General features: G+C 60.7%; 48 protein-coding genes and 1 pseudogene (1 of these 49 running past the window's edge). 22 read left to right on the plus strand and 27 right to left on the minus strand.

From position 1 onward, the window contains the following. From tolB to TU73_RS20350, 13 genes are all read right to left on the minus strand, one after another. A protein-coding gene (tolB, locus tag TU73_RS20290) for a Tol-Pal system beta propeller repeat protein TolB (RefSeq protein WP_032874245.1) crosses the window boundary here: on the minus strand, positions 1-797 show its 5' portion. 484 nt of this gene lie to the left of the window's left edge; 797 of the gene's 1,281 nt are visible here — the first part of the coding sequence; its start codon is at positions 795-797; its stop codon lies beyond the left edge, outside the window. Between the two features lie 17 nt (positions 798-814). Next, positions 815-1,888 (minus strand): cell envelope integrity protein TolA, encoded by a 1,074-nt coding sequence (tolA, locus tag TU73_RS20295; RefSeq protein WP_003193863.1) that lies wholly within the window; start codon positions 1,886-1,888, stop codon positions 815-817. After that, positions 1,888-2,340 (minus strand): protein TolR, encoded by a 453-nt coding sequence (gene tolR, locus TU73_RS20300; protein WP_161793227.1) that lies wholly within the window; start codon positions 2,338-2,340, stop codon positions 1,888-1,890. The genes tolA and tolR overlap by 1 nt, the downstream gene beginning before the upstream one ends. 23 nt (positions 2,341-2,363) lie before the next feature. Continuing rightward, entirely contained in the window at positions 2,364-3,059 is a 696-nt protein-coding gene (gene tolQ, locus TU73_RS20305; protein WP_043049112.1) for a protein TolQ, read from the minus strand. 1 nt (position 3,060) lies between these two features. Next, positions 3,061-3,516: a tol-pal system-associated acyl-CoA thioesterase gene (gene ybgC / locus TU73_RS20310; RefSeq protein ID WP_043049114.1), complete on the minus strand. Its 456-nt coding sequence runs from the start codon at positions 3,514-3,516 to the stop codon at positions 3,061-3,063. Between the two features lie 139 nt (positions 3,517-3,655). Next, on the minus strand, positions 3,656-4,714 hold the full coding sequence (ruvB, locus tag TU73_RS20315; RefSeq protein WP_057013721.1) for a Holliday junction branch migration DNA helicase RuvB: 1,059 nt from the start codon (positions 4,712-4,714) through the stop codon (positions 3,656-3,658). After that, positions 4,715-5,326 (minus strand): Holliday junction branch migration protein RuvA, encoded by a 612-nt coding sequence (gene ruvA, locus TU73_RS20320; RefSeq protein ID WP_003175802.1) that lies wholly within the window; start codon positions 5,324-5,326, stop codon positions 4,715-4,717. 68 nt (positions 5,327-5,394) lie between these two features. Further along, positions 5,395-5,919 carry a crossover junction endodeoxyribonuclease RuvC gene (gene ruvC / locus TU73_RS20325; RefSeq protein WP_057013722.1) on the minus strand — a complete coding sequence of 175 codons (525 nt, stop codon included), beginning with the start codon at positions 5,917-5,919 and terminating at the stop codon, positions 5,395-5,397. A 171-nt stretch (positions 5,920-6,090) separates the two neighbouring features. After that, positions 6,091-6,837 (minus strand): YebC/PmpR family DNA-binding transcriptional regulator, encoded by a 747-nt coding sequence (locus TU73_RS20330; protein ID WP_057013723.1) that lies wholly within the window; start codon positions 6,835-6,837, stop codon positions 6,091-6,093. Between the two features lie 133 nt (positions 6,838-6,970). Continuing rightward, positions 6,971-8,746: an aspartate--tRNA ligase gene (gene aspS / locus TU73_RS20335; protein WP_057013724.1), complete on the minus strand. Its 1,776-nt coding sequence runs from the start codon at positions 8,744-8,746 to the stop codon at positions 6,971-6,973. A gap of 108 nt (positions 8,747-8,854) precedes the next feature. Continuing rightward, on the minus strand, positions 8,855-9,076 hold the full coding sequence (locus TU73_RS20340) for an FmdB family zinc ribbon protein (protein ID WP_057013725.1): 222 nt from the start codon (positions 9,074-9,076) through the stop codon (positions 8,855-8,857). A gap of 170 nt (positions 9,077-9,246) precedes the next feature. Next, entirely contained in the window at positions 9,247-9,597 is a 351-nt protein-coding gene (locus TU73_RS20345) for a ribbon-helix-helix domain-containing protein (RefSeq protein ID WP_057013726.1), read from the minus strand. A 181-nt stretch (positions 9,598-9,778) separates the two neighbouring features. Then, positions 9,779-10,252, minus strand: coding sequence for a Dps family protein (locus TU73_RS20350; protein ID WP_003193874.1), 474 nt, complete (start codon positions 10,250-10,252; stop codon positions 9,779-9,781). Positions 10,253-10,679: 427 nt separating this feature from the next. Here TU73_RS20350 and TU73_RS29490 point away from each other — a divergent pair, with 427 nt between their 5' ends. Further along, positions 10,680-11,282 (plus strand): cold-shock protein, encoded by a 603-nt coding sequence (locus tag TU73_RS29490; RefSeq protein WP_005790922.1) that lies wholly within the window; start codon positions 10,680-10,682, stop codon positions 11,280-11,282. Between the two features lie 73 nt (positions 11,283-11,355). On the opposite strand, the gene TU73_RS20360 is transcribed toward TU73_RS29490, so the two are convergent. After that, positions 11,356-11,562, minus strand: coding sequence for a SlyX family protein (locus TU73_RS20360; RefSeq protein WP_057013727.1), 207 nt, complete (start codon positions 11,560-11,562; stop codon positions 11,356-11,358). 3 nt (positions 11,563-11,565) lie between these two features. Further along, positions 11,566-11,991, minus strand: a complete 426-nt coding sequence (locus TU73_RS20365) for an HIT domain-containing protein (protein ID WP_057013728.1) — start codon at positions 11,989-11,991, stop codon at positions 11,566-11,568. Positions 11,992-12,735: 744 nt separating this feature from the next. Here TU73_RS20365 and TU73_RS20370 point away from each other — a divergent pair. After that, positions 12,736-14,034 carry an OprD family porin gene (locus TU73_RS20370; protein WP_057013729.1) on the plus strand — a complete coding sequence of 433 codons (1,299 nt, stop codon included), beginning with the start codon at positions 12,736-12,738 and terminating at the stop codon, positions 14,032-14,034. Between the two features lie 182 nt (positions 14,035-14,216). Here the strand turns inward: TU73_RS20370 and TU73_RS20375 are convergent, their stop codons facing one another. Both TU73_RS20375 and TU73_RS20380 read right to left on the minus strand, forming a co-directional pair. After that, a complete protein-coding gene (locus TU73_RS20375) occupies positions 14,217-15,059 on the minus strand; it encodes a mechanosensitive ion channel family protein (RefSeq protein ID WP_043051423.1) in 843 nt (280 codons plus the stop codon). A gap of 137 nt (positions 15,060-15,196) precedes the next feature. Further along, positions 15,197-15,682 (minus strand): YajQ family cyclic di-GMP-binding protein, encoded by a 486-nt coding sequence (locus TU73_RS20380; protein WP_003193880.1) that lies wholly within the window; start codon positions 15,680-15,682, stop codon positions 15,197-15,199. A 123-nt stretch (positions 15,683-15,805) separates the two neighbouring features. Between TU73_RS20380 and TU73_RS20385 the strand changes: the two genes are divergently transcribed. Genes TU73_RS20385 through TU73_RS20395 form a run of 3 tightly spaced genes read left to right on the plus strand, consistent with a single transcriptional unit; the run spans position 15,806 to position 19,387 of the window. After that, on the plus strand, positions 15,806-16,723 hold the full coding sequence (locus TU73_RS20385; protein ID WP_057013730.1) for a putative 2-dehydropantoate 2-reductase: 918 nt from the start codon (positions 15,806-15,808) through the stop codon (positions 16,721-16,723). A gap of 46 nt (positions 16,724-16,769) precedes the next feature. Continuing rightward, positions 16,770-18,806 carry a sensor histidine kinase gene (locus TU73_RS20390; RefSeq protein ID WP_057013731.1) on the plus strand — a complete coding sequence of 679 codons (2,037 nt, stop codon included), beginning with the start codon at positions 16,770-16,772 and terminating at the stop codon, positions 18,804-18,806. Between the two features lie 2 nt (positions 18,807-18,808). Further along, positions 18,809-19,387 carry a cob(I)yrinic acid a,c-diamide adenosyltransferase gene (locus TU73_RS20395; RefSeq protein ID WP_057013732.1) on the plus strand — a complete coding sequence of 193 codons (579 nt, stop codon included), beginning with the start codon at positions 18,809-18,811 and terminating at the stop codon, positions 19,385-19,387. A gap of 725 nt (positions 19,388-20,112) precedes the next feature. On the opposite strand, the gene TU73_RS20400 is transcribed toward TU73_RS20395, so the two are convergent. From TU73_RS20400 to secA, 3 genes are all read right to left on the minus strand, one after another. Beyond that, entirely contained in the window at positions 20,113-21,057 is a 945-nt protein-coding gene (locus TU73_RS20400; protein ID WP_057013733.1) for a Nudix family hydrolase, read from the minus strand. A gap of 19 nt (positions 21,058-21,076) precedes the next feature. Continuing rightward, positions 21,077-22,294, minus strand: coding sequence for a bifunctional glutamate N-acetyltransferase/amino-acid acetyltransferase ArgJ (gene argJ / locus TU73_RS20405; RefSeq protein ID WP_057013734.1), 1,218 nt, complete (start codon positions 22,292-22,294; stop codon positions 21,077-21,079). A 124-nt stretch (positions 22,295-22,418) separates the two neighbouring features. Continuing rightward, a complete protein-coding gene (gene secA / locus TU73_RS20410; protein ID WP_057013735.1) occupies positions 22,419-25,154 on the minus strand; it encodes a preprotein translocase subunit SecA in 2,736 nt (911 codons plus the stop codon). 305 nt (positions 25,155-25,459) lie between these two features. On the opposite strand from secA, the gene TU73_RS20415 reads away from it, so the two are divergent. Then, entirely contained in the window at positions 25,460-25,915 is a 456-nt protein-coding gene (locus TU73_RS20415; protein WP_057013736.1) for a DUF721 domain-containing protein, read from the plus strand. 4 nt (positions 25,916-25,919) lie between these two features. On the opposite strand, the gene TU73_RS20420 is transcribed toward TU73_RS20415, so the two are convergent. Further along, positions 25,920-27,398 (minus strand): helicase HerA-like domain-containing protein, encoded by a 1,479-nt coding sequence (locus TU73_RS20420; RefSeq protein WP_057013737.1) that lies wholly within the window; start codon positions 27,396-27,398, stop codon positions 25,920-25,922. A gap of 206 nt (positions 27,399-27,604) precedes the next feature. Here TU73_RS20420 and TU73_RS29645 point away from each other — a divergent pair. From TU73_RS29645 to gpgF, 5 genes and pseudogenes are all read left to right on the plus strand, one after another. Continuing rightward, positions 27,605-28,636, plus strand: a pseudogene (locus tag TU73_RS29645) (HAMP domain-containing protein); the annotation flags it as partial. Positions 28,637-28,729: 93 nt separating this feature from the next. After that, entirely contained in the window at positions 28,730-29,494 is a 765-nt protein-coding gene (locus TU73_RS29650) for a methyl-accepting chemotaxis protein (protein ID WP_370881239.1), read from the plus strand. Positions 29,495-29,659: 165 nt separating this feature from the next. Continuing rightward, entirely contained in the window at positions 29,660-30,781 is a 1,122-nt protein-coding gene (gpgS, locus tag TU73_RS20430) for an N-acetylglucosaminyl phosphatidylglycerol synthase (RefSeq protein WP_057013739.1), read from the plus strand. Then, a complete protein-coding gene (gene gpgD / locus TU73_RS20435; protein ID WP_057013740.1) occupies positions 30,774-31,517 on the plus strand; it encodes an N-acetylglucosaminyl phosphatidylglycerol deacetylase in 744 nt (247 codons plus the stop codon). Before gpgS ends, gpgD begins: the two co-directional genes overlap by 8 nt. Further along, positions 31,514-32,620 (plus strand): glucosaminyl phosphatidylglycerol flippase, encoded by a 1,107-nt coding sequence (gene gpgF / locus TU73_RS20440; RefSeq protein WP_057013741.1) that lies wholly within the window; start codon positions 31,514-31,516, stop codon positions 32,618-32,620. The genes gpgD and gpgF overlap by 4 nt, the downstream gene beginning before the upstream one ends. A gap of 115 nt (positions 32,621-32,735) precedes the next feature. Here the strand turns inward: gpgF and purU are convergent, their stop codons facing one another. Beyond that, positions 32,736-33,584: a formyltetrahydrofolate deformylase gene (gene purU, locus TU73_RS20445; RefSeq protein ID WP_043050024.1), complete on the minus strand. Its 849-nt coding sequence runs from the start codon at positions 33,582-33,584 to the stop codon at positions 32,736-32,738. 350 nt (positions 33,585-33,934) lie between these two features. Between purU and mvaT the strand changes: the two genes are divergently transcribed. After that, positions 33,935-34,309 carry a histone-like nucleoid-structuring protein MvaT gene (gene mvaT, locus TU73_RS20450; protein ID WP_005790963.1) on the plus strand — a complete coding sequence of 125 codons (375 nt, stop codon included), beginning with the start codon at positions 33,935-33,937 and terminating at the stop codon, positions 34,307-34,309. 90 nt (positions 34,310-34,399) lie between these two features. Here the strand turns inward: mvaT and sbcB are convergent, their stop codons facing one another. Further along, positions 34,400-35,827 carry an exodeoxyribonuclease I gene (sbcB, locus tag TU73_RS20455; RefSeq protein WP_057013742.1) on the minus strand — a complete coding sequence of 476 codons (1,428 nt, stop codon included), beginning with the start codon at positions 35,825-35,827 and terminating at the stop codon, positions 34,400-34,402. Between the two features lie 162 nt (positions 35,828-35,989). Here sbcB and TU73_RS20460 point away from each other — a divergent pair, with 162 nt between their 5' ends. From TU73_RS20460 to TU73_RS20485, 6 genes are read left to right on the plus strand one after another with little or no spacing between them, the layout of a single operon-like run. Next, positions 35,990-36,682 carry an RDD family protein gene (locus TU73_RS20460; RefSeq protein ID WP_057013743.1) on the plus strand — a complete coding sequence of 231 codons (693 nt, stop codon included), beginning with the start codon at positions 35,990-35,992 and terminating at the stop codon, positions 36,680-36,682. Further along, the gene (locus TU73_RS20465; RefSeq protein ID WP_057013744.1) at positions 36,679-37,659 is read left to right on the plus strand and encodes a stage II sporulation protein M; all 981 of its coding nucleotides are present in this window, start codon (positions 36,679-36,681) and stop codon (positions 37,657-37,659) included. Before TU73_RS20460 ends, TU73_RS20465 begins: the two co-directional genes overlap by 4 nt. Continuing rightward, the gene (locus TU73_RS20470) at positions 37,646-39,175 is read left to right on the plus strand and encodes a DUF4129 domain-containing protein (protein WP_057013745.1); all 1,530 of its coding nucleotides are present in this window, start codon (positions 37,646-37,648) and stop codon (positions 39,173-39,175) included. The genes TU73_RS20465 and TU73_RS20470 overlap by 14 nt, the downstream gene beginning before the upstream one ends. Further along, positions 39,172-40,329, plus strand: a complete 1,158-nt coding sequence (locus TU73_RS20475; protein ID WP_057013746.1) for a DUF4350 domain-containing protein — start codon at positions 39,172-39,174, stop codon at positions 40,327-40,329. The genes TU73_RS20470 and TU73_RS20475 overlap by 4 nt, the downstream gene beginning before the upstream one ends. Beyond that, complete coding sequence (locus TU73_RS20480; RefSeq protein WP_057013747.1) at positions 40,326-41,321, plus strand: AAA family ATPase; 996 nt, start codon at positions 40,326-40,328, stop codon at positions 41,319-41,321. The genes TU73_RS20475 and TU73_RS20480 overlap by 4 nt, the downstream gene beginning before the upstream one ends. 7 nt (positions 41,322-41,328) lie before the next feature. Next, positions 41,329-42,660, plus strand: coding sequence for a DUF58 domain-containing protein (locus tag TU73_RS20485; protein WP_057013748.1), 1,332 nt, complete (start codon positions 41,329-41,331; stop codon positions 42,658-42,660). 11 nt (positions 42,661-42,671) lie between these two features. On the opposite strand, the gene TU73_RS20490 is transcribed toward TU73_RS20485, so the two are convergent. Next, complete coding sequence (locus TU73_RS20490; RefSeq protein WP_057013749.1) at positions 42,672-43,031, minus strand: PilZ domain-containing protein; 360 nt, start codon at positions 43,029-43,031, stop codon at positions 42,672-42,674. 222 nt (positions 43,032-43,253) lie between these two features. After that, on the minus strand, positions 43,254-43,628 hold the full coding sequence (locus TU73_RS20495) for a tetratricopeptide repeat protein (protein WP_043050040.1): 375 nt from the start codon (positions 43,626-43,628) through the stop codon (positions 43,254-43,256). Between the two features lie 174 nt (positions 43,629-43,802). Between TU73_RS20495 and pyk the strand changes: the two genes are divergently transcribed. After that, a complete protein-coding gene (pyk, locus tag TU73_RS20500; protein ID WP_043050041.1) occupies positions 43,803-45,254 on the plus strand; it encodes a pyruvate kinase in 1,452 nt (483 codons plus the stop codon). A 165-nt stretch (positions 45,255-45,419) separates the two neighbouring features. On the opposite strand, the gene TU73_RS20505 is transcribed toward pyk, so the two are convergent. Further along, on the minus strand, positions 45,420-46,169 hold the full coding sequence (locus TU73_RS20505) for an enoyl-CoA hydratase-related protein (RefSeq protein ID WP_057013750.1): 750 nt from the start codon (positions 46,167-46,169) through the stop codon (positions 45,420-45,422). 30 nt (positions 46,170-46,199) lie between these two features. After that, positions 46,200-47,132, minus strand: a complete 933-nt coding sequence (locus tag TU73_RS20510) for an iron-sulfur-binding ferredoxin reductase (RefSeq protein WP_057013751.1) — start codon at positions 47,130-47,132, stop codon at positions 46,200-46,202. 216 nt (positions 47,133-47,348) lie between these two features. Between TU73_RS20510 and TU73_RS20515 the strand changes: the two genes are divergently transcribed. The 3 genes from TU73_RS20515 (at position 47,349) to TU73_RS20525 (ending at position 52,047) form a co-directional block, all read left to right on the plus strand. Then, on the plus strand, positions 47,349-48,872 hold the full coding sequence (locus TU73_RS20515; RefSeq protein WP_046069363.1) for a fumarate hydratase: 1,524 nt from the start codon (positions 47,349-47,351) through the stop codon (positions 48,870-48,872). Positions 48,873-48,961: 89 nt separating this feature from the next. Further along, complete coding sequence (locus TU73_RS20520) at positions 48,962-50,728, plus strand: ATP-binding protein (RefSeq protein ID WP_057013752.1); 1,767 nt, start codon at positions 48,962-48,964, stop codon at positions 50,726-50,728. Continuing rightward, a complete protein-coding gene (locus tag TU73_RS20525) occupies positions 50,722-52,047 on the plus strand; it encodes a sigma-54-dependent transcriptional regulator (protein ID WP_057013753.1) in 1,326 nt (441 codons plus the stop codon). Before TU73_RS20520 ends, TU73_RS20525 begins: the two co-directional genes overlap by 7 nt. The last annotated feature ends 531 nt before the right edge of the window (positions 52,048-52,578 follow it).

Consider the following 52,578-nt stretch of genomic DNA (forward strand, 5'->3'; position numbering starts at 1 on the left):
ATCACGTAGATATCCGGGTTGCCGTCCTTGGACAGCACGAAAGCCAGGCGCGAGCCATCCGGCGACCAGGCTGGCGCACCGTTGAGGCCTTCGAAGTTGGTGATCTGCTCACGACGACCCGTATCAATGTGCTGCACGAAGATACGCGGGCGACGCTGTTCGAACGATACGTAGGCAATACGCTTGCCGTCCGGCGCGAAGCGCGGCGACAGGATGGGCTCACGGGACTGCAACAAGGTCACTGCACGTGCACCGTCGTAGTCCGAACGTTGCAAGGTGTAGCGGGTGTTGTCTACGGAGAAACGCTCAGCCGTCACATACAGCAGGCGCGTCGAAAACGCCCCTTTGATGCCGGTGAGCTTTTCAAACGACTGGTCCGAAATGTAGTGGGCCATGTCGCGCAGTTGTTCGGCAGTACCCGATACGCTGCCGGTCAAGACCTGCTGCTCGGTGGCCACGTTGAACAACGTGTACTGGATCTGCAGGCGACCGCCGGCCGGCGTGATGCTGCCGACCATCAGGTACTGGGCACCGACGGCCTTCCAGTCACGGAAGATGACTTCGCTGGCCTGGGTGGGCTGGCTGATCATGTTGCCTTTTGGAATCGGCGCGTAGTAACCGGAGTTACGCAGGTCGTCGCTGACAATCTGGGCCATGTCGTCCGGCAGCACGCTGCCGCCCTGCCAACCGAAAGGCACGACTGCAATCGGGGTGGCCCGATCACTGCCGCTGGTTACCAGGATGTTCTTTTCATCCGCCGCCGCTATCCCTGCCATACAGCAAATAACGACAAGCATTCCTCGAAGAAGGTTTCTCACAAGGCTAGATCCTCAGGTGTGAATGTCATCTTGAATGAACGATAGGGAGCGAAGTCACTTGGTTTCATTCCCTGCATCTCGGTCAACCGGCCAATATTCTTGACTGCGGCGACCGCCGAACTGTCGAACGAACCGTCACCACTGGACTTGGCCACGCTGACCGAAGTCACCGTACCGTCCGGCAACATGCCGATCTGCAGCACTACTGTCATGCCTTTGCGTGCCGAAGGTGGACGTGTCCAGCCTTCCGCTGCCCGCGCCCGAATCAGGTCGTCGAAACTGCCCGCGACTTCATCGCCACGCTCATCGGCCAAGGCTTGCTGACGCTGCGGCGTGTCGGAAAGCAAATCTGCCAGGGCCTGGGCCTTTTTCTCTTCGGCGGATTTGCGCGCTGCTTCCTGGGCCTTTTTCTTGGAGGCGTCGGCGGCAGCTTTCTTCTTCGCTTCGTCGGCGACTTTCTTCTTCGCCTCGTCTGCTTCAGCTTTTTTCTTGGCGTCTTCGGCGGCTTTCTTCTTCGCGTCTTCGACGATCTTTTTCTTGGCTTCTTCAGCGGCCTTTTTCTTGGCCTCTTCTTCGGCAGCCTTTTTGGCTTCTTCTTCCGACTTCTTCTTGGCTATATCAGCCAATTGTTTCTCTTCGGCCTTTTTGGCTTCGGCAGCTTTCTCGGCTTTCTTGGCTTCATCAGCCTTTTTCGCCTCGTCGGCCTTCTTCGCTTCGTCAGCCTTTTTCGATTCCTCGGCCTTTTGAGCCGCCTCTTCTTTCTTTTGTTCCGCAGCAGCCTTCACCGCTTCCTGCTCGACCTTCTTCTGTTCCATCTGCTCGACTTCAGTCTGGCGCGCGGCCGACTTCTGGGCCTCACCCGCAATCTTCTGATTGGTCTGGGTGGTGGCCTGGCTTTTCGATTTCAGCTGATACAGGGTCGCCTGCACGATCGGCTTGGCTGGCGGCAGGTCCGGGGTCATGGCAAAGCTGACAAACAGCATGCCGAACACCAGCACGTGCAGGGCAATTGCCCACACGCCAGGCCAGAAGTAGCTTTCCGAGGCGGACGGCTCTCGCTGTTGCTGCATCAGGGCGCCTCGGTAATCAAGCCAACGTTACCGACGCCGGCCTTCTGCAGCCCGCCCATGGCGCCCATGACGGAACCGTAGTCGACCGATTTGTCACCGCGGATGAACACCTGGGTGTGCTTGCCGCCTTCGTTGCCGGAGCGAATGATCTTGGTCACCGCATCGGTCATCGCCGGCAAGGTCAGGGCCTTGTCCTGCTGCTTCTGGGTGTCGACTTCGCTGCCAAGGTTCCAGTAGTAGGTCTTGTCAGCCTTGATCGAAATGGTCAGGACCTGAGTGTTGTTGTCCTGCGGCAAGGCTTCACTGGAAACCTTGGGCAGATCAACCTTCACACCCTGGTTGAGCATCGGCGCGGTCACCATGAAGATCACCAGCAGCACCAGCATCACGTCGATGTAGGGCACTACGTTCATCTCGGCGACCGGCTTGCGCTTTTTGCGAGCTCGAGCGATTAAAGCCATTGGGAATTACCTGCTTATTCTTCGCTGGTGTGCACTTTACGGTGCAGGATCGCCTGGAACTCATCGGCGAAGGTGTAGTAACGGCCGATCAAGGTTTCGCTGGTTGCAGCAAAACGGTTGTAGGCGATTACTGCGGGGATCGCGGCGAACAGGCCGATCGCGGTGGCGATCAGGGCTTCGGCAATACCCGGGGCCACGGTGGCCAGTGTGGCTTGCTGGGCCTGGGCCAGGCCGCGGAAGGAGTTCATGATCCCCCACACGGTACCGAACAGGCCGATGTACGGGCTGACGGAACCTACGGTGGCGAGGTACGGCAGGCCTTGCTCGAGCTTTTCTTCCTCACGGGAGATGGCCACGCGCATGGCACGGGCCACACCTTCCATCACGGCTTCCGGGTCAACCCCAGGCTGCTGGCGCAGACGCGAGAATTCCTTGAAGCCGGCGCGGAAGATCTGCTCGACGCCTGAATCCGGGTCCGGGTTGCTGCCGGCCTGGCGATACAGCTTGGACAGGTCGATACCCGACCAGAAGCGCTCTTCAAAGCTCTCCAGGGCACGTCGACCGGCGCGCAGCATGTTGCTGCGCTGAAAAATCATGACCCAAGAGGTAACCGATGCGGCTACCAGGGTCAGCATGACCAGTTGAACCACGACACTGGCATTGCTGACCAGGCTCCACATGGAGGAATGGTCGACGACGGTAGGTTCCACGCTAAATCTCCTGCTTTGATTGTTGACCCGCGCCGCTCACGGCAGCAAAGGCCGCACGTAGAGTTTCGGGAATGGCCCGAGGTTTCAAGCTGTTGGTGCGCACACACGCCACCAGGAACTGCCCCTCGCAGAGCAGCGTTGCATCCGTGGCCCGCCTGACCTGCTGCTTGAAGCGCAGGCTGGCACGGTTCAATTCGATGACTTCAGCGCTGACCAGCAACTCGTCGTCCAGTCGCGCCGGTGCGTGGTAACGCGCCTCGCTGGAATGCACGACGAATAACAGGTCCTCCCCGGCAAGCTGGGATTGGGCAAAGCCCAGCTCCCGTAGCCGCTCGGTGCGAGCCCGTTCCATGAACTTGAGGTAGTTGACGTAATAAACGATGCCGCCGGCATCGGTGTCCTCGTAATAAACGCGACAGCGATGTGCGAACGACTGATCCCCGTTTTGCGCGCGCATACTCTAGTGCTTACTCCTCAGGTTGCCAATTGGCTGGGCAACTGTTTTTTCAATACCTGAAAACATTTCCACTGCCTGAATGACGACACCAGACACTGGGACAGCACAAACTTCAGATAAATCGTCTGGCCTGACCTTTTTAATCGTCCCCTGCATCGAGGAATTCGTCTACCACGGGCATCTCCCCCAATCGTGACGGAATATTTAACCCGAAGTGCAGGTAAGCGTGGCGCGTGACCACCCTGCCCCGCGGTGTACGCATGATGTAGCCCTGCTGGATCAGGTATGGCTCGAGCACATCCTCGATAGTATGGCGCTCTTCACTGATGGCCGCGGCCAGGCTGTCCACGCCGACCGGGCCACCGTCGAACTTCTCGATCATGGTCAAGAGCAGGCGCCGGTCCTGGTGATCGAAGCCATGTTCGTCCACGTCCAGCAGATTCAATGCCAGGTCCGCCACCGCCTTGGTGATATGACCCTTGGCACGCACCTCGGCAAAGTCGCGCACCCGACGCAGCAAGCGGTTGGCAATCCGTGGCGTACCGCGGGCGCGTCGGGCGATTTCAAAGGCGCCTTCCGGGTCCAGGGGCAAGCCCAGGATGCTCGCCGAACGGCTGACGATGGTTGCAAGGTCGGCAGTGCTATAAAACTCTAGACGTTGAACAATGCCGAAACGGTCTCGCAGCGGGTTGGTCAGCATGCCCGCGCGGGTGGTCGCCCCGACCAGGGTGAACGGTGGCAGGTCGAGCTTGATCGAACGGGCCGCCGGGCCTTCGCCGATCATGATGTCGAGCTGGAAGTCCTCCATCGCGGGGTACAGCACTTCCTCGACAATCGGCGACAACCGATGGATCTCGTCGATGAACAGCACGTCGTGGGGTTCAAGATTGGTCAGCAGCGCCGCCAGGTCGCCAGGACGCTCCAGCACCGGGCCGGAGGTGGACTTGATCGACACGCCCATTTCCTGGGCGATGATATTGGCCAGGGTGGTCTTGCCCAACCCCGGCGGACCGAAGATCAGGGTGTGGTCCAGGGACTCACTGCGCCCGCGCGCGGCCTGGATAAACAGCTCCATCTGCTCGCGCACGGTAGGCTGGCCGATGTACTCGGCCAGGCTCAGGGGACGGATGGCCCGGTCCTGGACTTCTTCACGGTCACGCGGGCCGGTGGCCGCGATCAGACGATCAGCTTCAATCACTTAAATCATTCCCTTCAGGGCTCGGCGGATCATGTCTTCGCTGCTCAGGTTCTTGTCCTTGATGGCCGATACCGCCTTGCTCGCCTCCTGGGGCTTGTAGCCCAGGGAGATCAGCGCACTGACCGCATCGCTTTCGGCGCTGGCGACCTGGCCTGCCGGCATATCCGGCTGGTTCGGTACCAGGGCGAACATGCTCGGCACCACCTCCCAGGCCTTGAAGCGATCCTTGAGCTCCACCAACAGGCGCTCGGCGGTTTTCTTGCCCACGCCCGGCACCTTGGTCAGGGCCGAAGTGTCCTGGGCGGAAACGGCACGTACCAGCTCGTCCACTTCCAGGCTCGACATCAATGCCAGGGCCAGTTTTGGCCCCACGCCATTGAGGCGAATCAGCTCGCGGAAGAAATCGCGGTCACGCTTGCCGATGAAACCATAGAGCAGTTGCGCGTCTTCGCGCACCACTAAATGCGTGTGCAGGGTTATCGGCTCGCCGACCGACGGCAGGCGATACAAGGTGGTCATGGGCACTTCCAGCTCATAACCCAATCCATTCACATCCAGAATCAGGTGCGGCGGCTGTTTCTCAGCCAGGGTGCCGCGCAAGCGTCCAATCACGGTTCAGATCCTTAAGGCTTGAGGGTCAGGTCAGGGCCTGACCGCAAATAACGAATGCGCTGATGCTATCAGAGACGTAGCCGCCCGCCACGACTACGTGCGGTGCCCAAGCCGTGAGGCAACAGGCTGGAGCGGGTGTGCGCATGGCAAATGGCGATGGCCAGGGCATCGGAGGCGTCGATCTGCGGCTTTGAAGTGAGCTTGAGCATGTGCATGACCATCATTTGCACCTGCTCCTTGTTCGCTGCACCAGTGCCAACGACGGCCTGCTTGACCTGGGTCGCGGTGTATTCGGCGATCTCCATGCTCTCCTCGGCACCCGCCACGATGGCGGCGCCACGGGCCTGGCCGAGCTTCAACGCTGAGTCGGCATTCTTGGCCATGAACACTTTTTCGATGCCCATGGTGACCGGGCCGTAGGTCTGGATAACTTCACGCACGCCGCGATAAACGATCTGCAGCCGCTCGGCCAATTCGCCGGCACCGGTGCGGATGCAACCCGAGGCCACATAGATACAGCCGCGCGGGGTGTGCTGCACCACGCCAAAACCGGTGATGCGCGAACCGGGGTCGATACCTAGGATTAAAGTCATAACGCCTGCGGGTTGGATTTACAACGGTATGTGCCAGGCACACATCTGTGTAACAGCATAGAACCCCTGTGGGAGCTGGCTTGCCTGCGATGCGGGCACCTCGGTGTTTCTGTCAAATCGAGGTGATGCTATCGCAGGCAAGCCAGCTCCCACAGTGGATATTCATCGTTCTTAAGTGAGCTGTTCGGCCACAGACTCAGGGATGTCGGCATTCGAATACACATTCTGCACATCATCCAGGTCTTCAAGCATATCCAGCATCTTCAACACCTTCTGCGCTCCCTCCAGGTCCAGTTCGGCACTGGTGGTCGGCAGCATCACGATTTCCGCGTCGGTGCCGTTGAAACCAGCGGCTTCCAGGGCATTACGCACGGCGTAGAAACTGGCGAACGAGGTAAACACGTCGATAGAGCCGTCTTCGTTGGTGACCACGTCGTCGGCGTCCGCTTCCATTGCGGCTTCCATCAGTGCGTCTTCATCGGTGCCAGGGGCGAAGGTGATCTGCCCTTTGCGTTCGAACAGGTACGCGACCGAACCATCCGTGCCAAGGTTACCACCGCACTTGCTGAACGCATGGCGTACGGCTGCGGCGGTCCGGTTGCGGTTGTCGGTCATGCACTCGACCATCACCGCCACGCCGCCCGGGCCGTAGCCTTCGTAGGTCAACTCGACCATGTCGTCGGTATCGGCCGCACCGGCACCACGGGCCACGGCGCGGTCAATGATGTCGCGGCTCATGTTGGCGCCCAGCGCCTTGTCCAGCGCCAGGCGCAGGCGCGGGTTGGAGCCCGGGTCACCGCCACCCTGGCGGGCAGCGACGGTCAGTTCGCGAATCCACTTGGTGAAGATCTTGCCCTTCTTGGCATCCTGACGCTCTTTGCGGTGCTTGATGTTCGCCCACTTGGAATGGCCAGCCATAACACAACTCCGAATTCTCTAGAAACCTTTCAATCCCGCCCCAGGCAGGATTTCCTCTTTTAAACGCAAAGGCGCATCCGAAGATGCGCCTTTTTGACTGCGTACAACCTTATCGCGCTTTCACGCAGCAGCCTTACTCAGCCTTCGGCGTCTCGCGCAGGCGGATATGCAGCTCGCGCAGTGCCTTGGCATCCACCACACCCGGAGCCTGGGTCATGACGTCCGCGGCACTCTGGGTTTTCGGGAAGGCAATCACTTCGCGGATCGACTGGGCGCCGGTCATCAGCATGACCAGACGGTCCAGGCCGAAGGCCAAGCCACCGTGTGGCGGTGCACCGTATTTCAGGGCGTCGAGCAGGAAGCCGAATTTCTCTTCCTGTTCCGCTTCGTTGATGCCCAGCAGGCGGAACACCGCTTGTTGCATTTCTTTGCGGTGGATACGGATCGAACCGCCACCCAGCTCGGTGCCGTTGAGCACCATGTCGTAGGCACGGGACAGCGCGCCTGCCGGGTTGGCTTCCAGCTCGGCCGGGGAGCACTTCGGCGCGGTGAACGGGTGGTGCAAGGCGCTGAAGCTGCCGTCGTCGTTCTCTTCGAACATCGGGAAGTCGACGACCCACATCGGTGCCCATTCGCAGGTCAGCAGGTTCAGGTCGTGACCGAGCTTGATACGCAGGGCGCCCAGGGCTTCGCTGACGATCTTGGCCTTGTCGGCGCCGAAGAACACGATGTCGCCATCGACCGCACCGACGCGATCAAGGATCGTGTTCAGGTTGGCTTCAGGGATGTTTTTCACGATCGGCGACTGCAGGCCGTCAACGCCGTTGGCGCGCTCGTTGACCTTGATGTACGCCAGGCCCTTGGCACCGTAGATGCCGACGAACTTGGTGTAGTCGTCGATCTGCTTGCGCGGCATGCTCGCGCCGCCAGGCACGCGCAGGGCGGCGATGCGGCATTTGGGGTCGTTGGCCGGGCCGCTGAACACCTTGAAGTCGACGTCCTTGAGCTGGTCGGCCACATCCACCAGTTCCAGCGGGTTACGCAGGTCTGGCTTGTCGGAACCGTAGCGGCGCATGGCCTCTTCGAAGGTCATGTGCGGGAATTCGCCGAACTCCAGGTCCAGCACTTCCTTGAACAGGTTGCGGATCATCTGCTCGGTCAGGCCCATAATCTCTTTTTCATCGAGGAAGCTGGTCTCGATGTCGATCTGGGTGAATTCCGGCTGGCGGTCGGCGCGCAGGTCTTCGTCGCGGAAGCACTTGGCGATCTGGTAGTAACGGTCGAAGCCGGCGACCATCAGCAGTTGCTTGAACAACTGCGGCGATTGCGGCAGGGCGAAGAAGCTACCTGGGTGGGTACGGCTAGGCACCAGGTAGTCACGTGCGCCTTCCGGGGTAGCCCGGGTGAGGATCGGCGTCTCGACATCGAGGAAACCGTTCTCATCCAGGAAACGGCGGATGCTGGTGGTCATGCGCGAACGCAGGCGCAGCTTCTCGGCCATTTCCGGACGACGCAGGTCCAGGAAGCGGTAGCGCAGGCGGGTTTCTTCGCCCACGTCGGAGTATTCGTTAAGCGGAAACGGCGGGGTTTCCGACTCGTTCAGCACTTCCAGCTCATAGCCCAGCACCTCGATGCCGCCGGAAGCCATGTTCTTGTTCACGGCACCGGCCGGACGCAGGCGTACCTTGCCGGTGATCTTCACCACGTATTCGCTGCGCACACGGTCGGCGGCGGCGAAGCTCTCGGCGCGGTCCGGGTCAAACACCACCTGGGCCAGACCATCACGATCACGGATATCGAGGAAGATTACCCCGCCGTGGTCGCGGCGACGGTGAACCCATCCGCAAAGGGTGATTTCCTGACCTTCCAGGGTCTCGTTCAGTTGGCCGCAATAGTGGCTGCGCATCATGGTCGTGGTTTCACTTCTCGTAATTCGAATTTCGGTGGCAGGCTTGCCTCGTCACCGTACATTAAAGCAGGGGACGGATAATGCAGGAGCCTGCGCGTAGAGTTCAACTCAGTCTGCTTTGTCGCCGCCCGCCAGGTTCTTCTTGGCGCCGGTCTTGAAATCGGTCTCGTACCAGCCGCTGCCGCTCAGGCGGAAGCCCGGCATGGACAACATCTTCTTCAACTCAGGTGCCTGGCAGGCAGGGCAATCGACCAGCTGCGCTGCGCTGATCTTCTGAATGGCTTCCAACTGGTGACCACAGGAAGCGCATTGATAGTCGTACATGGGCATGGGGATGTCTCGGCGATCAGAACGTTACAGCGCCACGCCCTGCCCTGTGCATAAAGCCCGGCATGCGCAGCAAAGCGCGGGATTATATCTGGTAAATCGAGGCAGCGCAGCCGGCTTTCTGCCCCAGGGCCGGCCCACGAGGTTGAACGGCCGGCCCCGAAGCCAGCGGGCTATTGCGCAAGCGTGTCCGCAGACGCGGCGGCGCGGCCTTTGAGTACATGAACCACGCACACCACCCTCACCAACCCACTGAAGTTCTTCACTCCCCCGTGGCGCAAATGCACTTCCCGATCGACATAGGACAACAAGGCACTGACTGAGCAGGTATTGATCCTGGCGATCTCCGTCAGGATATTCCAATAGATCTGCTCAAGCCGCAGGCAGGTAGAAAACCCGTTGAGCCTGACCGAACGGGACAATGGCTTGGCCATCCCCATATCGAACCCCTTGTCAAAGGGATCGATCTTTATCTTGTGAAAACCACAGGTTTCCATCACTCCCTTACCTACTCCACGTGACATACACCTGACACTCCATTGCCAAACAGCAGCCAACGGGTTTCTCCCATTGGGCGATGCGCCTATAAAACAGCAGGACGCGCGGAGCAGCCAGAAGACGGGGAGTTGTTAGTCGTAGGACAACGCCAGGAAGCGCAGGGAAACAAGCAGGCAGCGCCCAGAAGGCGCCGCCAGGGTTCGACAGTTACTGGTTTTCGAGCAGGGAACGCAACATCCACGCGGTTTTCTCGTGAACCTGCATACGCTGGGTCAACAGGTCCGCCGTCGGCTCATCACTGACCTTGTCGAGCAATGGGAAGATGCCACGGGCGGTACGCGTGACCGCTTCCTGGCCTGCCACCAATTGCTTGATCATCTCTTCGGCGCTCGGCACGCCCTCTTCTTCCTTGATCGAAGACAGGCGGGCGTAGATCGAATAGGCGCCAGGTGCCGGGAAACCCAGGGCCCGGATGCGCTCGGCGATGGAGTCCACTGCCAGCGCCAGTTCGTTGTACTGCTCCTCGAACATCAGGTGCAGCGTACGAAACATGGGGCCCGTGACGTTCCAGTGGAAGTTGTGGGTCTTCAGATAAAGAACATAGGTATCGGACAGCAGCCGCGAGAGTCCGTCGACGATGGATTTACGGTCTTCTTCACTGATACCAATATCGATTGCCATGTTTTTCCCCTTCAATTGACGAGCATTCATTGATCAGGTGCAGGACCACTCTAGCAAGAGAGCGGGCCTCGTGCAGCCCGACACACCCGGGCAGCGTGCGGCAAATCGCCCCTGCACCGCCTGCGGATGTGAATTGGCAAGCCTTTCTCCCCGTAGGAAGAGTCTGCGCAGGCCGTTAAAAAAATCTGCACCTGTCTAGGACAAGCGTTTGCCGCAGAAATGCCGTGCCCGGCGCAACACGCCGAAATGCTTGATTTGAGTAGGCACAGCCTTTGCTGTTAAATAGACGCCGTGTGGCTGCCGTTTATTTCTGCGGCACGCCACATAGGCTGATACCCGCGCACGTGCTCAACGCCTCCCATTGTTCAGAAGCGAACCGTGCCAGTCAGCTCTTCCTTGTGATCCGTCTTAACGTGAGTTAATCAAAATGTTGAAAATCGTCCACCTGCTAACGGGCGTTGCAGCTTTGCTGCTGTCCTTTATCCCGAGCCTGCAGCCTGAAAGCCTGCCCTACCTGCAACAACACGACGCTCTGTACCTGGCCTTGTTCGGCCTTCTTAACCTGACGCTCGCACCGGTAATCCCTTACTGGAACAAAGGCACGCGTCATCAACTGCAAAATCTGGTCAGTGCGCTGCTGGTGCTGACTGTTGTCGTACAAACCCTCACCCTCCTGGCGCCCATGCCTGAAGTCGGCGGCCATCCGGCTATCCTGCTCAGTCTGGTGATTGCTGTGGTTGCCATCGTTCTTCACTTGGCCATCAGCTTCTACCGTTCGTCCCCAGCGGCCGCGTCGCAAAACTACGACATGACCAACCGGGATACCGGAACCGTCAAGTGGTTCAATACCTCCAAAGGCTTCGGCTTCATTTCCCGCGATTCGGGCGACGATATCTTCGTCCACTTCCGGGCTATCCGTGGTGAAGGCCACCGCGTCCTGGTCGAAGGCCAGCGCGTGGAGTTCTCGGTGATGAACCGTGACAAGGGCCTGCAAGCCGAAGATGTCATCGCTGCCCTGCCGCGTCGCTGATCCTAAGCCTTCGCAGCAAAAAAAACCGCGATCCAGCGTTGCCTGGATCGCGGTTTTTTATTGCCTGCACCTATCAATAGTGCGGCGGTGGCGTTTCTTCTTCGGACGACTCGAACTGCCCGCCCATTTCTTCCTGACGCTTGAGCAGGGCCGTCATCTGCAATTGCAGGCGCTCGACCGCCCGCTGCTGGGTGACCAGGATGTCATTGAGAGTCTCGATGGTGTCGTCCTGGAAGGCCAGGCGGCTTTCCAGGTCGGTGACGCGATCTTGCAGGTCCATGGTTCAGTCCTGGGTAAAGATGAAGTCGGCGGGCAACAGCTCACGCAAACGGGCGCGGATCGCCGACACTTGCGCGTGGTTATAAGGCTGGGCGGGATGTTTGCCCCACACCGGCGCCGGCCAGGCGGCGTCATCGCGTTTACGCACGATCACGTGCACATGCAACTGGCTGACCACGTTGCCCAGCGCGCCGATATTCATCTTATCGGCGGCCAGCCCTTCATTAAGCAGCTGCGCCAGGGCCGTCGTCTCTTGCCACAAGGTTTGTTGATCTGCGACATCCAGTTGAAACACTTCGCTGATACCGTCGATGCGCGGTACCAGGATAAACCAGGGGTAGTTCGAGTCATTGGACAGCAGCAGGCGACACAGCGGGAAGTCCCCAATGGCCAAGGTATCTTGTTGCAGGCGTTGATCTAGGGCGAACACGTGGACACTCCGTTCGGCAGGTCAGTTTCAGGCGCCCAGCATACCTTCGAATGCCCACGCGTTCACGGCGAATGGGCACAAGCCTTGAAGCAATCGGATAAAAACTACGCACCCTTTCGAGGCAGGTGCACAGTCGAACACGCTACCTAGGGCCTCGGCGGCACGCACCAAAATGACCCGCTTGTGCCTCAAAGGGATCCGCCAAGTACCCACTGACGGGGTGGACCGGTAACGTTTTACCCCGGCGAACGCTTTTGTGAGTAACCGCACAGGTGTAACACCCCGTCGCCAAGCTCAAACCAAAGGGTGTAAAGGCCCCGTGTTTATGCGGCTTTTACACTCCCTTCACGCTTTTCACGAAAAAATGACATTCGGCTACCAGTTTGAGCACGCTTGTTGCATTCACCCTCATATCGTCGGCAACGGCACCCGTTTGGAAGCGGGTGTTTCGCGATAAAAACCAGCGGCGGTTCAATGCGCATCAAGGAAGCTTTCAAAGTTTGAAAGATGTAGGAAAAGAGCATTGAAGTTGTCAGCCCGGTTACATTCGGGCTGTGAATTTGCGACATGGATCTAGCGATTTACGACAGCCTCGTAAAGAAGCTGAAAGGAAAGATGGGTAAGTATCGTCATTGGAGTCTGCGTGATATAACTTTGCGCCGACACAAATAAAGAAAGAGCCGCCCAGATAAAAATACAGGTGGGACGGCAGTACTCTTCCTAAAACCAAAGGAGCAAATCACGATGCGCGTGATGAAGTGGAGCATGATCGCCCTGGCTGTTTCAGCAGGCACCTCGCAGTTCGCAATGGCGTCCGCCCAGGACGATTCCAAGGGCTTTGTTGAAGACAGTACTTTCAGCATCAATACTCGCGCTCTGTACTTCAGCCGCGACTTCCGTAATGAGCCAGGAGGCGGTTACAGCACCGTCAACGGCAAGCGTAAAAGCCGTGCCGAAGAAACCGGCCTGGGCTTCAATGCCCTGTACGAATCGGGCTTCACCCAAGGCACCATTGGTGTCGGTGTGGACGTGATCGGCCTGATGGGCCTCAAGCTCGACAGCGGCAAGGGTCGCGCTGGCACGGGGCTGTTCCCCACCGGTTCCGACGGTCGCTCGCAGGACGATTACTCCAAGGGCGGCGGCGCGGTTAAGTTCCGCATCTCCAATACTGTGTTGAAAGTCGGTGACCAGTACACTACCGCGCCAGTGTTCGCCTCCGACGACAGCCGTCTGTTGCCGGAACTGCCACAGGGTATCTCGATCACCAGCAACGAGATCAAGGGCCTCAAGCTTGAGGGCGGCCACTTCACCTCCAGCGTCGCGCAGGCACAGACCTACCATGACAGCTTGGGCCTGACGAAAACCGACTTTGTCGGCGGCGTCTACGCGTTCACTCCGGAATTCACGGGTAGCCTGTACTACGCGAAAACCGAAGATTACTTCCGCAAGTACTACAGCAACCTGAACTGGACCCATGCGTTGAGCGATGACCAGTCCTTCGCGCTGGACTTCAACATCTACGACACCAAGAGCGATGGCGCAGGCCTGCAACGCGCAGAGAAGGATGGCGTGACCAAGCTCGACAACCGCGCGTTCAGCTTGCAGGGTGCTTACACCATCGGCGCTCACACCTTCACCCTGGCAGCCCAGAAGGTTACCGGTGACGGCGACTACGGCTACGGCGTAGACGGCGGCGGCACGGTATTCCTGGCCAACTCCATCGCCCGTTCCGACTTCAACGCCGAAGGCGAGAAGTCCTACCAGGCGCGTTACGACATCAACATGGCGACCTTCGGCATTCCTGGCCTGAGCTTCATGACTCGTTACGTTACCGGTAGCGGCGCCAACACTGGCACGACCAGCAACGGCAAAGAGTGGGAACGCGACATCGAAGCCAAGTACGTGATTCAGAGCGGCCCGGCTAAAGACCTCAGCCTGCGTCTGCGCCAAGCGACTTACCGCTCCGGTGATGGCGTTTACTACGGTTCGCCTTCTATCGACGAACTGCGTCTGATCGCGAACTACCCGCTGAACATCTTGTAATCGTCTGTTTAATTACAATGATGGCTTAAGGCTTCGGCCTTGAACAAAAAAGCCGCTCCCTGTTTAAACAAGGAGCGGCTTTTTTATTGCAGTTTTGTTTCAACCAAAAAAACAACTAGCAAGCTAAGTAACTAGTTTACCGAAGCTGACCTATCGACCAAGTTCGACAGCCTAGCGCCAAATTATTTCGCCGCACTTTCCTGCATCACACGAATAACCCGCTGCGGAAACGGAATATCAATCCCCGCTGCTTTCAAACGATCACGCGCCAGTTCATTAAACATGAACATCACGTCCCAATAATCCGGGGTACTGGTCCAGCAGCGCAGGGAAACCGTAATGGAGCTGTCGCCCAGGGTCGAAACCACCGCCACCGGTGCAGGATCAGCCAGCACGCGTGGGTCCTTGGCCAGTTCCAGCAGCACTTCGCGAGCTTTTTGCAGGTCTGCCTCGTAATCCACACCGACATCAAACACCACCTTGCGGGTTGGCTGGCGGTTGGTGTTGGTGATGATGCCGTTGGACAGGATGCCGTTGGGCAGGATCACCGTCTTGTTGTCGCCGGTACGCAGCACGGTGTGGAAAATCTGGATGCTGTCGACGGTGCCGGAGGTGCCTTGGGCTTCGATCCAGTCGCCAATGCGGAACGGGCGGAACAGCAGGATCAACACGCCACCGGCAAAGTTGGCCAGGCTGCCTTGCAATGCCAGGCCGATCGCCAGGGTTGCGGCACCAATGGCGGCGACGAACGAAGTGGTTTCCACACCGATCATCGAGGCCACGCTGACTACCAGCATGACTTTGAGCACGATGTTCGCCAGGCTGGTAATGAAGTGCTGCAGCGCCAGGTCAGCGTTGCGTACCGCCAGCAAGCGGCCCACGCGATGGGTCAGTTTGTTGATCAGCCACCAGCCGATGGCCAGGGTCAGCATGGCCAGCAATACACGGCTGCCGTATTCCATGATCATCGGGATCCAGGACTGGGACGTCTTGATCAAATGATCCACTTCTGCGTTTAAATCCATGTAGCTTCTCCTGTTTTTGCGGATATGCGGCTTGATTGACTGCCTGAAAACGCAATTGAGCCCCGTAGGGCTCAATTGTAGGCGCTGAGTCTGGGGCGTGGGACGTCAAAAACACCCACAGGTTCCCCAAAGTGCCATCAGTCGCGGAAGTTATTGAACTGCAGCGGCATGTCGAAGGTCTTGGCGCGCAGGGCCGCGATGGCTTCTTGCAGGTCGTCGCGCTTCTTGCCGGTGACACGCACCTGCTCGCCCTGGATGGCGGCCTGGACTTTCAGCTTGGCATCCTTGATATGCGCGACGATCTTCTTCGCCAGCTCCTTGTCGATGCCTTCCTTGAGCACGGCTTCCTGCTTCATCAGCTTGCCGGAGGCGTAGGCGTCCTTGACTTCAAGGCACTGCACGTCGATCTTGCGCTTGACCAGGGCCAGCTTGAGGATCTCGATCATCGCTTCCAGCTGGAAATCGGCTTCAGCGGTCAGGTTGACGGTCAGTTCCTTTTCCTTGAATTCGAAGCTGCCCTTGCCTTTCAAGTCATAGCGACGGTCCAGTTCCTTGACGGCGTTCTCGACGGCGTTGGTGACTTCGTGTTTGTCCAGTTCAGATACCACGTCGAACGAAGGCATGTGATTTCTCCAATATAAGGGGCGGGCTCAGTAAAGATGGAGCGCGCCCGAGCTAAAATGCCGAGGCATTATAGCGGTTCTTTCGCCCCGTTCACTGTGAGCGACCCTACGGAGCAAAAACTGATGTCGACCCCCTGGCATATTCTCGGCGCTGGCAGCCTGGGCACCCTCTGGGCCACGCGGCTGGCGCGTGCCGGCGTACCGGTCAGGCTGATACTGCGTAATGAGGCGCGCCTGGCCAGCTATCGCGCCGGCCAGGGCCTGACCCTGGTTGAGCACGGTGTGGAACACACCTATGCGGTGATTGGCGAAACAGCCGAAAGCCCGGAGCCGATTCATCGGCTGCTGGTGGCATGCAAAGCCTACGACGCCCAACGCGCTATCGCCCAGTTGCAACCTCGACTGGCGCCGGATGCCGAACTGATCCTGCTGCAGAACGGTCTCGGCAGCCAGGACGCCGTGGCGGCACAAGTGCCGTCGGCCCGCTGCATCTATGCGTCCAGCACCGAAGGCGCATTTCGCGATGGCGATTGGCGGGTAGTGTTTGCCGGCCATGGCTACACCTGGCTGGGCGACGCAAACCACCCTACCCCACCGCTATGGTTGGACGACCTGCAAGCTGCGAGCATTCCTCACGAATGGGCCACCGATATCCTCACGCGGCTGTGGCGCAAGCTGGCGCTCAATTGCGCCATCAACCCGTTGACCGTGCTTTACCAATGCCGCAACGGCGGCTTGCAAGACCATCAGTGTGAGGTCGCCACGCTCTGCGCCGAACTGGCCGAACTGCTGGAGTGCTGCGGCCAGCCTGCGGCGGCACAGGACCTGCACAACGAAGTGGAGCGTGTGATCCTGGCCACCGCCGCTAATTACTCGTCCATGTATCAGGATGTCGCCAACGCCCGGCGTACCGAGATCAGCTACCTGCTGGGCTACGCTTGCCAGGCCGCGGCCCGCCACCGGTTGGTATTGCCGCATCTGCAACAGCTGCAAGCGCGGCTGGTGGAGCATTTGCTCGCACGCGGATTGGCCAGCGACTGAGGCACGCGCTACCCTGCCTACCTGTCTATCACCTGGGAAAACCCTGATGCCACTGCGCCAGCGTCTTGAAAATCTACCGGTAGGGCAGAAACTGCTGGTGGCCCTGCTGGTGCTATTGACCACGGTGTTGCTGGTGGCCAACCTCACGTTTATCAGCGCCGCCTACTGGATCTCCCAGGAAAGCATGGCGCCCCAGGCATTGCAGGCCATTGGACGACTGGTGTCCAACCCATCGCTCGCCGCCGAGGCGCTCGAATCCCCGGCCAAGGCCGAGGCGCTGCTCAATGAACTGACCAGCTACTCCCCCCTGCGCGCCGCCGCCCTGTACGACGGTGAAGGCAACCGTCTGGCGCAGATGCAGCACGGCGACCGCCTGCACCTGCCGGACAATTACCGGCATATCGAGGCCTGGCGCCTGACCGAGTTTCGCAGCAACCAAGTCATCACCCTGCCCCGCGGCACCCAGCCTTCCGGGCATTTACTGCTGGTGGCCAGCAGTGAGCTACCGGTGGCCTTCTATACCGGCACGCTGACCGCAAGCCTGGGCATCCTGATTTTCAGTGTGCTGTTGTGGCTGGTCATCGCCCGGCAAATCAAACGTCTGATCACACGGCCCATCCATGAGCTGGAAGAACTGTCCCGGCAGGTCACCCGTGAAGAGAACTACGCCCTGCGCGCCGGGCGTGGCAACCATGACGAGATCGGCAGCCTGGCCGAAGCCTTCAACACCATGTTGTCGCGTATCGAAGCCCGCGAGCAGCAGCTCAAGCGTGCGCGTGACGACTCCCAGGCCGCTTACGACCAGGCCCAGGGGCTGGCCGAAGAGACCCGGCATACCAACCGTAAGCTGGAACTGGAAGTCCAGGTGCGCAGCAAGATCGAGAAAAAGCTCACGGGCTTCCAGAACTACCTCAACAGCATTATCGACTCGATGCCCTCGGCGCTGATTGCCCTGGATGAACAGCTCTATGTCACCCAGTGGAACCAGGAAGCCAGCGCCCTTTCCGGCACGCGTCTGGACGAAGCCCTGAACCAGCCGATCTTCCTGGCCTTCCAGCCGCTCAAGCCGTACCTGCCGCAAATCAAGGCTACCGTGGAGCAACATACGGTGGAGCGGATCGAGCGGGTCACCTGGATCAAGGACGATGAACCCAAGCATTACGCCCTGACGTTTTACCCATTGATGGGTGGTGCCGGGCGTGGCGTGGTGATCCGAATCGACGACATCACCCAACGCCTGTCCCTGGAAGAAATGATGGTGCAGTCGGAAAAAATGCTCTCGGTGGGTGGCCTGGCCGCCGGCATGGCCCACGAGATCAACAACCCACTGGGCGCGATCCTGCATAACGTGCAGAACATCCGTCGCCGCCTGTCCCCGGAGCTGCCCAAGAACCTGGAGTACGCCGAGCAGGTGGGCATCGAGCTGGACACGGTCAATCGTTACCTGCAAGGCCGCGAAGTGCCGCAGTTGCTCGACGGTATTCAGCAGGCCGGGGCGCGGGCGGCGAAAATCGTCACCCATATGCTCAGTTTCAGCCGCCGCAGTAATCGCCAGATGGCCCCCTGCGACTTGCCGGCCCTGATCGACCAAGCCGTGGAAATCGCCGGTAACGACTTCGACCTGACCATCGGCTTCGACTTCAAGGGCCAGGCGATCATCCGTCAGTTCGACCCGCAATTAGGCCCTGTGCCCGGCACCGCCAACGAGCTGGAGCAAGTGCTGCTCAACCTGCTGAAAAACGCCGCCCAAGCCATTCACCTGCGCGAAGATGACAGCGAGCCGGGGCGTATTATCCTGCGCACCCGCCTCAACCCGCCGTGGGCAGAAATACAGGTGGAAGACAACGGCATCGGCATGAGCGAAAACGTGCGCAAGCGCACCTTCGAACCGTTCTTCACCACCAAGGAAATCGGCCAGGGCACCGGGCTTGGGTTGTCGGTGTCGTATTTCATCATCACCAACAACCACAAGGGCCAGATGGAGGTGCATTCCACCCCGGGCCAAGGCACCTGCTTTACCTTGCGCCTGCCCCTGGCCGGCAGCCAATTGTCCCCCACAGCACTCACCCAACTGGAGCACTGACCATGGGCTTTCGCCTGTCGAAAATCTACACCCGTACCGGCGACAAGGGCGAAACCGGCCTCGGTGACGGCCGCCGCGTGCCCAAGGACCACCCGCGCGTGGAGGCGATCGGCGAGGTGGATACGCTGAACAGCCAGTTGGGCCTGTTGCTGGCCAACCTGGAAGAACAAAGCGGCAAGCACCCGGCCTTAAATGATGTGATTGAAGTGCTCACGCCGTGCCAGCATCGTCTGTTCGATCTCGGCGGTGAGCTGGCGATGCCGGTGTACAAGGCACTGAACGCGGCGGAGGTGGATCGGCTGGAAGCGGCGATTGATCGCTGGAACGAAGAAGTGGGGCCGCTGGAGAACTTCATCCTGCCCGGTGGTTCGGCGCTGATCGCCCAAGCTCATGTGTGCCGCAGCCTGGCGCGCAGTGCGGAGCGGCGGTGTCAGCAGTTGAATGCGCTGGAGCCGTTGGAAGGGGTGGGTTTGGCGTATATCAATCGGTTGTCTGACTTGCTGTTTGTGGCGGCCAGGGTGATTGCCCGGCGCCAAGGTGTTGCCGAAGTGTTATGGCAGGCCGCTGCCAAGCCACACTGAGATTTATCGGGTGACTGGCAAGGCCCTATCGGGGCATGGGTATCTACACAACTTCGGCACGAGGCTAAATCTGTGGCGAGGGAGCTTGCTCCCGTGACGGGCTGACAGCCGACGCTGATCTAGCTGACGCACCGCGATCCAAATGTGGGAGCTGGCTTGCCTGCGATGACGGCCTGCCAGCCGATGCCAATCTACCTGACACCCCGCAATCAAACTGTGGGAGCGGGCTTGCTCGCGAAGGCGGCCTGACAGGCGACACAGCTATGCCGGGTACATATCCATTCCTGCGGTAACGGCCACTTAGGGTTCCGCTCTGACAGCGGGTCACTTTGGAAAAGAGCCCCAAAGTAACCAAAGGGCTCTTGCCCCACCACTCGGCACCTCGCCTAGGCTCGGTGTGCCCGTAATCCGCCAGGGATTTGGGGGGGCCGCCGCCACGCGCCATCCATGGCGCGGGGCGGCTAAACCGGCATCCCTGCCGGTTTACCCCCCAAATCCCTGTCGAATTCCGGCCAGCGTGGTTTAACGGGGCGCCTAAGATCAAGATCAAAAGCAGATCAAGATCAAGAGCGGCTCGCTTCGCATCGTGGTTACTGATAGTTGCTACGTCAGAGTTGTGTAGATACCCATGCCTATCGGGGGCAAGCCCCCTCCCACATTTTGAATTGTGAATACATTCAAGTGTGGGAGGGGGCTTGCTCCCGATAGGGCCCCTCAGGGCACCATCAAGCCTCAGGCCAGAAAGCCCGAATCCCAGCTACACCTTGCGCCCCGGCTTCCCAGGCCTGCTCCCGCTGCGCAGGCCCAACCCCGCCCAGCAGAAACACCGGTTTACTGAACCCGGCAATCAACTGCGCCGCCTGCTCCCAACCCAACGGCTGCGCATCCGGATGGGTCTGGGTCGGCTGCACCGGCGACAGCGTGACAAAGTCCACGTCCATCATCTCTGCCAGCGCCAGCTCTTCAGCATTGTGGCAAGAAGCCGCCAACCAGCGGTCCTTCGGCAGCGGGCGGCCCTTGCTCGCGTATTTGCGCAATTGCGCCGAGGTCATGTGCCAGCCGGCAGCAGGAAAATCCCCCAGCCACTCGAACGGCCCCTTGAGCATCAATTGCGCCTTGCCGGCACACAGGCCAACCGCATCCACCGCCAAGTCACGGTATTTGGGGTCGTAGCCGTTGGGCGCACGCAGTTGAACCAGCTTGATCCCCCCTGCAATGGCCTTCTGGATGCCGCGCAACAGCGTCGGGGTTTCCAGCTCGCCCGGGGTGATCAGGTACTCGGCGGGCAAGCGCGCAGCGGCAACAATCGGCGCATTCGCCGCCGGGAACGCATAGTTGAACAGGTCCCGTGGCGTCACCCATTCCAACGGCTGCCCTTCGGCACCATGGGGCTCGCCGGTAAAGGCCGAGACTTCCCAGACATCCAGCAATACCTGCTTGTCCGGGTAATCATGTTGCACCTTGATCAACGGCCGCGCCGCAGTGACCTGGATACCCAGCTCTTCCTGCAGTTCTCGTGACAAGGCCGTGGCGACCGACTCATCGGCCTCCACCTTGCCGCCGGGAAACTCCCAGAGCCCGCCCTGATGCTGGGTATCGGCACGGCGCGCCAGCAGGATCCTGCCATCGACACCGCGGATCACCGCTGCTGCTACATGCACTCGTTTCACCGCCAGTTTCCTCTTGGTATCAGGTACGGTATTCCGCATTGATCTTCACGTACTCGTGGGACAGGTCGGTAGTCCAGATGGTTTCGCTGCACGCGCCGCGCCCCAATTCGATGCGGATGGTGATTTCTTCCTGCTGCATCACCGCCGAGCCCTGGGCTTCGGTGTAGGTTTCGGCGCGGGCACCCCGGCTGGCGATGCACACGTCGCCGAGGAACACGTCGATCTTGCTCACGTCCAGATCCGGCACGCCGGCACGACCGACAGCCGCCAGGATACGGCCCCAGTTCGGGTCCGAGGCAAACAGCGCGGTCTTGATCAGCGGCGAGTGCGCCACGGTGTAGCCCACGTCCAGGCATTCCTGATGGTTGCCGCCGCCGTTGACTTCAACCGTCACGAACTTGGTTGCGCCTTCGCCGTCGCGCACGATGGCCTGGGCCACGTCCATGCACACTTCAAACACCGCCTGCTTCAACGCCGCGAACAGCGGGCCGCTGGCTTCGGTGATGGGCGGCAGGTCGGCCTGGCCGGTAGCAATCAGCATGCAGCAGTCGTTGGTCGAGGTGTCGCCATCGATGGTGATGCGGTTGAACGACTTGTTGGCCGCGTCCAGGATCAGGCTCTGCAGCACGTCGCGGGAGACTTTGGCATCGGTGGCGATATAGCCGAGCATGGTGGCCATGTTCGGGCGGATCATGCCCGCGCCCTTGCTGATACCGGTCACGGTAACGGTCACGCCGTCGTGCACAAACTGGCGGCTTGCGCCTTTTGGCAAGGTGTCGGTGGTCATGATGCCAGTGGCCGCAGCCGCCCAGTTATCCACAGACAGGTCATCCAGCGCGGCTTGCAGGGCGCCTTCGATTTTTTCCACAGGCAGCGGCTCACCGATCACGCCGGTGGAGTACGGCAGCACTTGGCTGGCGTCCACGCCGGTCAGTTGGGCCAGCTTGGCGCAGGTGCGCGCCGCGGCCACCAGGCCCGGCTCGCCGGTGCCGGCGTTGGCATTGCCGGTGTTGGTCAGCAGGTAACGGATCGTGCCGGCCACGCGTTGCTTGGCCAGGATCACCGGCGCAGCGCAGAAGGCATTGAGGGTGAACACACCCGCTACGGTCGAGCCTTCAGCACAACGCATCACTACCACATCTTTGCGCCCCGGGCGCTTGATGCCGGCCGAGGCGATACCGAGCTCAAAACCGGCAACCGGGTGCAATGTGGGCAAAGGACCAAGACCAACAGCCATGAATGCGCTCCTCAAAAATAGGTGATGTCTGTGCCGTCGCGGTCGACGGTGGGAATTAATGGCAAAACGCCGCGACGGCTAGTGCCGGTCGCGGCGCGGGGTGTTGCAGCGTCAGGCGAAAATCTTAGTTGATTTCGCCGTGGCAGTGTTTGAACTTCTTGCCCGAACCGCACCAGCACAGTTCGTTGCGGCCCAGCTTCTGATCGTTGCGCACCGGGGTTTGCGCCAGGGCCACATCGACCTCTTCGCCCAACGCCTCAGGCGCTTCCAGGCCCGGTGCTTCGTCATGCTGGAACTGCATGCGCGCAGCCAGTGCCTCGGCTTCCTGACGCAGGCGTGCCTCTTCCTCGATCGGGTCTTCGCGACGCACCTGAACGTGGGACAGCACGCGGATCGAATCGCGCTTGATCGAATCCAGCAGCTCGGAGAACAAGGTGAACGACTCGCGCTTGTACTCCTGCTTCGGGTTCTTCTGGGCGTAGCCACGCAGGTGGATGCCGTGACGCAGGTGGTCCATGGTCGACAGGTGGTCTTTCCACAGGTCGTCCAGCACGCGCAGTACGATTTGCTTCTCGAAGGTGCGCAGTGCTTCGGCACTCGCCTGCTCTTCTTTTTCGTTGTACGCGGCCAACAACTCGGCCATCAGTTTTTCGCGCAGGGTTTCTTCGTACAGGTGATCGTCTTCGTCCAGCCACTGCTGAACCGGCAGGTCGACGCCAAAGTCGCTCTTCAACGCGGCTTCCAGGCCGGCGACATCCCACTGCTCAGGCAGGGACTGTGGCGGGATGTGCGCGCTGACGGTGGCATTAAGCACGTCCTGACGGAAATCGGCGATGGTCTCGCCAATATTGTCGGCGGCCAGCAACGTGTTACGCATGTGATAGATCACTTTACGCTGTTCGTTGTTGACGTCATCGAACTCGAGCAATTGCTTACGAATGTCGAAGTTGCGGCCTTCGACCTTGCGTTGGGCCTTCTCGATGGCGTTGGTCACCATGCGGTGCTCGATCGCTTCACCGGACTGCATGCCCAGGGCCTTCATGAAATTCTTCACGCGGTCCGAGGCGAAGATGCGCATCAGGCTGTCTTCCAGCGACAGGTAGAAACGGCTGGAACCGGCGTCTCCCTGGCGACCGGCACGGCCACGCAGCTGGTTGTCGATACGACGCGATTCGTGACGCTCGGACGCGATCACCTGCAAGCCACCGGATTCGAGCACAGCCTGGTGGCGTTTCTGCCAGTCAGCCTTGATCTGGGCGATCTGCTCGGGGGTCGGGTTGTCGAGCGAGGCCACTTCCACTTCCCAGTTACCGCCCAACAGGATGTCGGTACCACGACCGGCCATGTTGGTGGCGATGGTCAGCGCGCCTGGGCGACCGGCCTGGGCGATGATCTCGGCTTCTTTCTCGTGGAACTTGGCGTTGAGGACCTTGTGCTCGATGCCTTCCTTGTTCAGTAGGTTGGACACGTGCTCGGAGGTCTCGATGGTGGCGGTACCCACCAGGATCGGACGGCCCTTGGCCATGCCATCCTTGATGTCATTGATGATCGCCGCGTATTTCTCTTCGGCGGTCAGGAACACCAGGTCGTTGTAGTCTTTACGGGCCAGCGGCTTGTTCGGCGGGATGACCACCACCGACAGACCGTAGATCTGATGGAATTCGAACGCTTCGGTGTCGGCCGTACCGGTCATGCCGGACAGTTTGTTGTACAAACGGAAGTAGTTCTGGAAAGTAGTGGACGCCAACGTCTGGCTTTCAGCCTGGATGTTGAGGTGTTCCTTGGCTTCGATGGCCTGGTGCAGGCCTTCGGACAGGCGACGACCCGGCATGGTACGGCCGGTGTGTTCGTCGACCAGCACGACCTGGCCGTCCTGGACGATGTATTCGACGTTGCGATGGAACAGCTTGTGGGCGCGCAGGCCGGCATACACGTGGGTCAACAGGCCCAGGTTGTGCGCCGAGTACAGGCTTTCACCTTCGGCCAGCTCGCCGATCTGGGTCAGCATCTCTTCGACGAACTGGTGACCGGCTTCGTTGAGTTCGACCTGGCGGGTCTTCTCGTCGATGGTGAAGTGACCTTCTTTGGTCACCACGCCTTCCACTTCCTCGATGTGCTGCTCCAGGCGCGGGATCAACTTGTTGATCTCGGTGTACAGGCGCGAGCTGTCTTCGGCCTGGCCGGAGATGATCAGCGGGGTACGGGCTTCGTCGATGAGGATGGAGTCGACTTCGTCGATCACGGCAAAGTTGAGTTCGCGCTGGAATTTTTCTTCCATGCTGAACGCCATGTTGTCGCGCAGGTAGTCGAAACCGAATTCGTTGTTGGTGCCGTAGGTGATGTCGGCGGCATAGGCGGCGCGCTTCTCTTCCGGCGGCTGGAACGGCGTTACCACGCCGACGGTCAGGCCGAGGAATTCATACAGCGGGCGCATCCAGTTGGCGTCCCGGCGAGCCAGGTAGTCGTTCACCGTCACAACGTGCACGCCCTTGCCGGACAGCGCGTTGAGATAGACACCCAGGGTGGCGACCAGGGTCTTGCCTTCACCGGTACGCATTTCGGCAATCATGCCTTCATGCAAGGTCATGCCGCCAATCAACTGCACGTCGAAGTGGCGCATGCCCATCACACGCTTACCGGCTTCACGGGCGACCGCGAAGGCTTCGGGGAGCAGCTTGTCGAGGGTTTCACCTTTGGCTATGCGGGCCTTGAACTCTTCGGTCTTGGCGCGCAATTGCTCGTCCGACAGGGCAACCATCTGCTCTTCGAAGGCATTGACCAGCTGCACCGTCTTGAGCATGCGTTTGACTTCGCGCTCATTCTTGCTTCCAAAAAGTTTCTTTAACAAAGGCGCAAACATATCGGCAGGTTCTTCCACACATAGGGATGGAGGGCGCACCGTCAGTGGCCCGAGCAGCCCTCACGGCCGCATGCGAACGCGCATTCTACCCTGAATCGTGGGTGAGGAAAGTGGCGTTGTTCCCCGATGCTGGCATGGGCCTGTGAGAGGGCTTGTTTAAAATAAGGGCTTTTGCTGGAACTTCAACCCATGAAGTGAAGAAGTTACCTATTGATTTCATGGGAAAAGCCCTGCAGATGCATGGCTTGGGGCCGTACCGGCGCTTTCTGTTAAGATGAGCGCTCTGTTACTTAAGGTGTCCAGACATGGCATTTCGCCCTCTTACAGCCCGCGCTCCCGGCGTGTTGCTCCGCGAAGCCAAGCCGTTGAAAGCCATCTTCGGCCAGGCGCAACGCTTGGGCCATTTGCAACGCCTGCTTGAAAGCCAACTGCAACCAGCCGCCCGTGAACACTGCCACGTGGCGTCCTGGCGTGAAGGCAACCTGCTGTTAATTGTGACCGACGGCCATTGGGCGACCCGTCTGCGCTACCAGCAAAAACGCTTGCAGCGGCAATTGATGGTATTCGATGAATTCGCCGGTTTGACGCGTATTCAATTCAAGGTACAGCCGCCCGCCGTACCGCAGCGCACGGTGGGACACACGCTGGACCTGTCGGTAAATGCGGCCGAAACCCTGCAGGCAACGGCCGAAGGGATCAGCGACCCGGGCCTGCGCGCAGCGCTGGAGCGGCTGGCCGCCCATGCCCGGCCCAAGCCCTGAATCGCTATTTGCGCTTGCTGCCGCCCAGCAGCGAACCCAGCAAGCCACGCACCAACTGGCGCCCCATCTGATTGGCGGCTTGCTGCATCGCTGACTTCAACGCCTTGCCGGCGGTGGTGCCGAGGAATGCACCGGCCCTGTCGGTAAAACTCGGCTCTTCGGCGGTCGGTGCAGTCTCGCCAGTAGACCCAAGTTCCTTGCGCGCCATCAGCACCTCATAGGCCGACTCACGATCAACCGGCTTGTCATAGCGCCCCAGCAGCGGCGAACTGGCGACCAGGGCCGCGCGTTCGGCTTCGCTGAGCGGCCCGATCCGCGATTGCGGGGGGGCAACCAAAACACGCTGGACGACTTCTGGCGTGCCTTTTTCCTGCAAGGTGCCTACCAACGCCTCACCGGTGCCCAGCTCTGTCAGCACCGACAAGCTATCGAACGCCGGGTTGGGCCGAAAACCATCCGCCACCGCCCGCAGGGATTTCTGTTCTTTTGCGGTAAAGGCGCGCAAACCGTGCTGGATACGCAGGCCCAGTTGCGCCAGCACCGCATCGGGCAGGTCGCCCGGCGATTGGGTGACGAAGTACACGCCGACACCTTTGGAGCGGATCAAGCGCACCACTTGCTCCAGGCGCTCCTGCAAGGCTCTGGGCGTATCGGCGAACAACAAATGGGCCTCGTCGAAAAACAGCGCCAACAACGGTTTGTCGGCATCGCCGCGTTCCGGCAACCGTTCGAACAACTCCGCCAGCAGCCACAACAGGAAGGTCGCGTACACCTTCGGCGCTTCATGCACCAGGCGGCTGGCGTCCAACAGGTGGATGCGCCCACGGCCATCGCTGGCGGGCTGCAGAATATCTTCGAGTTGCAGGGCAGGCTCGCCAAACAGGGCTTCAGCGCCTTGCTGCTCCAATACCGCCAGGCGCCGCAACAGCGCCTGGCTGGAGCCCGTGGTCATCAAGGCCGCGTCGTCGCCCAGCAGTTCCGGGTGATAGCGCAGGTGGTTGAGCAGAGCCTTAAGATCCTTGAGGTCCAGCAGCAACAGGCCTTCGCGGTCCGCCACCTTGAAGGCCGCATAGAGCGCCGATTGCTGGCTGTCGGTGAGCTCCAACAGGCTGCCAAGCAATAACGGGCCCATTTCGCTGATGGTGGTGCGCAGCGGGTGACCGGACTGGCCATGGATATCCCAAAGGGTGACCGGGTACGCCTGGGCCTTGTAGCCAAGGAATGGCATGCCGGCAATCCGCTCGGCGACTTTGCCCTGCGGATTGGCAGCGGCGCCCAGCCCGCAAAGGTCGCCCTTGATGTCGGCGGCGAACACCGCCACACCCGCATCACTGAAGGCTTCGGCCAGGCGCTGCAAGGTGACGGTCTTGCCGGTGCCCGTGGCGCCGGCGATCAACCCATGACGGTTGGCCAGGCGCATGGACTGGGCGATGGGCTGGCCGTCTGGGCCGGCACCGATAAGCAGTTGTGTGGAGTCAGGCATTTCGTCACCTTTGGTTAATCTTTAGTGCCGCGAGGTCGATATAGACGGATGTAAGCCCGACAAAGACTAAAAAATGGTCAGATAATTCCGATATGGACCAACGGAGTTATTCACCAGAAATACCACACCTTTTTTGACGCTGCCATTTTGCGCCTCCCGTCCAGGACGCGCCTCGGATATTAAGACCTTAGCGGACCCTACAAGCCATGAATAAAAATCTGCGCTTCAGCCACAAAATCCTGCTTGCAGCCTCCCTTATCGTCATCGCCGCCTTCGCGTTGTTCACCCTCTACAACGACTACCTGCAACGCAATGCGATTCGCGACGATCTCAATAACTACCTGCATGAAATGGGCGACGTCACCGCCGGTAATATCCAGACCTGGCTCACCGGGCGTATCGCCCTGGTGGAAAACGCAGCACAAAATATTGCCATCAACCCTGAACCGTCCGTGGTCGCCAGCCTGCTGGAACAGAAAGCGTTGACCTCTTCATTCATGGCAACCTACGTCGGCGACAGCCAGGGCACTTTCACCATCCGCCCTGATACAAAGATGCCCGACGGCTTCGATCCGCGTGTTCGCCCCTGGTACAAGGGCGCCCAGGCCAGCAACGGCTCAACCCTGACCGAACCCTATATCGACGCAGCCACCGGTCAACTGATCATTTCTGTAGCCACCCCCAGCGCCAAGGCCGGCCAGAGCATCGGCGTGGTAGGCGGCGACCTCAGTCTGCAAACCCTGGTGGATAACATTGGTGCGCTGGACTTCGGCGGCATGGGTTATGCGTTCCTGGTCAGCGCCGATGGCAAGGTGCTGGTGCACCCGGACAAAACCCTGGTGATGAAGACCCTGGCTGACGTGTACCCAAAGGACACGCCGAAGATCAGCGGCGATTTCAGCGAAGTACAAGCCGACGGCAAAACCAACATCGTGACCTTCACCCCGATCAAGGGCCTGCCATCGGTGAACTGGTACCTGGGTGTGTCGGTGGATAAAGCCAAGTCGTTCGCCATGCTCAGTGAGTTTCGCACCTCGGCCGTGATCGCCACGATCATCGCGGTGGTGATCATCATCGCCCTGCTGGGCATGTTGATTCGTGTCTTGCTGCAACCGCTGCACCTGATGACCCGTGCCATGCAAGACATCGCCGACGGCGAGGGCGACCTGACCCGACGCCTGGTCATCCAGAACAATGATGAGTTCGGCACCCTCGGCAATGCCTTCAACCGCTTCGTCGAGCGCATCCATACCTCGATTCGCGAAGTGTCTTCGGCCACCGAGCAGGTCAATGAAGTGGCGCTGCGCGTGGTCAGCGCCTCCAACTCGTCGATGGTCAACTCGGACGAACAGGCCAACCGCACCAACAGCGTCGCCGCCGCCATCAACCAACTGGGTGCCGCCGCCCAGGAGATCGCCCGCAACGCCGCCCAAGCCTCCAACCAGGCCAGCGATGCACGCCACTTGGCCGAAGACGGCCAACAGGTGGTTGAACGCAATATCAAGGCGATGACGCAGCTGTCGAGCATGATCAGCGCCTCGAGCAGCAATATCGAAGCACTTAATAGCAAGACGGTGAATATCGGCCAGATTCTTGAAGTGATCACCAGCATTTCCCAGCAAACCAACCTGCTGGCGCTCAACGCGGCCATCGAAGCGGCACGTGCCGGAGAAGCCGGACGCGGCTTTGCGGTAGTGGCCGATGAAGTGCGCAACCTGGCCCACCGCACCCAGGAGTCGGCGCAACAGGTGCAGAAGATGATCGAGGAGCTGCAGGTCGGCGCGCGAGATTCGGTAAGCACCATGAGTGAAAGCCAACGCCACAGCCTGGACAGCGTGGAAATCGCCAACCTGGCCGGCGAGCGCTTGAACAGCGTGACCCAGCGTATTGGCGAGATCGACGGCATGAACCAGTCGGTTGCCACTGCCACCGAAGAACAGACTTCGGTGGTGGAGTCGATCAATATGGATATCACCGAGATCAACACACTCAACCAGGAAGGCGTGGAAAACCTGCAATCGACACTGCGCGCCTGCTCGGACCTGGAACGGCAAGCGTCACGCCTGAAGCAATTGGTGGGCAGCTTCCGTATCTGATAGACAGAGGGGGCTGGCGGTACTCAGTCAAAATGTGGGAGGGGGCTTGCCCCCCTTCCGACATTCGCCAGCATTTCAAACTTGACCATGCAGCACGGCATCAATCCCAATCGAACATCTCTGCGCGTCTCAGGTCCACGTTAATGAGAGCAATGGATCGGAGGGATGTTTATCGTGCATATCGCTGACATAACCATGTTCTACGCCCCGGCGAGTGGCGGCGTACGCACTTATCTCGACGCCAAGCACCGGCGCCTGGCGCTCAAGCCTGGGATTCGCCATAGCCTGCTGGTGCCTGGCGCTCACTTGAGCGAGCACGACGGGATCTTCAAGGTGCCGGCGCCTGCCCTGCCATTTGGCAAGGGCTATCGCTTCCCCCTCCGCTTGGCGCCCTGGCGAAATGTGCTGCACGATCTACAGCCCGATCTTATCGAAGTCGGCGACCCCTACCTCACCGCCTGGGCCGCGCTCGATGCCCGGCGCCAGCTGGACGTGCCCGTCATCGGCTTTTACCACTCCGACCTGCCGCTGCTGGTAAGCAACCGCATGGGGCCCTGGTTTACGCCCAACGTCGAAGCCTATGTCAGCAAGCTCTACGGGAATTTCGACCGGGTGCTGGCCCCCAGCAAGGTGATGGCCGACAAACTCACCGGCCTCGGGGTCAGAAATGTCTTCGTCCAACCGCTGGGGGTGGACCTGCAGACCTTCACCCCCGACGTGCGCGACCCTGGCCTGCGCGCCGAGTTGGGGATTGGCGAAGACACCCGATTGTTGATCTTCGCCGGGCGCGGTTCCAAGGAGAAAAACCTGCCGGTGCTGCTCAATTGCATGAAGCGCCTGGGCGACGGCTACCATTTGCTGCTGGTGGGTTCGGGCATGCCGGCCAACGTGCCGGATAATGTCACCGTGGTCGATGGTTTCCGCCCTGCCCAGCATGTCGCCCGGCTGATGGCCAGCGCCGACGCCTTGCTGCATGGCGGCGACCAGGAAACCTTCGGCCTGGTGATCCTGGAAGCCATGGCCTGTGGTATCCCGGTCGTCGCCGTTGCGGCCGGGGCCTTCACTGAAATTGTCGACGAGCGCTGTGGCCTGCTGTGTGCGCCCAATAACCCCAAGGCGATGGCTGACGCGGTGCGCGAACTGTTCGGTGCCGGCAGCCGACGCCTGGGCGCCCAGGCGCGGCAGCACGTTGAGCAGCATTATGCGTGGGACACCGTAGTCGATAGCCTGCTGGGCCATTATCACGCCGTGCTGGGCACGCACAAACCGATGCTCGCCCATGGCTGAGCGTTCGGTCATGCTGGTGTTGCACGATGTAGCACCGAGCACCTGGGCTGATTATCGGCCGTTTGTCCAGGCCGTGGATGCGCTGGGCAACGTGCCAATCACCTGGCTGGTGGTGCCGGAATTCCATCGCCATGACGACCTGGCCGCCCACGCCGACTTTCGCCGCTTGCTCGACAGCCGCGTGGCCAGGGGCGATGAACTGACCTTGCACGGCTACTATCATTGCGACGACCAGCCCAGGCCACGTACACCAAAAGACTGGTTCATGCGGCGTATCTATACCCATGAAGGCGAGTTTTACCAGCTGTCCCAGGCCGAAGCGATAAAGCGGCTTACCGCCGGCATCGAGGTATTCCAGCGCAATGACTGGCCGCTGCACGGGTTTGTCGCCCCCGCCTGGTTGATGAGCGACGGCACTCGCCAGGCACTGCGCCAGTTGCCGCTGAGCTACACCAGCGACCCACAGCATCTTTATCGATTGCCTGACTTCACACGCATCGACGCCCCAGGCCTGGTCTGGAGCGCCCGCAGCGCATGGCGCCGCGGCCTGTCCAAAGTCCTCAGCGATCAACGGGAGCAGCGCTGGCAGACCGCCCCGGTGATCCGGTTGGGGCTGCACCCGGTGGACATGCGCCACGAGTTTTCTCGTCGTTCCTGGCTACAAACCCTGCAACGCCTGCTCAACGCTGGGCGCACTCCACAGACCAAGGCCGCCTGGCTGGCGACGCAGCCATGAGCCGACTGATCTGGTTATTGCTGGCCCTGCTCATCGCGCTGGTGATTCCCGTGTGGCTGGGCGGCGGCGAAACCCTGTTGCGCCTGCGGCAGTTCCCCTTGCCCCAATTGCTGGGGATGTTTGCCATGATTATCGGCTGCTGGCTGATCAACAGCCTGCGCATCCGTCTGCTGCTCGGCGAGCAGCGCGGCCAGTTGGGGCCGCTCAAAAGCCTTGGCGTGGTGATCTCGACCGAGTTCGCGATGTGCGCTACGCCCGGGGGCAGCGGTGGCCCCCTGACACTGATGGCGCTGCTGGCGCGCAATGGCATACGTCCTGCCCATGGCAGCGCAGTGTTCGCCATGGACCAGTTGAGCGACTTGCTGTTTTTTCTCTGTGCGCTGGCGGGCATTCTCTTGTATGCGCTGTTCCATAGCCTCAACCCACGCATGGAGTGGCTGCTGGGGCTCAGCGCGGTATCGATGGTCGGCGGGATCATCAGCGGCTGGCTGGTCGTGCGCTTTCATCGCCGCCTGATTCGCCTTACGGGCCTGGCGCTCAAGACCTTGAAAGTACGCGCCAGCACCCGCCGCCGCTGGGCGCGCAAGTTACTGCGCTTTCTCGCGGCCTTTACCCAAACCCTGAAATTGCCTTGGCACACGCTGTTAAGGGTGTTTGCGCTGACCAGCCTGCATTGGTTACTGCGCTACAGCGTGTTGTACCTGGCGCTGCGTGGCCTGGGCGGCGATGTGCAGTGGGCCTGGAGCTTCCTGATCCAGATGCTGGCATTGACGGCGGGGCAATTCAGCCTGTTGCCGGGCGGGGCCGGGGCGGCCGAGCTGACCTCGGCGGCACTGTTGGCGCCCATGGTGGGCAAATCCACGGCCGCGGCGGCGATTCTGATCTGGCGGGCGGTAACCTATTACTTCTACCTGCTGGCCGGCGCACCGGTGTTTCTATTGATGGTCGGCAAACCACTGCTCAAGCGTCTTTTTCGGGGGGCGCGCAAGGCTCGTCCTGCTGCAGCTGTTCCCACAAGCGGGCAGCCCCGGGGAAATCAGTACCATCCTCAGCATCCAGCGCATCCGGGTCGTAGCGACTCAGACAACCCTCGCCCAAGGTAGCGGGCGCTTTGGAGGTGGCTTTATCGAGGGGGTCGGTCATGTGGGTATCCTACAAATAAAAAGGGCCTGGGGAGTTTTACCCCCAGGCCCTTTCTTATTCAACCCAACGGGTTGGTCAGAACACCACGGTCTTGTTGCCATGCACCAACACGCGATCTTCCAGGTGATAACGCAGGCCACGGGCCAGCACCATCTTCTCGACGTCACGGCCGAAACGCACCATGTCTTCGATACTGTCGCTGTGGCTGACGCGTACGACGTCCTGTTCGATGATCGGGCCGGCATCCAGCTCTTCAGTGACGTAGTGGCAGGTCGCGCCAATCAACTTCACGCCGCGCAGGGAAGCCTGGTGATAGGGCTTGGCCCCGACAAACGACGGCAGGAAACTGTGATGAATATTGATCACCTTGCCGGCGTATTCACGGCACAGTTCCGGCGGCAGGATCTGCATGTAGCGCGCCAGCACTACCACGTCTGCGTCGTGCTGCTTGACCAGGCGCGATACCTCGGCGAACGCAGGCTCCTTGTCCTGGGGATTGACCGGCACGTGGTAGTACGGGATGCCATGCCATTCGACCATGCTGCGCAGGTCGTCATGGTTGGAGATCACGCAGGCAATCTCGCAGTCCAGCTCATCGCTGTGCCAACGGTGCAGCAGGTCCGCCAGGCAGTGGGATTCGCGGCTGGCCATCAGCACCACACGCTTCTTCTGCTCCGTGTCGGTGATGTGCCAGGTCATCGAAAACTCTTCGGCGATAGGCGCAAATGCCTCGCGGAAGGCTTGCAGGCCAAAGGGCAAGGTATCGGCACGAATTTCGTGACGCATGAAAAACCAACCGCTGAGATCGTCCGAGTGATGGCTCGCCTCGGTGATCCAGCCATTGTGGGAAGCCAGAAAGTTACTGACCTTGGCAACGATGCCAACCCGGTCCGGGCAAGCAATCACCAGCCGAAAAGTGCGCATTAGGGGGAAACTCCAGAACTTCGCAAAGGCCGCTATTCTAGCGATTGCGCAGAAAAACTGCAGTATTCCTTACGCCTTATTCGCGGTGCTGGTCCTGGCAACACCCCTTAATCGCGTAAGGTTTTTACCATCGCTGTTTGACCGTATAAGGCAAACTCGAGCAGTTAACAGGAAATTAACGCGATTATCTTTCTGCCCAGCGCCTACTAATTAACTCGTTTGCATCGCTTTGCCACAAACATTCAATGTAATTCACACAAATACCGTCTTAAATGTTTACTTGGCGAAATTGCCTGACTATTATTGGGCCACTCACCCTGCCAATCAGCGTTCTACATAAGGTAGTCCACATGTCTCTGATCAACGAATACCGCGCCACCGAAGAAGCCATCAAAGAGCTGCAAGCTCGTTTGAAGAACCTGTCCCAAGACGACAAGCTGCAAACCGAGCTGGAATTCGAAGGCAAATTGCGCACCCTGATGGGTGAATACTCCAAATCCCTGCGTGACATCATCGCGCTGCTGGATCCAGAGTCGAAAGTTAAAGCACCACGCGGCGCTGTGAAAACTACCGGCACCAAACGTGCTCGCAAGGTCAAGCAGTACAAAAACCCGCACAACGGTGAAGTGATTGAAACCAAAGGTGGCAACCACAAGACTCTGAAAGAGTGGAAAGCCAAGTGGGGCGGTGATGTGGTTGAAGGTTGGGCTACCCTGCTGGGTTAAGCCTGGTCGGGCCTTCACCCGATATGCGACACATTAAAAACGCCAGCTTGCTGGCGTTTTTTATTGTCAGGAAATTCTGTAGTTATCCACCTACAGATTCAGTCGAGCGGCCAAAGAGTCGGCATAGTCTTGCCATTGCTCGAGTACCCCGCACTGAAACGATGTAGCACTAACTGCCAACTCCTCACGCGCCTGCTTAAATGCCAGCAAGGTATTCGGTGCTCCCCATTGCGGATCCGACAAGCGTTGCTGACAGAAAAGTTTCCAGCGCTGTTGCTCCTCATTGTTCAAGGTTTCAGGAAAGTTACGCGCACGGTAGCGAAATAATAATTCCGGCAAACGATGATCATCGAACGGCCACTGCTGGCGCGCTAACTGCGCGGGCTCTGCCATGCGAACTTGTTCACATAAACGCCGGTCACGGTCGCCAATAAAGCCATCGTAGAGCTGCTGCTCCGGGTCTTGGTTCGCCGCAAAGTCTTCCTCGGCGTAAATGGCCGCCAACTTGTCACGCCAAACTGCTTGTGCGTCAGTTAGCCGCAGCGCCCGTGCCTGAAAAGTATCCATATCCAATTGCAGACGCTCGCGATCTTGCGGGCGCAGCACCTTCAACGGCGCAACCACCGGGCAGCGGTTGATATGCAACAACTTGAGAGGCACCGGCAGTTCACCTTCGGCCAACTCACCACGGCGCATGTAAAGGCGCTCGCGCAGGGTCTCGGCGTCCAGGTCCAGCAACCCCTGGGGGTCGAGCCCCAGGTCGCAGACGATCAAGGCATTGCGATTGCGCGGGTGCCAGGCCAGGGGCAACACCACCCCCAGGTAATGGCGCTCGGCAGAAAAGCGCCCGGAGATATGCACCATCGGTTGCAGCAACCGCACCTGGTCCATGACCCGCTGCTTGCTGCGCAGTTGAAACAACCATTCATACAACTTGGGCTGTTTCTCCCGGACCAACCGCGCCAGGGCGATAGTCGCACGCACATCAGATAACGCGTCGTGGGCCTGGCCGTGCTCGATACCGTTGGCTTCGGTCAACCGCTCGAGTTTGAGCGTCACGCGCCCGTCCTGCTCTGGCCAGGTAATGCCCTCGGGCCGCAGTGCATAGGCCGTACGCATCACATCGATCAAGTCCCAGCGGCTGTTTCCGCCCTGCCATTCCCGCGCATAAGGATCGAAAAAGTTGCGATACAGGCTGTAGCGCGTCATTTCATCGTCAAATCGCAGGGTGTTGTAGCCGGCGCCGCAGGTGCCTGGTGCGGCCAGCTCGGCGTGCACCCGGGTCATGAAATCGGCTTCGGCCAGGCCTTTGTGCACAAGGACGCCCGGGGTAATCCCGGTGATCGCGCATGCAGCCGGATGGGGCAGGATATCGTCGCTGGGCTGGCAATAAAGGTTGGTCGGCGCACCGACCTCGTTAAGGTCCAGGTCAGTGCGGATACCGGCTACCTGGAGCGGGCGATCATTGCGTGGGTTGATACCGGTGGTTTCATAGTCGTACCAGAAAATCGAGGTCACGGGCTATTCCTGTGCTGAAGACCGACAAAGTCTAGGCGCTGCGAGGCGTTCGGGGCCAGCGATACCTTTGCTGTATAAATATCCAGCAAAACCTTGAAGGGTTGCTTCCACCGTCGACACTGCTAGCATCCGTGTCTCTTAGTCGCGGTGCAAAGGATCGCAATGGCATCAACCCCCTTGGATACCCACTACCAGATCGAGACGCCGGAAGGTATCGACCTGCCCTTGCGTCCTGCCGGCCTGCCACCCCGGGCACTGGCCTTTGCGTTCGACCTGGGCGTACGTGGAATCATCATGGGTATCCTGCTGGTGCCCCTGGCGCTGCTTGGCAACATTGGCGTCGGGCTAGGCTCGCTGCTGCTGTTTCTGGTGAGCTGGTGGTACATGGTGCTGTTCGAAGTCCTCAACCAGGGTTGCTCCCCGGGCAAACAGGTGATGGGCCTGCGGGTGGTACAGGATGACGGCACGCCCATTGGCTGGTCGGGGTCGTTGATCCGCAACCTTTTGCGCTTTGTCGACATGCTCCCCTTCGGTTACTTCCTCGGTGCGATCAGTTGCCTGCAACACCCGCATTTCAAGCGGCTTGGCGACCTGGCCGCGGGCACGCTGGTGGTCTACCGCGAACTGCCGCTGGTACGCCCGCGAATCCCTCAAGCCGCCGCCCTGCGCCTGCCCTTCGCACTGCAACTGAGCGAACAGCGGGCCATCCTCGGTTTCGCCGAGCGCCAGGCCGAGCTCTCTGCCGAACGGGTGCATGAGCTGGCCGCGATCCTCGCCGAGCCCCTGCAAGTCCCCCCGGCCCGCGCCGTGGAGCAGCTCAACGGTGTGGCCCGTGGCTTGTTGGGGCCGACATGAAGCAGAGCCTTTTTGAAAGCCGCCACCAGCCAGAATGGCAAGCCTTTGCCGAACAGCTCAAGCAATTGGAGCAAGGCAAAGCCAAGGCCGCCGATGTCGCGGGCTTCCCCCATCAATACCGACGCCTGTGCCAGCACCTGGCCCTGGCCCAGGAGCGCGGCTATAGCAGCTACCTGGTAGACCCGCTGCAACAACTGGCGCTGCGCGGCCACCAACAACTGTACCGCCATCGCAGCCAGCTGCCGGCAAACGTGCTGGCGTTCATCCTCGCCGACTTCCCACGCCTGGTACGCCAGCAGTGGCGCTTCGTGCTGATCGCCGGCCTGCTGTTCTTTGGCAGCCTGGTGGGGATAGCGCTGCTGGTCTACCTGTTTCCCGACCTTATCTACAGCATCGTCAGCCCCCAACAAGTAGCTGAAATGCAGAGCATGTACGACCCCCAGGCCAGCCGCCTGGGCCGTGCCGCCGAGCGGGCCGCCAGCGAAGACTGGATGATGTTTGGCTACTACGTGATGCACAACATCGGCATCGCCTTCCAGACGTTTGCGGCCGGCCTGCTGTTCGGCCTGGGCAGCGTGTTCTTCCTGATTTTCAACGGTTTGGTCATCGGCGCGGTCTCGGGGCACCTTACCGAGATTGGCTTTGGCCAGACCTTCTGGTCATTTGCCATTGGCCATGGCGCATTCGAGCTCACCGCCATCACCCTGGCCGGTGCCGCGGGCCTGCAATTGGGCTGGTCACTGGTCGCGCCGGGCCGGTTGGCACGCGGCGAGGCCCTGCGCCTGGCGGCCCGTAAAAGTGTGCGGATGCTCTGCGGTGTCATGATGCTCCTGCTCATCGCGGCATTTATCGAAGCCTACTGGTCCTCCACCACCAGCATTGCCCTCTGGATCAAATACCTGGTGGGCGCCGCGCTCTGGTTGCTGGTGGCCGCCTACCTGATATACGCCGGGCGGACTCATCATGCGCCTGACTGATTCCAGCGTGATGATTCGCCCGCGTACCGCCTGGGAAGCCATGGACCTGGGTGTGTTGATGGCCAGGCAACACCGCCTCTTGCTGATGGGCAGTTGGGCACTGGTAAGCCTGCCGGTGTTTATGCTGCTCACTGTGCTGCTGTGGCGTTACCCGTCGCTGGCCATGTTCCTGTTCTGGTGGCTCAAGCCGGCCTTTGACCGCTTGCCGCTGTACATCCTGTCCAAGGCCCTGTTTGGTGAAACACCCAGCCTCAAACAGGCCGTTCGCCATTGGCCGCACCTGCTCAAGGGGCAACTGTTCGCCAGCCTGACCTGGCGGCGACTGAGCCTGAGTCGCAGCTTTACCCTGCCGGTCAGCCAACTTGAAGGCCTCGATGGTAGTGCACGCCAACAGCGCCTGGGGGTATTACTGCAACGCAATGCCGGGGCCGCACGCTGGCTGACGATTATCGGTGTACACCTGGAAATCGGCCTGTGGTTCGGCGCCATGGCCCTGTTCTATCTGTTCATCCCGCAAAACGTGGAACTGGACTGGGATTGGCAACGGATGGCCTTGGCAACGGGCTCGGACGTGCTATGGCTGGAACACCTGGGCAACGCGTTCTATGCCATGGTGCTGGTGTTCTGGGAGCCCATCTACGTCGCCTGCGGTTTCAGCCTGTACCTCAATCGGCGTACGGTCCTGGAGGCCTGGGACCTGGAGCTGGTATTCCGGCGCTTGCGCCAGCGCCTGAGCAGTGTTGCGCCAGCATTGTTGCTGGTCGTGGGCCTGGCACTGCTACAGCTCAGCCCATCTGCCATGGCGCAGGAACCGCCTGGCCCCACGTCGCTCAGTACCCAGGCCGCCAGCCAATCCATCAAGGCGATGCTGGAAAAGCCACCGTTCAAGAACCCGGAAACCGTCACACGCTATCGGTTCGGCGAAGAAAAGGCGCCGGTTGGAAACCAAGGCCATGGCGATGCAAAACTACCCCGCTGGCTCCAGGCCTTGCTCGGCAACCTCAACAGCGATGCCTTCAGGCACGTCGCTAAAGCCTTGGAAATCCTGCTATGGAGCCTGGTGACTGGCGGGTTGGCGCTGGTGGTGTGGCGTTACCGCGAATGGTTGCGCACCTTTGTCAGTCGCAGCCGACAGCCTCGCCCGAAAACGGCCAGTGCCATGCCCACCCAGCTGTTCGGCTTGGAATTGGGCACCGACACATTGCCCGATGACCTTGCCGGCGCCGCCGAACAGCTATGGCCCACCCAGCCACGGGAAGCCCTCGGCCTGCTGTATCGCGGCCTGCTCAGCCGGCTGCTGCACGAATACAACCTGCCGCTGAAAAGCGCCGACACCGAAGGCCAGGTGCTGGAGCACGTGCATCGCTTGCAGCAGCCGCAGTTACTGGCATTCAGTGACGAACTGACACGGCACTGGCAAAACCTCGCCTATGGCCATCGCCTGCCTCCCTCCTCGGCCCAGCAAAAGCTGTGCAACGACTGGCGTGGACTGTTCAGCGACGGAGCGGGCCAATGAACCGCCCGTTGGTGTGGGTGGCGCTGCTGCTGGTGTGCCTGCTGGGCATGGGCGGCTTGTATGCCTGGCACAAGGCAATTCCCTACGACGAAGTGGTGGATCGCGGCCCATCGCCTGATGCCCGCGCCAACCCCTATCTGGCTGCCGAGCATTTCCTGCGCGAGCAAGGCCTCACAGTGGAGCACGCCAACGGACTCGAACGCCTCGCCGACCTGCCCGCGAAAGGCCATAGCCTGTTGCTGCTGGGGGAACGCAGCAACATGACTCCACGCCAGGTCGAGCAACTTCTCAAGTGGGCCAAGGCCGGGGGCCACCTGCTGCTGGTCGCCGAGGCCTTGTGGGACGAAGAAACCGGCAAAAGTGGCGATCTGTTGCTTGATCGCCTCAATATCCGTCAAACCTTGAGCGAGACCTTCGACGATCCGCCACGGCCTCGTAAAAAGCCGGCACCGGACCTGACCAAACTCTACGTCGACAACGAAACCGCCCCTGCGCATTTCAGTTTTGACACCGACTTCAACCTCATCGACCCCAAGCACCTGGCACAGTTCTCTGCCAACAGCGCGCAGTCCAGCCATCTGATGCAGCTGAACCTGAGGCAAGGCCGTGTCACGGTGCTGACCGATAGCGACCTGTGGAAAACCCCTGGCATCGGCAACCACGATAACGCCTGGCTGCTCTGGCATCTGAACCAGGGCACCCAGGTAACCTTGCTGTTCAACAGTGAAGTGGACGACCTGTTTACCCTGTTGCTGCGTTATTTCCGCCAGGCCCTCGTCGCCCTCGCAGCACTGGTTGCCCTGGCGCTGTGGCAGGCCGGCATGCGCCAAGGCCCGGTCCAGGCACCGGCGCCCAAGGCTCGTCGGCAATTACAGGAACACTTGAAGGCCAGCGCCGATTTCCTGCTGCGCCGCAGCGGCCAGAGCACCTTGCTGCAAGCCTTGCAGCTCGACCTCCTGCGCGCCGCCCGGCGGCGCCACCCAGGCTTTGAACACCTCGACAGCGCAGAGCAACGGCAGGTGCTGGAGCACCTGACACGGCAACCTTCCCATATCATCAGCCAGGCGCTCGAGCCACTTGCGCTGAAACGGCTCTCCAGTGCCGATTTCAGCCGACAGGTAGCGCGCCTGCAAACCCTCAGGAATGCCTTATGAGCGACTCTCCAATGGCCACCCGCCTGACCGCCGACAACCTTGGACATGCCAGCCAGCAGGCCCAGGCCCTGCGTGTGGAATTGCGCAAGGCCGTGATAGGCCAGGACCAGGTGATTGACGACGTGCTCACCGCCTTGATAGCAGGTGGTCATGTCCTGCTCGAAGGCGTGCCAGGCCTGGGCAAGACCTTGCTGGTACGTGCCTTGGCCCGTTGCTTTGGTGGTGATTTCGCACGTATCCAGTTCACCCCGGACCTGATGCCCAGCGATGTCACCGGCCATGCGGTGTACGACCTGCAAACCGAACAGTTCAAGCTGCGCAAGGGGCCATTGTTCACCCACCTGTTGCTGGCCGACGAAATCAACCGCGCCCCGGCCAAGACCCAGGCGGCGCTGCTCGAAGCCATGCAGGAGCGCCAGGTTACCCTGGAGGGCGAGGCACTGCCCATCGGCCAGCCCTTCATGGTGCTGGCGACCCAGAACCCCATCGAGCAGGAAGGCACCTACCCGCTGCCTGAGGCCGAGCTGGACCGGTTTATGCTCAAGGTGCGCATGGACTACCCCGACGCCAGGCAGGAACTGGAGATGGTCCGCGAAGTGACCCGTTCGTCCAGGGCCGACATGCTGGATGTACAGCCGCTGCGCACCGTGCTGCAAGCCGAGGACGTGGTGCTGATGCAGGAAATTGCCAGCGCCCTGCCTCTGGATGAACAGGTACTCGACTACGCGGTGCGGCTGGCGCGGGCCACGCGCAATTGGCCGGGGCTGACTATCGGTGCCGGCCCCAGGGCCTCCATTGCCCTGGTACGCGGCGCCCGCGCCCGAGCGCTGTTGCGCGGTGGCGAGTTCGTGACGCCCGATGACATCAAGGGTTGTGCGCTGGCAGTGCTGCGTCATCGGGTGCGCATTGCGCCGGAACTGGACATCGACGGCCTGGAAGTTGACCAGGTGCTCCAGCAGCTACTTGACCAGATTGCTGCACCAAGGCAATGACGCAGCTATGAAACCGACCCGTCTGTTGCTGACCTGGCTGGGTGTGCTGCTGGGCCTGAACACCCTGTTGGGCGCTTCGATGGCGCTGCAGGTCAAGCTACCTCAAACCTTGCACTCCATCGCCTGGGGCCTGCTTCTGGCCCTGCTGCTATTGGCGACGCTGGATGCGGCACGCTTGCGCCGCCGGCCCCCGGCGCGCGTAAACAGGAAACTGCCCGGCAGCCTGGCGCTGGGGCGCTGGGAAGAGGTGCGCCTGTGCCTGGAGCATGACTATCCTCAACCACTGACTGTAGGGGTGTTCGACCACGTGCCCGACGGGCTGAGTGTGGATAACCAGCCCCAATCCATCCAACTGCGCCCCGGCGAACGCGCTGAGCTGGGCTATCGCGTTCGCCCCTTGCGCCGCGGACATTTCAGCTTCAGTCGCTGCGAACTGCTGCTGCCCAGCCCACTGGGTCTGTGGTCGGCGCGCAGACTCGTCGAAACCCATGATGCCACCCGGGTTTACCCGGATTTCGCCCGTTTATACGGCGCGCAGCTGCTGGGTGTGGATAACTGGCTGAGCCAACTGGGCGTGCGCCAACATCAGCGTAGGGGGTTGGGCCTGGAGTTTCATCAACTGCGCGAGTTTCGTGAAGGTGACAGCCTGCGCCAGATCGACTGGAAGGCCACCGCTCGCCAACGCACGCCGATTGCCCGTGAATATCAGGATGAACGCGACCAGCAGATCGTGTTCATGCTCGATTGCGGCCAGCGCATGCGCAGCCAGGACGATGAACTGTCCCATTTCGACCACGCCCTCAACGCCTGCCTGCTGCTCAGTTATGTCGCCTTGCGCCAGGGCGATGCCGTAGGGCTGTGCACCTTCGCCAGCGACCAGCCGCGCTACCTCAAGCCGGTCAAGGGCAGCGGCCAGTTGAATAGCTTGCTCAATGCGGTCTACGACCTGGACACCACCCGTAGAACCGCTGACTACCAGGCTGCCGCCAGCCAATTACTGGCGCGTCAAAAGCGCCGGGCACTGGTGATCATCGTCACCAACCTGCGCGATGAGGATGATGAAGCGCTGATGACTGCCGTCAAACGTATTGGCCGGCAACATCGGGTACTTGTGGCGAGCCTGCGAGAGGAAGTCCTCGACCAGTTACGCCAAGCCCCCGTGCAGACCTTGCCCGAAGCCCTGGCTTACAGTGGCACGATTGATTACCTCAACACCCGCAATCAACTCCATGATCGTTTGGCCGCCCATGGGCTTGCGGTACTGGATACGTTGCCGTCGGACCTGGGCGCCACGCTGGTGACGCGTTACCTGGGGTGGAAAAAAGCCGGGGCATTCTAATATGCCTGCATTCAGACGGGGGCCTGCTGGGGATCAAAGCTGAAGTACTGCACCAGCGCATTGATCAGTTGCCCATACGCTTCGGGTGGTTGATGCACCGTGAACCCGGAATCGTAATGCTGCGGGTTGACATCTTCATGGCTCCACAAACAGGTCGCCGTCAGATCAATCGTCTGGAATTCGCCTTGGGCCACGGGGATCTTCAAGCACAGCTGAAAATCCACATCGACCATCATGGGTAATTGGCTGATCAGCATCAGCCCATTTTCAGACACATTGCCCAGAAAGCCGATCGGCTTGTCGGTAACACGATTGAACACCTGCAAAAAATAAGGCAGTTGATGCCGTTCGATCCGTCGCTCGGTAAACATGATGAAGTCGCCATCCAATAGCCAAGAATCTGGCCGTGCCAGTGATTCGGAACGAGCAGTCGCTCGCTCTCCCTGGATTTCGGTGTGACGACAGGTACCGTTAGTCACCAGCCAGCTGCCGAATCCAGGCCCTGCATCCGTTCGAATAGAAACTTGTACAAACGAACATTCAAAGAATAGCCCAGGACTGGCGACGGGCCAGCTAGAAAATGACAAATTTCATTACAAAGAGGCAGGCCGTGGTTTTACGGCGCCTGCACTCGGGAAATGCCCCAGTTGCTGCAAGGTATCGAGCCGCGCACGGGCGCGATAGGCGTACTCACTTGAAGGGTATTGGCTGATGATGAACTGATAGGTTTGTGCGGCGTCAACAAACAGTTTCTGCCGCTCCAGGCACTGCCCGCGCAGCATCGATACCTCCGGCTGTACATAACGACGGGTACGGCTTTCGCGATCGACCTGGGACAATTCCAGGGTGACGCGCGCGCAATCGCCCACCCCATAGGCACGGTAAGCGTTGTTCAAATGGTGGTCCATCGACCAGCGAGTACAGCCGACAACACTGACGGCCAGGGCAGCAACGAGCAAAATTCGCATGGGGTTCTCCTGTCTTGTGCAGTGTATCGACCCCTGGTCGAAAATCTTCAAGGATGTTTGCCCAGTCAAGCGCAGCAAAAACAAGCCAATCGTCGATAAGTAGTGCAAACGAACAATGACTACAACGAAAGAGCATAGTAGCCTTCTCCAGCGCTTGAACTCAGGAGTCTGTGCATGTCCGTCCGTCGCACCAAAATCGTCGCCACCCTTGGCCCGGCCAGCAACTCGCCGGAAGTCCTCGAACAGCTGATTCTGGCTGGTTTGGACGTTGCCCGTCTGAACTTCTCCCACGGCACCCCGGACGAGCACAAGGCTCGCGCCAAGCTGGTGCGTGACCTGGCCGCCAAGCATGGCCGCTTCGTTGCACTGCTGGGTGACCTGCAAGGCCCGAAAATCCGTATCGCCAAATTTGCCAACAAGCGGATCGAGCTGAAGATTGGTGACAAATTCACCTTCTCCACCAGCCACCCGCTGACCGAAGGCACCCAGGACGTCGTGGGTATCGACTACCCGGACCTGGTCAAGGATTGCGGTGTTGGTGACGAACTGCTGCTGGACGATGGCCGTGTGGTCATGCGCGTCGACACCGCGACCCCGACCGAGCTGCACTGCACCGTGATCATCGGCGGCCCGCTGTCCGACCACAAAGGTATCAACCGTCGCGGCGGTGGCCTGACGGCGCCAGCCCTGACTGAAAAAGACAAGGCCGACATCAAGCTCGCCGCCGAAATGGAAGTCGACTACCTCGCCGTGTCCTTCCCACGCGACGCCGCCGACATGGAATACGCCCGCAAGCTGCGCGACGAAGCCGGCGGCACCGCCTGGCTGGTGGCGAAGATCGAACGCGCCGAAGCCGTGGCTGATGACGAAACCCTCGACGGCCTGATCAAGGCGTCCGACGCCGTCATGGTTGCCCGTGGCGACCTGGGTGTGGAAATCGGTGACGCCGAGCTGATCGGTATCCAGAAGAAGATCATCCTGCACGCACGCCGCCACAACAAGGCCGTGATCGTTGCGACCCAGATGATGGAGTCGATGATCCAGAACCCGATGCCGACCCGTGCCGAAGTGTCCGACGTGGCCAACGCCGTGCTCGACTACACCGACGCCGTGATGCTCTCGGCTGAAAGTGCCGCCGGCCCGTACCCGCTGGAAGCCGTGCAGGCCATGGCGCGCATCTGCGTCGGCGCTGAAAAGCACCCAACCAGCAAGACCTCCAGCCACCGCATCGGCAAGGTCTTCGAAAGCTGCGACCAGAGCATCGCCCTGGCTGCCATGTACACCGCCAACCACTTCCCGGGCGTGAAGGCGATCATCGCCCTGACCGAAAGTGGCTATACGCCGTTGATCATGTCGCGCATCCGTTCCTCGGTGCCGATCTACGCGTTTACCCCTCATCGCGAAGCCCAGGCCCGCGCGGCGTTGTTCCGTGGTGTGTACACCATCCCGTTCGACCCGGCTTCGCTGGCACCGAACGAAGTCAGCCAGAAGGCTATCGACGAGCTGGTCAAACGCGGCGTGGTAGAGAAAGGCGACTGGGTCATCCTGACCAAGGGCGACAGCTACCACACCACCGGTGGCACCAATGGCATGAAGATCCTGCACGTGGGCGACCCGCAGGTCTGAGTGACACGCTGAAAACAAAAGCCCCGTCATGCAAATGACGGGGCTTTTTGCATTTCAGGCACACCGAGCCTGGGCGAGGTGCCGAGTGGTGGAGCCCACATTGGAATGCGGTCAACTGTGGGAGCCGGGCTTGCCCGCGATGGCGCCAGAACAGCCAACACCGTTCTATCGCCGGGCGAGAAACCCCGACAACGCCGCAATCGCCTCCGGCGATCTCAAGCGCTGGGTAAACAACGCCCCCTCCTCCTCGATCACCTGGCGCAACTGCTCGCGATCCACGCTTTTCATCAGTTGCTTGGTGACCTGTACCGCCCCCGGCGCCAGGCTTTCAAAACGCTCGGCCATTTCTCGCGCCTTGGCCAAGGCCGCCTCGCCACTGCCCAACGCCTCGGTGGCAATCCCCCACGCTGCGGCTTGTTCGCCAGAGAAACCCTCGCCCAATAACAGCAGTTCAGCCGCCTTCGCATGCCCCAGCAACCGCGGCAGGATCAGGCTCGAGCCAAACTCCGGGCACAAACCCAGGTTAACGAATGGCATGCGCAAGCGTGCATCGCGGCTGATATACACCAGGTCGCAATGCAGCAACAGCGTGGTACCAATGCCCACCGCCGCTCCGGCCACGGCGGCGATCACCGGTTTGCGGCAATTGAGCAGGCTTTTCATAAAGTGAAACGGCGGGCTGTCGAGGTCGCTGGGTGGCTGTTCGAGAAAATCGCTGATGTCATTGCCGGCGGTAAAACACTCGCTGCTGCCCTGGAGCAGTACGGCGCGAATATCCGAGTCTGCATCGGCCTGTTCCAGCGCCTCGGCCAGTTGCGTATACATGGCACGGGTCAGGGCGTTTTTCTTGTCAGGGCGATTGAGCTGCAAGGTCAGCAACCCGCGTTCGCGATGCTGCAGGATGGCGTCGATCATGGCGAATCTCGCGGCAAAGGGATTCAGCGCTCAACCACGGGGCAGGAACACATCGGCCAGCAGTTGATTGCGCGGCAGCCCGGCCAGGAACAGACGCTTGGAAAAGGCCTCGACGCTGACAGGGTGACCGCAGAGTAAAGCCAGCGTTTGCCGCGAAACAAGCCGCAGTTGCGCCAATGCCTGGTTCAACTCTGCCGCCGTCCATAGCTCCACCGTCAGGTTCCCATGCTGCGTGGCCAGCGCTGCCAGGGGTTCGGCCAGGTAATGAGCCTCGGCATCATGGGCCAGGTGAATGACACGGATGGCACCTTGGTGATCCTGGCGCAACGCTTCGCGCAATACGCCCCACAACGGGCCCAGGCCGGTGCCGGCGGCCAGCAGCCACAACGGCCGCGATTGCCAGTCAGGGTCATAGTGCAGCGCCCCGCCCCGCAACTCGCCCAGGCGCAGAGGCTCACCAACCTTGAAATGGCGAGCAGCGTCACTGAATTCACCGGGTTGGCGGCAATCGATATGAAACTCCAGGTATGCATCCTCCTGGGGCAAGCTCGCCAGGGAATACGGGCGCGCCACCTGCCCCGCCCACAACACCAGATGCTGCCCGGCCCGATACCGCAGGCCGCGCTCCGGCAGCAGGCGCAGGCGCAGCACCGTCGAACCCAGCCAATCAGCGCCCACCACCTGGGCCGCCACGCCGTCACGCAACGGATCAAATGCTTCGACCTGGAGGTCGCCGACGGCCCGGCACTGGCACGCCAGGCGCCAACCTTGCTGGCGTTGCGCCGGCGTCAGGGCTTCGGGCTGCCGGTCGTCAACCTCGCCCTGGCAGCGCACCAGGCACGCATGGCAGCTGCCGGCCCGGCAACTGTAGGGCACGGCAACTCCCGCCTGGTTCAAGGCATCCAGCAGGTTAGTGCCGGTGGGCACCGACCAATGGCGTTCGCCGACGTGCAGTTCAGGCATATAGAGGCTCAATCAATAGGTTTGCGCACAGGGAATCACGCCCGGCAGAGTTTGACCATAGTCGGGTGTATCGGCCACCGCGCCGGGTTATACTGCCGCGCCTTTTTAGCGTCGCGCCTGCACCACTTTGGCGTGCCTTGGAAAGATGGTTTCAGCCGACCGACGCAACACTGAAGCCACCTTTATTGAATGTTCCCTTATAGAGGAGCGCGACTCATGACCGTGATCAAGCAAGACGACCTGATTCAGAGCGTTGCCGACGCCCTGCAATTCATTTCCTATTACCACCCCGTTGACTTCATCCAGGCCATGCACGAAGCCTACCTGCGCGAAGAATCGCCGGCGGCCCGTGACTCCATCGCCCAGATCCTGATCAACTCGCGCATGTGCGCCACCGGCCACCGCCCGATCTGCCAGGACACCGGTATCGTCACCGTGTTCGTGCGCGTAGGCATGGATGTACGCTGGGACGGCGCCACCATGGGCCTGGACGACATGATCAACGAAGGCGTGCGCCGCGCCTACAACCTGCCGGAAAACGTCCTGCGTGCATCCATCCTCGCCGACCCGGCGGGCGCGCGTAAAAACACCAAGGACAACACCCCGGCGGTGATCCACTACTCCATCGTCCCGGGTAACACCGTGGAAGTGGACGTGGCGGCCAAGGGCGGCGGTTCCGAGAACAAGTCGAAAATGGCCATGCTCAACCCGTCCGACTCTATCGTCGACTGGGTGCTCAAGACCGTTCCGACCATGGGCGCCGGCTGGTGCCCGCCGGGCATGCTCGGCATCGGCATCGGCGGCACCGCCGAGAAAGCCGCGGTGATGGCCAAGGAAGTGTTGATGGAATCCATCGACATCCATGAGCTGAAAAAGCGCGGCCCGCAAAACCGTATCGAAGAGATGCGCCTGGAGCTGTTCGAGAAGGTCAACCAACTGGGCATCGGCGCCCAGGGCCTGGGTGGCCTGACCACCGTGCTCGACGTGAAGATCATGGACTACCCGACCCACGCCGCGTCCTTGCCGGTGTGCATGATCCCCAACTGCGCCGCCACCCGTCACGCGCACTTCGTGCTCGACGGTTCCGGCCCGGCGTCGCTGGAAGCGCCATCGCTGGACGCCTACCCGGAAATCGTCTGGGAAGCCGGCCCGTCGGCCCGCCGCGTCAACCTCGACACCCTGACCCCGGAAGAAGTGCAAAGCTGGAAGCCGGGCGAAACCGTGTTGCTCAACGGCAAGATGCTTACCGGCCGCGACGCCGCGCACAAGCGCATGGTCGAGATGCTGAACAAGGGTGAGACCCTGCCGGTGGACCTCAAGGGCCGCTTTATCTACTACGTCGGCCCGGTTGATCCGGTGCGCGAAGAAGTGGTTGGCCCGGCTGGCCCGACCACCGCGACGCGGATGGACAAGTTCACCCGCCAGATCCTCGAGCAGACTGGCCTGCTGGGCATGATCGGCAAATCCGAGCGCGGCCCGACCGCCATCGAAGCGATCAAGGACCACAAGGCCGTGTACCTGATGGCCGTGGGCGGCGCCGCTTACCTGGTGGCGCAAGCCATCAAGAAGTCGCGCGTGGTGGCGTTCGCCGAACTGGGCATGGAAGCCATCTACGAGTTCGACGTGAAAGACATGCCGGTCACCGTGGCGGTCGACAGCCAGGGTGAGTCGGTACACATCACCGGGCCTGCCATCTGGCAGAAAAAGATCAGTGAGAGCCTGGCGGTAGAAGTACAGTAAGTCGATGTGGGAGGGGCTTGCCCCTCCCACACAAGTTCCAGACAGCTCATGGTATGGTGCTCGCCCTTACCGTGCCTGTTCATCATCGTATGATCGTGATCCCTCGCCCCCTGCGCTTGACCTTTTACTCATTGTTGATCATCGCCGGTGCGGTGCTGGCCGCTGCTTTGGCCACACGCCATGCCGAACGCCAGGCCCTGGTGGATGACGCCGCTCGCGCCAACCAGCAACTTGCGCTGTATGCCAACTCCCTGCACACCCTGATCGAGCGCTACCGCGCCCTGCCCGCCGTGCTGGCCCTGGACTCGGAAATGATCCGCGCCTTGAAGGGCCCGCTGGATAGCACCACCCAGGACGTGCTCAATCGCAAACTCGAACGCATCAACGGCGCCGCCCAGTCTTCCACCCTGGAGCTGATGGACCGCACCGGCCTAGCGGTGGCCGCCAGTAACTGGAATTTACCCAGCAGTTATGTGGGGCACAACTACGCATTCAGGCCCTATTTCAGTCAGACCCTGAGCCATGGCACCGGGCGTTTTTACGCGGTGGGGGTGACTACTGGCATTCCCGGTTACTTCCTTTCCAGCGCGGTGGTCGATGAGCATGAGCAGTTCCTCGGCGCCATGGTGGTCAAGCTGGAATTCCCTGAGCTTGAACGCGAATGGGCCCAGGGTAATGACTTGCTGTTGGTCAGCGATGCGCGGGGCATTGTGTTTATCGCCAACCAGCCGGGCTGGCGTTATCGCAACCTGCGGCCGTTGTCCGAAACCGACCTGGCTGAACTCAAGGCCACCCGCCAATACGACAAGAAACACCTGCAGCCGCTGGAGACCAGCGTCTTGCAGCGCTTCGACGACAACAGCCATTTGATGCGCGTCAATGGCCCCGACGGTAATGCCAACTACATCTGGGAGTCCCTGCCGTTGAAAGCCGAGGGTTGGACCCTGCACCTGCTGCGCAAACCCCAGTTCCCGTTTGAAGACCAACGCAACGCCGGTCTCGCCGCCGCGGGATCCTGGTTGGCGCTGGTATTCCTGGCGCTGTTCCTCAGCCAGCGCTGGCGCCTGGCCCGTTTGCGTCAGCGCAGCCGCGAAGAGCTGGAACAGTTGGTCGAGGAACGTACCCAGGCGCTGCGCACCGCCCAGGATGGCCTGGTGCAGTCGGCCAAGCTGGCGGCACTGGGGCAGATGTCCGCCGCCCTCGCCCATGAAATCAACCAACCGTTGACGGCCCAACGCATGCAACTGGCAACACTGCGGCTGTTGCTCGACCACGGCCGCGTCGACGATGCCTACAAGGCGCTCACGCCGCTCGATGACATGCTCACGCGCATGGCCGCGCTCACCGGCCACCTCAAGACCTTCGCCCGCAAGAGCCCCAGCGGCCTGCGTGAACGCCTGGACCTGGCCACCGTGGTCGATCAGTCCCTGCACTTGCTCGACGCGCGCCTGCGTGATGAAGCCATCGGCGTCGTGCTGGACCTGACGCGCCCGGCCTGGGTACGCGGCGACGCGATCCGCCTGGAACAGGTACTGATCAACCTGCTGCGCAACGCGCTGGACGCCATGGCCGACAAGCCGCACAAGCGCCTGGAGATCCGCCTGCATGCCGATCAGCAGCTGTGGCAGTTGACTGTCAGCGACAGCGGCGGCGGGATCGCCGAAGAACACCTGAACAGCGTGTTCGATCCGTTCTTCACCACCAAGCCGGTGGGCGACGGCCTCGGCTTGGGGCTGGCGGTGTCCTACGCTATCGTGCATGAATTGGGCGGGCGCCTGAGCGCCGGCAACCGTGGCGACGGCGCAGTGTTTACCCTGACCTTGCCGATTGCATTAGAGATGCCAGCGCCATGTTGAACGCCGTAATTGTGGTCGATGACGAAGCCAGCATTCGCACCGCCGTCGAGCAATGGCTGAGCCTTTCTGGGTTTGAGGTGCAATTGTTCAGTCGCGCCGAAGAATGCCTGGCGCACCTGCCCAAGGACTTTCCCGGGGTGATTTTGAGCGACGTGCGCATGCCCGGGCTCAGCGGCCTCGAACTGCTGGCTGAGGTGCAGCGGCGCGATGCCGGCTTGCCGGTGATTTTGCTCACCGGCCATGGCGACGTGCCGATGGCCGTCGAAGCCATGCGCGACGGTGCCTACGATTTTCTGGAGAAACCCTTTAGCCCCGAGGCCCTGCTCAACAGCCTGCGCCGGGCGTTGGACAAGCGTGGCCTGATCCTGGAAAACCGCCGCCTGCATCAACAGGCCGATCACCGCGCACAGCTGGAATCCAGCCTGCTGGGGGTGTCCCGCAGCTTGCAGAACCTGCGCCGCCAGGTGCTGGACCTGGCGACCCTGCCGGTCAATGTGCTGATCCGTGGCGAGACCGGCAGCGGCAAGGAATTGGTTGCTCGCTGCCTGCACGACTTTGGCCCCAGGGCGAAAAAGCCGTTTGTAGCACTCAACTGTGCCGCCATCCCCGAGCAGCTGTTTGAAGCCGAGTTATTCGGCCACGAAAGCGGCGCCTTTACCGGCGCCCAGGGCAAACGCATCGGCAAGCTGGAATATGCCCATGGCGGCACGCTGTTCCTGGATGAGATCGAAAGCATGCCCCTGGCCCAACAGGTGAAATTGCTGCGGGTGTTGCAGGAACAGAAGCTGGAGCGCCTGGGTTCCAACCAAAGCATTCACGTGGATCTGCGCATCATCGCCGCCACCAAGCCTGACCTCCTGGAAGAGGCCCGCGCCGGGCGTTTTCGTGAAGACCTGGCCTATCGCCTGAACGTCGCGCAACTGCGCCTGCCGCCGTTGCGCGAGCGCCGCGAAGATATTCCGTTGCTGTACGACCATTTCGCGCAAAGTGCCGCTGAACGTTTGGGTCGTCATGTCGAGCCCTTGAGTGGGCCACAGCTGGGGCGTCTGCTCAGTCATGACTGGCCGGGAAACGTGCGTGAACTGGCCAACGTCGCCGAGCGCCAAGTGTTGGGGCTCGGCGATCCGGAACCGGACGGCATCGAGGCCGGGCAATCGTTGGCAGCGCAACAGGAAGCGTTCGAGGCACATTGCCTGAAAGCCGCATTAACTCGACATAAAGGCGATATCAAGGCAGTGCTGGCCGAGCTGCAACTGCCGCGCCGGACCCTCAATGAAAAGATGCAGCGGCATGGGTTGGCGCGGGAGATGTTTCTCTAGCGACCTTCCGATCGCCATCGGGGGCAAGCCCCCTCCCACAGGGGATCTGCGCTTAACTGACCGGCATCAGGGCTTGCCCCCGATGGCCATAGGTATCTACACAACTTTGGCACGAGGCTAAATCTGTGGCGAGGGAGCTTGCTCCCGTGACGGCCTGACAGCCGACGCTGATCTAGCTGACGCACCGCGATCCAAATGTGGGAGCTGGCTTGCCTGCGATGACGGCCTGCCAGCCGATGCCAATCTACCTGACACCCCGCAATCAAACTGTGGGAGCGGGCTTGCTCGCGAAGGCGGCCTGACAGGCGACACAGCTATACCGGGTACATATCCATTCCTGCGGTAACGGCCACTTAGGGTTCCGCTCTGACAGCGGGTCACTTTGGAAAAGAGCCCCAAAGTAACCCCCGGTGTCAGGATAGTTGTCGCCTCTCCTGGTTTACCCCCAAAAGCATACCGAGGGCGGAAAGAGACAGCTTGTGAAGTACTATTCACCCGAACGTAAAGCCGCATTGCTCAAGATGCTGCTTC

Origin of the sequence: Pseudomonas libanensis (assembly GCF_001439685.1) — a bacterium.
Taxonomy (GTDB): domain Bacteria; phylum Pseudomonadota; class Gammaproteobacteria; order Pseudomonadales; family Pseudomonadaceae; genus Aquipseudomonas; species Aquipseudomonas libanensis.

Coding starts and splice junctions, on each gene's coding strand:
- tolA (WP_003193863.1), bottom strand. CDS start 1,888: ATGCAGCAACAGCGAGAGCCGTCCGCCTCGGAAAGCTACTTCTGGCCT.
- ybgC (WP_043049114.1), bottom strand. CDS start 3,516: ATGCGCGCGCAAAACGGGGATCAGTCGTTCGCACATCGCTGTCGCGTT.
- ruvC (WP_057013722.1), bottom strand. CDS start 5,919: ATGACTTTAATCCTAGGTATCGACCCCGGTTCGCGCATCACCGGTTTT.
- TU73_RS20330 (WP_057013723.1), bottom strand. CDS start 6,837: ATGGCTGGCCATTCCAAGTGGGCGAACATCAAGCACCGCAAAGAGCGT.
- aspS (WP_057013724.1), bottom strand. CDS start 8,746: ATGATGCGCAGCCACTATTGCGGCCAACTGAACGAGACCCTGGAAGGT.
- TU73_RS20340 (WP_057013725.1), bottom strand. CDS start 9,076: ATGCCCATGTACGACTATCAATGCGCTTCCTGTGGTCACCAGTTGGAA.
- TU73_RS20345 (WP_057013726.1), bottom strand. CDS start 9,597: ATGTCACGTGGAGTAGGTAAGGGAGTGATGGAAACCTGTGGTTTTCAC.
- TU73_RS20350 (WP_003193874.1), bottom strand. CDS start 10,252: ATGGCAATCGATATTGGTATCAGTGAAGAAGACCGTAAATCCATCGTC.
- TU73_RS29490 (WP_005790922.1), top strand. CDS start 10,680: ATGTTGAAAATCGTCCACCTGCTAACGGGCGTTGCAGCTTTGCTGCTG.
- TU73_RS20360 (WP_057013727.1), bottom strand. CDS start 11,562: ATGGACCTGCAAGATCGCGTCACCGACCTGGAAAGCCGCCTGGCCTTC.
- TU73_RS20370 (WP_057013729.1), top strand. CDS start 12,736: ATGCGCGTGATGAAGTGGAGCATGATCGCCCTGGCTGTTTCAGCAGGC.
- TU73_RS20375 (WP_043051423.1), bottom strand. CDS start 15,059: ATGGATTTAAACGCAGAAGTGGATCATTTGATCAAGACGTCCCAGTCC.
- TU73_RS20380 (WP_003193880.1), bottom strand. CDS start 15,682: ATGCCTTCGTTCGACGTGGTATCTGAACTGGACAAACACGAAGTCACC.
- TU73_RS20385 (WP_057013730.1), top strand. CDS start 15,806: ATGTCGACCCCCTGGCATATTCTCGGCGCTGGCAGCCTGGGCACCCTC.
- TU73_RS20390 (WP_057013731.1), top strand. CDS start 16,770: ATGCCACTGCGCCAGCGTCTTGAAAATCTACCGGTAGGGCAGAAACTG.
- TU73_RS20395 (WP_057013732.1), top strand. CDS start 18,809: ATGGGCTTTCGCCTGTCGAAAATCTACACCCGTACCGGCGACAAGGGC.
- argJ (WP_057013734.1), bottom strand. CDS start 22,294: ATGGCTGTTGGTCTTGGTCCTTTGCCCACATTGCACCCGGTTGCCGGT.
- secA (WP_057013735.1), bottom strand. CDS start 25,154: ATGTTTGCGCCTTTGTTAAAGAAACTTTTTGGAAGCAAGAATGAGCGC.
- TU73_RS20415 (WP_057013736.1), top strand. CDS start 25,460: ATGGCATTTCGCCCTCTTACAGCCCGCGCTCCCGGCGTGTTGCTCCGC.
- TU73_RS20420 (WP_057013737.1), bottom strand. CDS start 27,398: ATGCCTGACTCCACACAACTGCTTATCGGTGCCGGCCCAGACGGCCAG.
- TU73_RS29650 (WP_370881239.1), top strand. CDS start 28,730: ATGGTCAACTCGGACGAACAGGCCAACCGCACCAACAGCGTCGCCGCC.
- gpgS (WP_057013739.1), top strand. CDS start 29,660: ATGTTTATCGTGCATATCGCTGACATAACCATGTTCTACGCCCCGGCG.
- gpgD (WP_057013740.1), top strand. CDS start 30,774: ATGGCTGAGCGTTCGGTCATGCTGGTGTTGCACGATGTAGCACCGAGC.
- gpgF (WP_057013741.1), top strand. CDS start 31,514: ATGAGCCGACTGATCTGGTTATTGCTGGCCCTGCTCATCGCGCTGGTG.
- purU (WP_043050024.1), bottom strand. CDS start 33,584: ATGCGCACTTTTCGGCTGGTGATTGCTTGCCCGGACCGGGTTGGCATC.
- mvaT (WP_005790963.1), top strand. CDS start 33,935: ATGTCTCTGATCAACGAATACCGCGCCACCGAAGAAGCCATCAAAGAG.
- TU73_RS20460 (WP_057013743.1), top strand. CDS start 35,990: ATGGCATCAACCCCCTTGGATACCCACTACCAGATCGAGACGCCGGAA.
- TU73_RS20465 (WP_057013744.1), top strand. CDS start 36,679: ATGAAGCAGAGCCTTTTTGAAAGCCGCCACCAGCCAGAATGGCAAGCC.
- TU73_RS20470 (WP_057013745.1), top strand. CDS start 37,646: ATGCGCCTGACTGATTCCAGCGTGATGATTCGCCCGCGTACCGCCTGG.
- TU73_RS20475 (WP_057013746.1), top strand. CDS start 39,172: ATGAACCGCCCGTTGGTGTGGGTGGCGCTGCTGCTGGTGTGCCTGCTG.
- TU73_RS20480 (WP_057013747.1), top strand. CDS start 40,326: ATGAGCGACTCTCCAATGGCCACCCGCCTGACCGCCGACAACCTTGGA.
- TU73_RS20485 (WP_057013748.1), top strand. CDS start 41,329: ATGAAACCGACCCGTCTGTTGCTGACCTGGCTGGGTGTGCTGCTGGGC.
- TU73_RS20490 (WP_057013749.1), bottom strand. CDS start 43,031: ATGTTTACCGAGCGACGGATCGAACGGCATCAACTGCCTTATTTTTTG.
- TU73_RS20495 (WP_043050040.1), bottom strand. CDS start 43,628: ATGCGAATTTTGCTCGTTGCTGCCCTGGCCGTCAGTGTTGTCGGCTGT.
- pyk (WP_043050041.1), top strand. CDS start 43,803: ATGTCCGTCCGTCGCACCAAAATCGTCGCCACCCTTGGCCCGGCCAGC.
- TU73_RS20505 (WP_057013750.1), bottom strand. CDS start 46,169: ATGATCGACGCCATCCTGCAGCATCGCGAACGCGGGTTGCTGACCTTG.
- TU73_RS20510 (WP_057013751.1), bottom strand. CDS start 47,132: ATGCCTGAACTGCACGTCGGCGAACGCCATTGGTCGGTGCCCACCGGC.
- TU73_RS20515 (WP_046069363.1), top strand. CDS start 47,349: ATGACCGTGATCAAGCAAGACGACCTGATTCAGAGCGTTGCCGACGCC.
- TU73_RS20520 (WP_057013752.1), top strand. CDS start 48,962: ATGATCGTGATCCCTCGCCCCCTGCGCTTGACCTTTTACTCATTGTTG.
- TU73_RS20525 (WP_057013753.1), top strand. CDS start 50,722: ATGTTGAACGCCGTAATTGTGGTCGATGACGAAGCCAGCATTCGCACC.